Source organism: Bacillus sp. FJAT-50079 (assembly GCF_018343515.1).
Taxonomy (GTDB): domain Bacteria; phylum Bacillota; class Bacilli; order Bacillales; family Bacillaceae_C; genus Lederbergia.
On record NZ_JAGYPD010000005.1, the window covers coordinates 1 to 57,671 of the forward strand.

Below are 57,671 nucleotides of genomic sequence, written 5' to 3' on the forward strand. Positions count from 1 at the left end.
TTTTTGTTGGCCTAGCTGCCAACAATATTCCTTAGAAAGGAGGTGATCCAGCCGCACCTTCCGATACGGCTACCTTGTTACGACTTCACCCCAATCATCTGTCCCACCTTCGGCGGCTGGCTCCCAAAAGGGTTACCCCACCGACTTCGGGTGTTACAAACTCTCGTGGTGTGACGGGCGGTGTGTACAAGACCCGGGAACGTATTCACCGTGGCATGCTGATCCACGATTACTAGCGATTCCGGCTTCATGCAGGCGAGTTGCAGCCTGCAATCCGAACTGAGAATGGTTTTATGGGATTGGCTAAACCTCGCGGTCTTGCAGCCCTTTGTACCATCCATTGTAGCACGTGTGTAGCCCAGGTCATAAGGGGCATGATGATTTGACGTCATCCCCACCTTCCTCCGGTTTGTCACCGGCAGTCACCTTAGAGTGCCCAACTAAATGCTGGCAACTAAGATCAAGGGTTGCGCTCGTTGCGGGACTTAACCCAACATCTCACGACACGAGCTGACGACAACCATGCACCACCTGTCACTCTGTCCCCCGAAGGGGAACGCCTTATCTCTAAGGTTGTCAGAGGATGTCAAGACCTGGTAAGGTTCTTCGCGTTGCTTCGAATTAAACCACATGCTCCACCGCTTGTGCGGGTCCCCGTCAATTCCTTTGAGTTTCAGCCTTGCGGCCGTACTCCCCAGGCGGAGTGCTTAATGCGTTTGCTGCAGCACTAAAGGGCGGAAACCCTCTAACACTTAGCACTCATCGTTTACGGCGTGGACTACCAGGGTATCTAATCCTGTTCGCTCCCCACGCTTTCGCGCCTCAGCGTCAGTTACAGACCAAAGAGCCGCCTTCGCCACTGGTGTTCCTCCACATCTCTACGCATTTCACCGCTACACGTGGAATTCCGCTCTTCTCTTCTGCACTCAAGTCTCCCAGTTTCCAATGACCCTCCACGGTTGAGCCGTGGGCTTTCACATCAGACTTAAGAGACCGCCTGCGCGCGCTTTACGCCCAATAATTCCGGACAACGCTTGCCACCTACGTATTACCGCGGCTGCTGGCACGTAGTTAGCCGTGGCTTTCTGGTCAGGTACCGTCAAGGTACCGGCAGTTACTCCGATACTTGTTCTTCCCTGATAACAGAGTTTTACGATCCGAAGACCTTCATCACTCACGCGGCGTTGCTCCGTCAGACTTTCGTCCATTGCGGAAGATTCCCTACTGCTGCCTCCCGTAGGAGTCTGGGCCGTGTCTCAGTCCCAGTGTGGCCGATCACCCTCTCAGGTCGGCTACGCATCGTTGCCTTGGTGAGCCGTTACCTCACCAACTAGCTAATGCGCCGCGGGCCCATCTGTAAGTGACAGCCGAAGCCGCCTTTCAACCTTTCCCCATGCGAGGAAAGAAATTATCCGGTATTAGCTCCGGTTTCCCGAAGTTATCCCAGTCTTACAGGCAGGTTGCCCACGTGTTACTCACCCGTCCGCCGCTAACTTCAGGGAGCAAGCTCCCATCCATTCGCTCGACTTGCATGTATTAGGCACGCCGCCAGCGTTCGTCCTGAGCCAGGATCAAACTCTCATAAAAGAAGTTTAGGCTCGCACGATGCGAGTCACAACGACGTTGTCACAGGATGTGACGTTCTTAGTCGTTGATCCTTACTCTTGCTGGCAATGGTTAAAACCATTGTTTAAAAATTAATTTAACGTTCGTTTCGTTCAGTTTTCAAAGATCAAACTTGCCTGCTGTTTCTGACAGCGACTTTCATATCTTAACATCTGTCTATTTCACTGTCAACACTTTTTTCAAAAAAACTTTTTCACGCCGCCGCTTTTTAAACTCTGTCAGCAGCGACGTTTACTACTATACCAAGGTTCATTTGTTTCGTCAACACCTAATTTACATTTTATTTTTTTATTGTATAAAAACACTCTTGAAGCCTTGTATTCTCGTCATTCATTTCAATTGTTTTAATGATGCTTTTATCTATTAAATACTCTAATAGAATATTGATATCAACCCCATAATATTGAACCTCGGGATGTGAGATGATTTCTTCAATACTCCATAACGGTCTCCCCTCAATAATTTCTAATAAGTGGGCTACTCCAATAGAAACTCTGGTATTAATTAAAAATTCACTGGCGAGAAACAATAGTTCTAATCTCTTTTCTATTGTTTCTTCACTTTTCACAAGTTCTTCATATAACTTAAATATTTCTGGCTCAATTTTTTTCACTTGATTCCAAACAGTCAGTTCTGGATGAAATCCACGTTCAATAATTGATAATCTCCCTAAATGGTGAAGCGAATGAACGATATGATTATAGGCATCTAAATAATGACCGTTTTCAAAAAAAGTCTTACCATCTAAATATCTTCGAATTAATTTAGCGAATTCGATTCCCATTTTAATTTTCCGTCCATAAAAAGGAAACTCATATAATTCGTTTCTTAGTTTTTCAAAGTATTCATTTCGATCGAATAAAATTTCCCCCTCATAAATCCATTCGACAATTTTACGATTAGAGCCAAGGAGCAACCATTCGTTCAATTGTTCTTCTTCTACTATATGTAACGCGGCTTTTTTCTCATTATATTGATAATGTTTAATAATAACTGGTTTCTCAAGCGTACGAACGACGGAAAGTAGAATGACGTCGAATGTGTCTGTTAATGTATCCGTATTATATTTTTTATCAACTTTTAAAATTCCGAGCGTATTCAGATTACTTGCTTGCTCTTGATAAACTGGTCTTAACATATCCTCCATAATCATTGCCCCCAAAATCGATTTCTTACACCTGTGTCTTTCTTCGACAAATACTCGGACATTTCCTTCTTGTTCATACAACGTTTTATTTTTAATAAATTGTTTAAGCTTATTTATGTTATAGTAAGCTTTTAGGAGGGCTTCATTATGTCAAAAAAATATTCAAATAAAATCAACAAAATACGTTCATTTGCATTAAGCTTGGTCTTTATTGGATTTATAATTATGTATGGAGGAATCTTCTTTAGAAATCATCCAATTGTTGCAACTCTATTCATGGTGTTGGGTCTTTTGTCCATTGTAGCGAGTACTGTCGTATATTTTTGGATTGGCATGCTTTCAACAAAAGCCGTTCAAGTGATTTGCCCCAATTGTAATAAACAAACGAAAGTATTGGGACGGGTTGATATGTGCATGTATTGTTCCGAACCACTAACATTAGATCCGGAACTTGAGGGGAAAGAATTTAACGAGGATTATAATCGAAAAAGACGTACATAAAAAAGAGGATTGCCCCTTTTCTGGGCAATCCTTTTCTAATGTGCACCTCTGTCGCAATCCGAACAAACTCCGTAAATTTCCAAACGATGATGCGAAACCTTAAAGCCTGTGACATGTGAAGCTAGATGCTCTACTTCGTCTAGACCTGGATAATGAAAATCAACCATTTTTCCGCATGTTTCACAAATAATATGATAATGATCAGACGTTACGAAATCAAATCTGCTTGAAGCGTCTCCGTAAGTTAATTCCTTTACGAGTCCAACTTCCCGAAACACCCGCAAATTATTATAAACCGTAGCAACACTCATATTAGGAAATTTATGTTCAAGTGATTTATAAATATCATCGGCGGTCGGATGTGACATCGACTGGATTAAATATTCTAAAATCGCATGACGTTGCGGAGTGATTCGCACACCAGTTTCCTTCAATGTATGAATTGCTTCTTTCAATTGAGTGTCTGACATCGCCATGCACCCCTTTTCTAATAATAAATTCATTCTCTTTTTATAATCCTTATAAATAGTGTACTAGGTTCATTAAGCTTTTGTCAATCATTACCTTCCTTTAACTATCATGAAGTTTGTTTTCTACGGCTCCCAATTGAGCATTTACGTACCTGGCAGCAACAAAGAGAAAATCGGATAATCTGTTTAAATAAGATAAAACGGTCGGGTTTACATTCTCAATTGCAATTGCACATCTTTCCGCTCTTCGAATGACCGTCCGCGCTGCGTGTAAAGCGGCTCCCGCCGGATGCCCCCCAGGAAGGATGAACGTTTTCAACGGTGGTAAGGTAGTGTCCCATTTATCAATCACCGTTTCAAGGTCACTCACATGTTCATGCTCGAGCTTCCATTTTACCTCCTTACCACTCGGAGTTGCTAATTCTGCTCCTACATGAAAAAGGATCGTTTGCACTCGATGAAATACTTCACGTACTTCTTGAAATTTACTGTCTTGCTCTGGTATATGGCTAAGTGCTAAACCGATCATCGAATTCGCTTCATCACATGTTCCGTAAGCTTCAACGCGAATATCGTTTTTGGCGACTCGTTGCCCGTATACTAAAGAGGTCGTCCCTTTATCACCTGTTTTCGTATAAATCTTCAATTCCGAGGCCTCCATTCTAATTTGTTCTATAATAATATATTTTATCATTAATTACTTATTAGTACTTTAAGTTTGGTCTTCCTATACACGAAAAAAAAGGACTGTCATTTAACAGTCCTTTCAATCGTTATTACCTGAGGAGGTATGCCTGATATAATGTATGCTCCGATTCCTTTATCAGCATGGACAACAGCCGTATTTCAGTAAAAAAGGGCGCAATTACATCAAGACTTGAATGTTTCCTTTACAAATTCTAAAGCCTTTTCCACATGCCCCTTCACTCTTACATTTCGCCATTCTTGGATGAGTTTTCCTTCCTTATTAATCAGAAAGGTTGATCTGACAATTCCCATATACTCTTTACCAAAGTTTTTCTTCAATTGCCAAACGCCATATTTTTTGGCGACCTCATGATTTTCATCTACTAAGAGAAGAAATGGTAAACCGTGTTTTTCAATAAACTTTTCATGACGTTCAAGCGGGTCGGGACTGATTCCCAGGATAACAACGTCAAGTTCGGAAAAATCTTCATATCGATCTCTGAAATCACATGCTTGTGTCGTACAGCCTGGAGTCATATCTTTTGGATAAAAATATAAAATGATATGTTTTTCCCCAAGAAAATCAGAAAGTGCTACATTTTCACCATTACTTGCTGGCAATTGAAATGCTGGTGCTTGTTCATATTGTTTTACCGTCATATTACGCCCTCCTGTCATCGTTCACTTCCTTAAGCGTACCGAAAGCACGTGATGAATTCAACGAATGTTACTTCTCTTTCAATTGGTCGGATCATAATCAATAAATGAACGAACGACAAAAGCGGCAGGAATCGTATAGCCAAGCAATGCTTCAACAATGACTAGAAAGCGGCCAATACCAACTGGAACAATATCTCCATAGCCAACCGAAAATAATGTAATCCCACTTAAATAAATAGAGGTTCCGAGTTGTTCGATCCAACTCGTACTTGCTAATTCCTCTGGCTCAATAAAAACGACATACCCTTTTATTTTTAACATAAGAAATATTAAGCCGAAGCCAAGCATAATAATGGCATAGGTGTAGCCAAGAAAAACAAAGTTCTCGAACGAAACCTGCTTGTAACTAAAACGAGCGGGAAAAAATAATGTTCTTAAAGCCATGACGATACAAATCATAATGGCTAACAAAATGACATACCACAATTTGAACCACCCCGATTATCCTTGTCCGTTTATTTTACGCTCGTATTGTTTTAACTAGACCAATGCTTTGATTGCGCTGAGCAAAGGGAATGATTACAATAGGAAGATGGAACAAGTAAGTTTTTAGGAGGCATTTTCATTGAATTTTTCAAAATCAGAAGCACTACATAAGGAAGCATTGGAACATATTGTCGGCGGGGTCAACAGTCCTTCCCGCTCCTATAAAGCAGTTGGCGGCGGTGCCCCGATTGCAATCGACAAAGCAAAAGGGGCTTATTTATATGATGTCGATGGGAATCGTTACATTGATTATTTAGCTGCATACGGCCCAATCATTACGGGGCATGCACATCCACATATTACAGAGGCGATTAAAACAGCGGCGGAAACCGGAGTTTTGTATGGGACACCGACGGTTCATGAAGTAACATTCGCAAAAATGATTAAAGAAGCGATCCCTTCGCTAGATAAAGTTCGTTTTGTTAATTCAGGAACAGAAGCTGTGATGACAACGATTCGTGTGGCTCGCGCATATACAGGACGCAATAAAATCTTAAAATTTGCTGGCTGTTATCATGGACATTCCGATTTGGTTCTTGTCGCTGCCGGTTCTGGTCCTTCTCAATTAGGGATGCCTGATTCTGCTGGTGTTCCGCAAAGCATTGCACAAGAAGTCATTACCGTTCCATTCAATGATATCGAAGCATATAAGGAAGCGATGACTAAATGGGGTAATGAAATTGCGGGCGTACTCGCGGAACCTATCGTTGGGAATTTCGGAATCGTTGAGCCACAACCTGGCTTCTTTGAAGCAGTAAAAGAAATCGCACATGCAAATGGAGCATTGCTCATTTTTGACGAAGTGATCACTGCATTTCGATTTACATATGGCTCTGCTCAAGATATCATCGGGGTCATTCCAGATTTAACAGCACTTGGTAAAATTATCGGTGGTGGTCTACCTATTGGCGCATATGGCGGCAGAAAAGACATTATGGAAAAAGTAGCTCCGCTTGGTCCCGCATATCAAGCGGGAACGATGGCCGGAAACCCAGCTTCGATGCTCGCAGGCATTGCCTGTTTAGAAGTATTAAAAGCAGATGGGATTTATGAAGAACTTGACCGACTTGGTGCTTTATTGGAAAAGGGAATTTTACAAGCAGCTGAAAAATACAACGCACCTATTTCAGTAAACCGATTAAAAGGTGCGCTCACGATCTACTTTACGAAAGAAAAAGTGGTAAACTATGAGCAAGCAGAAGCAACAGACGGAGAAATGTTTGCTGTATTTTTCAAAAAAATGTTAAAGCAAGGGATCAATTTAGCCCCTTCCAAATATGAAGCATGGTTCCTAACGATTGCTCATACGGAAGAAGACATTATGAAAACCATTGCTGCAGTGGAGAATGCCTTTAAAGAAATGTAGGTAATCAATTGTTAATCCCAAATGGTCATTAGAAAGGAAAGTCGGAATATGAAGCTCGGTGCCCGCATGTTAAAAACGGGAATTGCCATTACGCTGGCGCTTTATCTCGCACAGCTTCTCCAAATACCTGCACCTATTTTTGCAGGTATCGCTGCTATATTTGCTATTCAACCAACTATTTATCGATCTTATTTATCGATTCTGGAACAAATTCAAGGAAATGTCATCGGGGCCTTGATTGCAATTGTTTTTGTTTTATTATTTGGCAATCATATTGTTTTTATTGGCTTGGCGGCAGTTATTGTCATTATTATCATGGTAAAGCTTAAACTAGAAAATTCAATCAGACTAGCGCTCGTCACGATTATTGCGATTATGGAAGCCCCAGCAGATGATTTTTTGCATTTCGCTTTATTAAGGTCATCAGCGATTTTATTAGGAATCTTATCGTCGTTTGCAGTCAACTTAGTATTTCTGCCGCCTAAGCATGAAACGAGACTTTTTCAAAGCATCTCTGGTCCGACAGAGGACATTATTAAATGGATGAGGCTTGCAACAAGGTTCGCTTCGGAAGATAAACTTCTTAAACGTGACCTTGGAAATATGAAGAAACAGATTAGTCAAATGAATCAATTGTATACGATGTTTCAAGAAGAACGACGTTTGTTCAAAAAACACGAATTCGCCAAGCTGAGAAAACTTGTTATTTATCGGCAAATGATTCTCGTCACTCAAAAAAGTCTTGATATATTAAAGCTGCAATATCGCTATGAAAACATCCTTCATCAGCTTCCTGAATCATTGCAAATGCATACGCGTGAGCGACTCGATTATTTATTAAGTTATCATGAGCAACTTTTATTAAAGTTTACAGGACATGTACGGCCCGAAATTGAGCTTGATGCATTCAGCGAAGGCATTTTCAACCGCGACCAATTAATGGACGCATTTATTAAAGAAATAAAGAAAAGTAAAGATGAAGATGATTTTCAGCCTTACCATTTAATGCATATTCTTTCTGCGACAATTGAATACGAGGAACAGCTTGAACAATTGGAAAAGCTTATTCGCTCCTTTCAAACGTATCATAAGAAAGAAAGTGAGTTAACGATTGCCGAAATGTAAAAGAGGCTGTCCTAGAAGTCAATAAAAGTTGACTTCTGGGCAGCCCCTTTTTATGCACAGAAAGTTATCCCTTTCCTTCTGATCGCATTTTTTACGTCATTTTGATCAATCGAACTTCATCCGAATGACCCTTTCCGGCAAAAAATCCACAATAAGGTAAATCGAAACATGTTCGATTTACCCTCGCCGATAATAAATCCACGAGATGGGCATTCTAGCGCACGATGTTTACCAACAAACCGATTAGTATTACCTTTTAGACAGCCCCTTTTTTAGCTATCTAATTGTTGCACTTGGAATAATTGATAGTAATTGCCTCTTTTCGCCATTAATTCTTCATGCGTACCAATTTCCGTAATCTGACCGTGTTCAATAAGAACAATCCGATCTGCATGAGTTATTGTTGACAAACGGTGCGCAATAATTAATGTTGTTCGATCTTTTGCTAGCTTTTCTAAAGCCTCTTGAATTAGTGCCTCACTTTCCAAATCTAAGGCAGATGTAGCCTCATCCAATATAAGGATTGGTGGATTTTTTAAAAAGACACGTGCGATCGCGACCCGTTGTTTTTGTCCTCCGGAAAGCTTTACCCCTCGCTCCCCTACCATCGTATCGTAGCCATTGGGAAGATTAGTGATAAATTCATGAGCATTTGCCGCTTCTGCAGCACGATACACTTCTTCTCTTGTACTTTCAGGCTTCCCTAATAATATGTTCGCTTCAACTGATTCACTAAATAAAATATTGTCTTGGAGAACCATTCCGATTTTATCACGTAAACTACGAACTTTGAACTGACGGATATCGATCCCATCCAGTAAAATTCTACCTTTCGTTACATCATAAAAACGAGGAACTAAACTGACAAGTGATGATTTGCCTCCACCACTCATTCCAACAAGTGCAATCGTCTCTCCGGCTTTTACATCTAGATTAATTTGATGCAATACAGGTGCTTCCTTCTCATCATAAGCAAACGTCACATTTTCAAATGTAATATTCCCTTTTACTTCTCTTAACTCGACTGCATCTGAAGCATCATCAATATCATACTTTTCATCGATTAGTTCATACACACGGTCCATTGAAGCAATTGATTGTGTAAGCGTCGTTGAGGAGTTTACGAGTCTTCTCAGCGGATTATACAATCTTTCCACATACCCCATAAATGCTACCATTGTACCAAGCGTTAGATTACCATGTATCACTTGATAGCCAGCATAGGCAATGACGATCAACGGTGCAATATCTGTAATCGTATTAACGACCGAAAATGCTTTAGCCGTCCAGCTCGTATGTGTCAAAGCTTTATCGAGAAAATTAGCATTCGTTTTATTAAAACGTTTCTGCTCATGGTCTTCGATCGCAAAGCTTTTAATTACAGACATCCCCGCCACTCGTTCATGAAGATAGCTTTGAACTTCAGCCAATGCTTGCGAGCGTGCGCGAGTTAGTTTCCGTAAATTCCCGAAAAAATAACGGACAGAAAACATGTAAAGCGGAAACACGATCAATGACACCAGCGTCAAAGGTACATCCAGCGTTATCATAATAATAATAGCAATGATAACGGTCGCTGCATCTAGCCAAAGATTCATCAGTCCGGTAATGACAAATTCCTTCGTTTGTTCGACATCATTAATCACTCGAGAAATGACCTCACCAGCCCGAGTATTCGCATAATATTTAAAACTTAATTTTTGAATATGAGTAAAAAGCCGTTCGCGAATATCGAATAATATTTTGCTGGCGGTCCATTGGGCAAAATATTGACGGTAATATTCAATTGGCGGTCTTATAACGACAAAAATTAATAACATAATCCCCATCATCATCATTAATTTTGTCGTCTTTTCATCGGCGGTCATTGTATGAACTTCCAAAATATCATCAATGACGTACTTCATCAAAAATGGAATCAATAGTGGGATCGCAAATTTCACAATTCCAATTAATAAAGTCGCGAATATTTTCCAACGATATGGTTTAACAAACTGTAAATATCTTTTTATTACTCCCAAATAAGAAGTCCCCCTTTTACAAAAAAGCACAATCAACTCGTATATATTACGACAGACGAATTAATTTTATCATAATAAGCGATTTTATAAATTACTTTGGCTCGCAAAGTAAAAATGGAGGTTTCTTTTAGTTTTTTACGGTATCTTGCAGAAGTCCCTTAACAGCAACTCGTTCAATCCCTGTTGCGGTACATGTAATTAATGTAATTTCATTTTTACCAGGCGTATCATTCAGCACTTCTACATCTGTTGCTTTAATTACGTCAGTTCCAATTACTTCATATATATAGGTTGTATCATCCGCGTGCAAGAAAACCTTTTCTCCAATCGGTACTTCAGCTAAATGACGAAAGTGACGACCATCTCGATACCCTCTATGACCTGCAATCGTAAAATTACCGACACCTGGCGTTTGCTCTCTCTTGATTTGAGTGAGGGCGATTTTCAAATTTTCATCTGTTGTTTCATCTAAAACAAACTGCTTTAAGTTTATAGAGGGTATTTCAAGCTCTAACATATGATCGATTTCCTCTTTTGAAAAAGGTAAATGATCAATTACTGTTAAATCAAGCTCCCCCCCGTCTGATTCCTTAATTAACGCGAATGCTTCCTCTAATGCCTTCACATCTTTCTTTTGAGTCCATTCTTGATAGAGAGGATATGATATAAGAAGAATACCAAGGAGAACAAACGTAAAGCCAATTATTTTTTTCACCGAACTTCCCCCTAAAAAAACTTCATGTTTGTGCTTTATAACAATGATACATTTTCCAAAAAGGATTTCCAATTTAAAGAAGAAACACACTCTGACAAAATAGAGTGTGTTTCTAGCATTTCTATACTGGAGCCATTATACCCGTTTTCTTTGTCGTAATAGGATAATGCCTCCTAAAACGACGAGCATTGCTCCAAGTGCAATCATATAGCTAAATAATTGTTCACCCGTTTGTGGGAGTTTCGTTGCTACATTCGTTTTATTGCCAGATCCAGATCCTTGCTTATCTGGTTTATTTGGTGCAGTTGGCTCCTCAGGTTTTACTGGTTTTTCAACCAACTCACGTGTATTAGCTTTGATGATTTGTATCTTTTCATTCTGCCCCATCACAATTTCAAATGCGAGTGGTGTTTGATCTAAAATATAATTTGTTGGTGCTTTTATTTCAACAAATTGATAGTTGCCTGGCTTTAGATGATTTACAATAATCTTCCCTGCTTCATCTGTCGTTAAGCCTTCCGCAATGATATTGCCAACTTCGTCAAGTAAGTTGAAGACGGCACCTGAAAGTGTAATCGTTGAATCTTCGCTATCGACTTTTATTAATTCGACGGAACCTGTGATCAGATCATTTGTGAAAGTTATTGATCGAGCTTCCGTTTGCCCCTTATCAATTGTGAAAACAATTGGAGTTGGATCAAGCTTATAGCCAAATGGCGCTTTCGTCTCAACGAATTGATAGCTGCCTGGCTTTAACTCCTCGACGATTATTTTACCATCTGCATTCGTCGTTAAGTTTTCTTTGACAACTTGACCATCAGCATCAAGTAATGTAAACACTGCACCTTCTAAGATTCGTTCATGATCCTCACGGTCAACTTTCATAAGTTCAACTGAACCCGTTGTTAAACGATTATTTGTTGAAAGTTGAAGTGGTTCACTTTGTCCTCTATCAATTGTAAATTCAATTGGAGTCGGATCAAGGTCGTAGCCAAATGGTGCTTCCGTTTCAATAAACGTATATTGCCCTGGTTTTAATTGATCGACAATAATTTTACCGTCAGCATCGGTTACTAAGTTTTCCGCTATTACATTTCCTTCCTTATCCTCTAGCTTGAAAACCGCACCTTCTAATGTGATCGTCGGATCGTCGTCATCTACTTTTGTTAATTCTACGGAACCTGTTGTCAATTCGTTTTCCATTTGTAATAAAACGATCTTGACATCAGCGACTGTTGCGCTCTTTTCGATTATAAATGGAATGGCGGTTGTATCTAGCTCATAGCCAAACGGCGCTTTCGTTTCGACAAATTGATATGCGCCTGGCTTTAAGTTTTCAACAACTAGCTTCCCTTCCTCATCTGTTACTAATCCCGATTGAATAATGTCGCCATCGGCATCTTGTAATTCAAATTCTGCATTTGGCACGACAAGGCTATGATCATCTTTATCAACTTTCGTTAACTGGACGGAACCTGTGATCAGCTGATTCGTTGCCTGAACAGAGACAACATTCAAATTTTCTCCCTTTTCAATTGTGAACTCAACTGGAGTCGGATCAAGTTGATAAAATTCTGGTGCTGCTATTTCGATTAATTGATAGTTGCCAGGTTTCAATTGATCGACAATGATTTTACCTTCATCATCTGTCGTTAACTCTTCATGAATGACATTCCCATCTTCATCGAGTAACTTAAAGACCGCTCCTGATAATGTAATGCTTGAATCGGCTTCATCCACTTTTGTTAACTCGACGGAACCTGGAGTTAACTCATTCTCTGCCGTTACTTCTACCGTTTTTACATCGGCTTCTGTTGCACTTTTTACAATTTCAAATGGAATCGGCGTTGGATTTAACTCGTAACCAAATGGTGCTCCCGTTTCAATGAATTGGTATTTTCCTGGTTTTAAGTTTTCTACAATGATTTTTCCATTCTCATCCGTTTTCAACTCTGTTTGAATGACGTTACCTTCCGCATCTTGTAGTTCAAATTTAGCTTCTGGTATGACGATACGATTGTCATCTTTATCAACCTTTGTTAACTGAACAGAACCTGTGATTAACTGATTCGATGCCTGAACAGAGACAGCATTCAAATTTTCTCCCTTTTCAATTGTGAACTCAACTGGAGTCGGATCAAGTTGATAAAATTCTGGTGCTGCTATTTCGATTAATTGATAGTTGCCAGGTTTCAATTGATCGACAATGATTTTACCTTCATCATCTGTCGTTAACTCTTCATGAATGACATTCCCATCTTCATCGAGTAACTTAAAGACCGCTCCTGATAATGTAATGCTTGAATCGGCTTCATCCACTTTTGTTAACTCGACGGAACCTGGAGTTAACTCATTCTCTGCCGTTATTTCTACCGTTTTTACATCGGCTTCTGTTGCACTTTTTACAATTTCAAATGGAATCGGCGTTGGATTTAACTCGTAACCAAATGGTGCTTCCGTTTCAATGAATTGGTATTTTCCTGGTTTTAAGTTTTCTACAATGATTTTTCCATTCTCATCCGTTTTCAACTCTGTTTGAATGACGTTACCTTCAACATCTTGTAGTTCAAATTTAGCTTCTGGTATGACGATACGATTGTCATCTTTATCAACCTTTGTTAATTGAACAGAACCTGTGATTAGCTTATTCAATGCTGTCACAACGACTGCGACTTCGTTTTCTCCTCGCTCAACTTCAAATGTAATTGGGCTTGGGTCTAATTGATAATAGATTGGAGCTTTTGTCTCAACAAATTGGTATTTTCCTGGGGTTAAGTTTTCAACCAGAATTTCTCCATCAGCATTTGTTGAAATTCCCCTTTGAATCACCTTGCCGTTTTCATCTTGTAATTCAAAGACCGCACCTTCTAACTTCACTTCCGACTGATCTTCATCAAACTTCGTCAAGATAACTGAGCCTTTGATCAATTCATTGACCGCTGTTTTTTCTACCACCACATTTTGCGAAGTTACGATCGTAAATGAAATTGGTGTTTGATTGAGCTTATATCCGAGTGGAGCTTTCGTCTCAACAAACTGATATGTTCCTGGATATAAATCATCCACCTTGATTTTCCCATGTTCATCCGTCGTTAAATTCTCTTGGAGAACATTTCCATCTTCATCTAGCAATTTAAAAACAGCATTTTCTAAAACAATCTGATTGTTATCTTTATCAACTTTCGTTAGTTCGACTCCACCCTTAATAATTTCATTAGTAATCGGACCGATTTTTAAAACCTCAAGTTGATTTTCACCGATTGTAAACGGAATTGGCGTTTTATCAATATGATACCCATTTGGCGCAATGAGTTCGATAAATTGATATTCACCTGGCTCAAGCCCTTCTATATAAATGAGCCCATCTTCATTTGTCACTAGAATTTCGTTCGATACATATTGATCTCCCACTTTTTTAAGCAGCTGAAAGTTCGCGCCTTCAAGCTTTTTACTTGAATCATTGCTATCGACTTTTTCGAGCTGTACAGCACGGATAATTTTTTGGTTGTGAATGGTTTTAACATTTCCGAGCTTTTCAGGGTCCCCTTCTACAAATGCTTGATCAATCGTCACTTCTATCGGTTCGCTCTTCGCTAAATAGCCTTCTGGTGCTTCTTCTTCAATGAGTAAATAATCTCCCCAAAGCAAGTTGCTAAACACAAGGACTCCATTTTCATCTGTCGTCCCTCTTTTTACAACAATGCCACTTTCAGGATCTTTCAAAGCGAAAATTGCACCTTCGAGAGCAATCCCACTTGCTTGATCGATTTTTGTAATTTGTAGTCTACCTACTTCTCCTGTACCTACCGCACTTCCTGATGTTACTCTAGATTGAAACTCCGCTTTCGAACCTTCTTTCCCTGGCTCGACCGATTCACCTGCAAGAGCAATTTGATTTGAGACAGTTGAAGGTATTCTTAAAATAAATGATTGATATTCCAATATATACGGTTCATTAATTTCATTTGAGAAGGTTAATTTAAATGAGAATTCCGTTTGTTCCTCATTAAACTCGATCGTATAATCCTTTCCTTCCTTTAACAGCTCGCCTTTTGAAACTTGACCGTTTTGTTGAACCGTTGTTGCAAATAATTGAATGGAGTCTTCAAGCACAACATGATTTTCATTTGGCATATCTGTAATAACCGCTTTTGTGATTTTCGCTTGTGCAAAGTTTATATTGACTGTCCATTCGGCAATTTTCCCGTTTTGTTTTCCATCCTTTTTCGTATACGATCCACCATGTGGAATAGGAACTGACGCATGTAAGTCTGTTTCCTTCGTATTTCCATCAGCAAGTGTCGCTTCATTATCGTATTTGTCAGCAACAAAGCTTAAATCTTTCAAACTAGTTTTATACGTGATGAGATATGGTTCATTGATCTTCCCAAGATTGACTTTAAACCCAGGATTACCATCTTCATCGTCTATAAAATTAATTGTATAATCTTTCCCTGCTACTAGCTCCTCTTGCTTCGTCCCATTCTCTCCACCTGTAAGTGACATTTTATAAACGGTTATGGAGTCTTTCATAAGCTTTTGATTACCTTGAATAAAGTCTGTTACACTCGCATTCTCAAGTGGTTTTAAATTATAATTCACACCGATATTCCATGTGATTTCTTTGTCGACTGCGTTATATGAGCCATTTTTAAAACCATTCGCTTGTGTATACGTATCAGGTGTAAAATTAGCCGTTGCAGATTTCTCTTGCCGGTTATTGTTTTCATCTACCCATTCAAGTTCTGCTTTATTTTGTAAATAATTTTTCGTTTTGTCTGTACGTTGTTCATAATCGAAAGATGTTTTGTACTTAATCGTATGTGCTTCCGTAATTTCTCCATTAAAATGAATTTCAAATTGATCGCCTGCTTGTGGGACAATTGTATAATCTGCCGGACTCGTTAATTCACGCTTACTATTTGAAATAACAATACTACTAGGGTCTAATGTTAACCCTGCATTTGTAAAAATATCTGTGAGAATGACATTTTTCATTTCATAGTTGTCATGGTTAAACGTAATTGTCCATTCGATCGTTTTATCTTTATAATTTGGCTTCCCATGGCTCTTAAATAAGATTTGCTGACCTATCGGCTGTGTCCCTTGTACCGTTTTGCCATCATATGTGACGTCATTGATAATTTCCTCCTCACCATCAAAAACGCGATCGCTTGCTTTAGTTTTATAAACAATTTTATAAGCAGCGCTAATATCTTGCTTAAATTGGAAATCAAAGCCGTTTTTGCCGCCTTCCGATTTTGATGTAACCCCAAAGTTGTTGAATTCTGCTTTTTCAGTTGCGTTCCCGTCTTTATCAATGCTCATTTCGTGTACAACAAACGAATCAGCGATCAACTCTTGGCTTCCATTGAAAAGGTCGCTTAAAATCGCATTCGCTTGGCTAATTGCTTTTTCATTATAGTTATAATAAATTTCCCATGTGATCGTCTGTGTTTTTGCATCATAATGACTTGCCTTTTTCGCTAACGGCAAACCGCGCTTCGTTGTTACTGATGCAGTCCCATCACGATTTGGCCCATTATCAGATGTTAATGTTGCTTTGTTTTCAAAAGTTGTTTTTTCCCCATCTGTAATGTCCGTTTCGAAAACGACTCGATATGCTGACTTAATCTCTTCATTAAATTGAATAGCAAAGTCTTTTCCATTAGCCGTTTCCCCAATCGTATACTTACTAGGATCAACTTGCTCACCCAGTTCAACTGTTCCATTTAGTCTTGTAACGAGATGATAAAGTTTAATTGTGCCTTCTTTTAATGTTTGCCCATCCTGAATTGGGTCATTTAATACAGCATTTTGCAAAGCTTCTAACGTTTTATTAAAATCTACCGTCCATGTAATTTTTTCAGCATTGTAGGCGCGATCGACCTTCCCGCTTTTCTCAACGGATGGTCCGCCCGGTCGATAATTAATTGGTATATTATGAGACGCTTCTCCTTGAATCGGAGTCACTGTCACTTTATCATCATCAATCACTAATTCTTTATGTAATTCAGTGATGATTTGTAAACTTCCGCCAAGATTAGAATGCTCTTCAATATATTTTGTGAACTCAATGGTCGCTTGCCCACTATCATTGACGGAAAAATATCCAATTAAATTTCCAGAGTAATCCTTCATTTCTTCCCGATTTAACGTATTATACACATCTAATTCGGGTGGTACTTGAAAGGTAAAAGTGGATCCTTCTTTATAATTATGACCATTTGGAATCGCCCAATTATAGGATATCGAAACAATTGTTTCTGGTCCGGCACTTTCTACCTCTTGACCATTTTCCGATAAAGTAATTTGATAATCTGTTAAAATATTATTCTCAATCACGGATGCGGCAGCAATGGTAGAGAAGGTTTCTAATTCTGCTCCTCCGTCTACTACTTCCTCATCCAAAACATCCGGTGCTTGCCCTTCGGCTATTTCCTCCTCTTCATTTGAAACCTCTGCTTCTTCTCCTTCAATAGGTTTTTCCTCATTATTTTCCGGAGTAGTGACCGGTTTATCTACTTCCTCAACTGAATCTTCAGCCGCTCCTTCTTCTTCAACCACATTTTCATTACTTTCTGAAGGTTCGGCTCCCCCCTCTAAATCTTCTTGATCAGAGGTAGAGACAATTTGACTCTCCGCATTTACATTGTTGATCACGTCCATTGCATTAACCGTTCCGAGCGGTCCCAAAATAGTTTGACCGATAATCAACAATGCAAGCATAAAAATGTTTACCTTCCTCACACAATCCCTCCGTTTCTTACTAGCTTGCTCAAGAACACATAGATCCTTTTCATTATAAAAATTAAAAGTGTACATAATCTGTACATTTTATTACTAATATTCAATTACTATTGATTTATGTTATTGACTATAATTGGTATTGTTGTAAAACTATATATACATACCTATTGTGAACTTATAGAAAGGATGAGCATCTAAATGAGGGCCATTTTAGTGGATGATGAACAATTAGCCCTTGACTATTTAGAAGGGCTTTTAAATAAGATCGGAAATATCGAAGTTATCGGCACATTTATTGATCCTTTTGAAGCAAAAAAGAACATACTTGAAGAAAAACCAGAGATTGTTTTTCTTGATATTGAATTGCCTGAAATAAATGGCATCGAGCTTGCCGAACAAATTCAACAATCCTTACCCCATATCCATATCGTATTTATCACCGGATTTAATGATTATGCCGTTAAAGCATTCGAATTAAATGCCATCGATTATGTTGTCAAGCCTGTTCAAATGCGGAGACTACATGAGACGATTCGCCGCTTTCAAGTAAGCAGAGCTGCGATCACCCATCAGTCCGATCCAGTTAGCCGTATTTGCGCATTTCAATCTTTATCATTCACTTGTACGGATGAAACAACTGAAATACTGAATGTAAAATGGAGAACGTCAAAAGCACGAGGAATATTTACTTTCTTACTCCAACATCGGAATGAATACATTAGCAAAGACGATCTACTGGAATTATTTTGGCCCGAAGTGGATCGGGAAAAAGGAATGATGCAACTATATAGTACGATTTATCAAATTCGTAAAACATTGTCATCAATCCATTTTGAAATTGAAATTACAAGTCAAGCAAACGGTTATCAACTTAAATTAAACAACGTTAAGTTTGATGTTGAAGAATGGGAGAATGGCTTGAGGGAAAACCCTATCGTCAACGATGAGACACTTCCAGTTCATCAGCGTTTATTGAACGTTTATCAAGGTGACTACTTAAGTCAAGAAGATTATCTTTGGGCGGAGAATGAGCGTGAGCGATTACGAATCCTTTGGTTTCAGCATCTTACAAAGGTGGCAGACTATTTCACAGGCAAAGGTGAATATGCTGAAGCAATTTCACTTTATTTACGAATGCAGATGGAAGCCCCTTACATCGATCATAGTTATTTCAAGTTGATGCAACTTTATAGTGAAGTAAGAAATTTTCATGCTGTCGAACAACAATATGTTCAACTAAAAAAAATGTTATTGGAAGAATACGGGGTAAAGCCAAAAGCCTCCATTCAAACATGGTATACAAATTGGCTTAAAAATGTAGCATTTGAGGATGTGTAACGATCACTTACGCTTTACAGAAGGACTGAACGAATATATGAACAACGATAAGGGCCTCTCCGGAAGAAAGATCTTTCTAATGATTAGCTTATTTTTGCTCGTGCTTTCTAGCTTTCGCATCGGCTGGATTATCTATCACAAACCGCCTCATCAACCTTATGTAACAAAAGGGATTATTGATTTACGTAATTGGGAATTTAGTCATAATGAAACAATCACACTCGATGGAGAGTGGGAATTTTACCCAGAGCAATTATTATTAAATCCCGATAAATCGAGCTACGAGCATGAACTTCAACCTATACCTGGCAATTGGAATCAATCGATTCAATATGGTACGTACCGTGTAAAAGTTTTACTACCTGATCATCAAGATCAGCTATACGGCATACTTATCCGAAATATTTCATCAGCAGCCCGTATATACGCAGATGGGGAGATATTGACTCAGATCGGCCAACCAACAGAATCCATTGATCACTATAAAAGTAAATTAGGTATGTACAAAACTGTATTTCATTCAGATCGTAATGAAATGGAAATCATGATTCAAGTTGCCAACTATGAAAATCCAGCTGGGGGAGGAATTACAAGTTCCATTACCTTCGGAACAGAAGAAGCAATTAATAAAGAAGCTAGTTTTTCAATGAACTCGCAATTATTCGTAGCGCTTATCCTTGTCATCCATAGTTTATATGCATTTGGCTTGTATTTCATCGATAAAAATACACGGCGAAAAGAACTGATTTATTTTGCTTTGTTACTTATTTTTGCAGCTTTTTCTATCGTAGTCGATGATGATAAAATATTATTTACGATACTTCCAGTTAATGCAATTTGGTCACAAAAGCTATTATATATCTCTTTTGCGGGAACTGTTTTTTTCATTCTCAAATTTATTAAAGAGATCTTTCAATTAAAAAGCCCAATGTTTCGGTTGCTTTTTATTATTTATGCAATACTGACTCTTTCCACACTCGTCTTGCCATTCCCATTCGTTAATTTTATTGGCTCCTGCATAATGCTTTTCAATGCCATTTCGTATTCATTTATGTTTGTGCAAATATTAAAAGTAATAAAAAATGGGAATACAGATGCACTTTTTATATTTTTTGCTAATATCGTAAATTTATTGAATGTTTTATGGGGAATTGCGATTAATATGAATATGTTAAAAATCCCATTCTACCCAATTGATTATTTGGTTGCTATTGCTGCCTTTTCCGGTTTTCTATTTAAAAGGCATATTCATACAACACAATTAAACAAAGAATATATGAAAGAACTGCAAAAAGTGGATAAGATGAAGGATGAATTTTTAGCAAATACTTCTCACGAGTTAAGAAACCCGCTTCATGGAATCATTAATATAACAGAAATGTTATTACAGGATCATGAAGAATCGTTAACGATAAAAAACAGAAATAATTTAAAACTACTCGTTCGATTAGGCAAACAGATGGCATTTACCTTAAACGATCTTCTTGATATTACACATTTACACGAACAAAAAATTCGCCTTAATCAAGAGAATGTAGATTTACACGCAGTTACGACTGGTGTTCTTGATATGATTCGTTTTATGACCGAGGGAAAAAATATTGAATTGCATATAACGATCCCTTCTTCTTTTCCGTTCGTACACGCAGATGAAAACCGATTGATTCAAATATTATTCAATTTGATCCACAACGCGGTCAAATATACGAATGAAGGGTCTGTAACAATTGATGCTAAAAGTAAAAACCATATGGCCATCATTACAGTATCAGATACAGGCATTGGGATGAGTGAAAAGTTCCAACAATCGATTTTTCAACGCTATACACAAGAAAATACAGATGGAAACGGCATCGGCTTAGGGCTTAATATTTGTAAACAATTGGTTGAATTGCATGGTGGAACGATATCTGTTCAGTCCGCAATCGGTCAAGGATCGATTTTTACCTTTACGATTCCCTTAGCAAATATGAGTGCTAAAACAGAAGTAGCCGCTGCCAGTACACCTGAAGACGAAAAAAGATTATTCCCGAACACGGAAGTGAGTAAACAAAATCCGGCTTATCATTCAAATGCTAAAATTTTAATTGTTGATGATGATCCTGTTAATTTAAAGATTTTAACTAATGTATTGGAACGCGATTATTTTATCGGTACTGCTAGAAATGGGGATGAAGCTCTAGTACAGCTTGAAACGAATGAATGGGATTTAGTTGTTTCAGATGTCATGATGCCAAATATGTCTGGCTATCAATTAACAGAAATAATCCGTAAACGATTTACGATCTCAGAATTGCCGATTTTATTGCTAACCGCACGCAACCAGCTTACAGATATTTATACTGGATTTTCGGTTGGTGCAAACGATTATGTCGCGAAACCAATGGATATGTTAGAATTACAAGCACGTGTAAAAGCATTAACAACATTAAAGCAGTCAATCCGTGAACAACTGCGAATGGAAGCCGCATGGCTCCAAGCACAAATACAGCCGCATTTCTTATTTAATACACTTAACACGATTGCCGCCCTAGGAGAAAAAGATACCGAACGAATGAATAAATTACTTGCTGCATTCGCTAATTACTTACGAAAAAGCTTCGATATTTATAATACGCAGTCACTCGTTTCTATCGATGATGAGCTCGACTTAGTCCATTCCTATTTGTTCATTGAAAAAGAACGCTTCGGGGATAGGGTGCAAATCAAATGGTTAATAAATGAGGAATTAGATTTTCATCTGCCTCCACTATCGCTGCAAACGATCGCCGAAAACGCCATTAGACACGGCATTTTAAAGCGAAGGAGTGGTGGAACGATTTGCATAGAGATAATGGAACATGAAAATCACTATGAGATTGTGACTAGGGATGACGGCGTAGGTATGGACGAGGAGAAAATCCATAAAATTCTTAACGAATATCAAAGTAAAAATCGAGGAATTGGTATAGCCAACACAAACAGGCGCTTAATACAGCTTTATGGACATGGGTTAATCATTAATAGTAAACCTAATGTTGGTACAACAGTCTCTTTCAAAATTCCCAAATAACGTTAATAAACCTGTTGAAAATCTGATCAACAGGTTTATTTCTAACTCCTATACATTAAAAAGCGCTCGTACCACGTATCGATAAAATCGGGTGAGAAAGGACCTTTTCTTTGTCTAATCCAGCGGATAAGTTTATCGACATTTCTTTTTAAAATATGATCAATCACATCTGGATAGCCCATTTGCTTCCTGTGAAACTCATACTCGTCTTCATCAAGAAGTGTGTGGGTCATGTCAGGATATACCTTTACATCCAAATCGTAATCAATATATTTTAATGCTTCTTGATCATATACATATGGAGAACCAAGATTACAGTAATAATACACCCCGTCTTCTCGAATCATCGCAATAATATTGAACCATAAATCCGTATGGAAATAACAAATTGCTGGTTCGCGCGTAATCCAAGTTCGTCCGTCGGATTCGGTTACAACCGTCCGATCATTTCCTCCAATGACAAGATGCTTCGTAGCTTTCAACACCTTTGTTTCTTCCCAAATTCTATGTATATGCCCATCATGTTTATAACTATGAATTTGTATGTCTTTTCCTTCTACGGGAATCCCCATCTTTCCCCCTACTTTCTAGACTAAAAACAATAGCATGATAATATGAATTCATTGAATTATTCATATTATACCGTTTTACAATTCTTTTTAAAACCATTGCGATTTCATTTGGCTCTGATTAGTAAATTTTTCATTTAATTTTACATTCGAATGAACTGGGTCTGACCAAATGTGCTTCTTACGGACTATTGCTGCTACTTTACGAGCCAGTACCGCTATTTTACGAGCCGCTTTCACTTATTTACGAGCCAGTACCGCTACTTTACGAGCCACTTTCACTTATTTACGAGCCAGTACCGCTATTTTACATGCCAGTATCGCTATTTTACGAGACAGTACCGCTACTTTACAAGCCACTTTCACTTATTTACGAGCCAGTACCGCTATTTTACGAGTCGCTTTCACTTATTTACGAGCCAGTACCGCTATTTTACGAACCACTTTCACTTATTTACGAGCCAGTACCGCTATTTTACAACCACTTTCACTTATTTACGAGCCAGTACCGCTATTTTACGAGTCGCTTTCACTTATTTACGAGCCAGTACCGCTACTTTACAAGCCACGTTCACTTATTTACGAGCCAGTACCGCTACTTTACAAGCCACTTTCACTTATTTACGAGCCAGTACCGCTACTTTACGAGCCACTTTCACTTATTTACGAGCGAGTACCGCTACTTTACGAGCCGCTTTCACTTATTTACGAGCCAGTACCGCTACTTTACAAGCCACTTTCACTTATTTACAAGCCAGTGCCGCTACTTTACGAGCCAGGCATACTACACATGAATAGATTTTGATTCTTTATAAAAATAAAAGACAAGGAGTTCATCCTTTAAAAAGGGTGCACTCCTTGTCTTGTGCATTACTGTTGGCCGAAGTTTCCAGAGTTTTTTGCTTTGTTGGCTTCTGCCTGTTGGTTTTGTTTTCTTACTTGCTGTGCATCTGTTTCGCTTCCGAATTCGGCACCGAAATTACCTTGAGCACCTTGTGCACCGCCAGCTGATTGCGCATTTTGTTGTCTCACTTCATTAATGTTTGTTCCAGCTTGAGTTTTATTCGCTTTTTTCATTTCTCTCACCTCCACGTTTGTTAATGTAACCAAACGTAGAGAATGTTATCCAAACTTTTTTTTACTTTTTAAACGAGAATGGAACGGCCGCCATCAACGATGATCGTTTGTCCTCGTATCATTGAAGAATCGTCAGAAACTAAAAACATAATCGTTTTAACGAGATCATCAATTTCGACCATGCGACCGGCGGGTGTATTTTTACGAGCGTCTTCAAGCAACTCTTCACGGTTTGGAAAATGCTTCAACGCATCTGTATCAATCGCGCCACCAGACACCGCATTCACAACGATATTTTTCGGTGAAAGCTCAACAGCTAAATAACGAGTTAATGCTTCAACAGCTGCTTTCGAAACACCAACTGTCGTATAATTTTCCAAATAGCGGATCGAGCCCAATGAGCTAAGACTAACAATTTTTCCACCGCCATTTTTCTCCATTAATTTCGCAGCCTCTTGTGAACAGAATAACAATCCCTTACTGTTAATGTTCATCGTCCAATCCCAATGAGTTTCCTCCAGCTCCATCGCTGGACGCAACACACCAGAAGCTGCATTATTAATTAACACATCGAGTCTGCCAAATTCTTTGTCAATCTCTTCGAACATCGATTTAATTTTATCAACATCGCCGACATTTGCACGTACGAGAAAGGCTTTTCTTCCTAGTTTTTCGATTTCTTCTACAGTTTCAAGCGCGGCCTTTTTGCTACGCGCATAATTCACAACGATATCATAGCCTTGTTTTGCTAGTGCAAGTGCGCATGCTTTTCCAACTCCCCTGCTGCTCCCTGTCACTAATGCTACTTTATTTCCCATAATAATCCCCTTTCCTTTCCGTTTCTATATTTTATCGTTGAATGAGTGATTGAGCAATTATGAATACTCTCCTACCGAACGTCTATTCCGACAGCAAGGCTTTCGAAATTTAATAAACAACATTCATAATCCTAATGGCGAGCATTTTCTGTCACGTTTAATAAATATTGCTCCTTATATGCCTTCCATATTTTTTGGTGTGAAACAGGAAAAGCGAATTGCTCTAGTTCCTCTTTTGTAACAAGTCGAAATTCTTCAGCTAACTCAAAAGGAGTAAGCAGTTGACCTGCATACGCATGGATCGTCCATGTTAAATGTGAAAAAACGTGGTCAACCCTTACAAAAGAGCCATTCTCTAATTGAACCTCTGCTTCTATATTCTCACGTAAAAAGGAGTGCAAAGCTGATTTTTTCATTTCATATTCGCCTGTTTCTTCATAATGGGGGAACTCCCATAAATTTGCCAACAATCCTTTATCTGGACGTTTTTGGATAAGATATTGTCCCTTGTCATTTTTTAATACGGCCGCTAATCGGTTTTCATGTCGTGTTTTCGTCTTTTTCGTTTTCACAGGTAATTCATTTTGCATCCCTTCAGCAAATGCTGCACAATGTTCTTGAACAGGGCAAAGTAGACATGACGGGGATGTTGGCGTACAAATAAGTGCCCCGAGCTCCATTAACGCTTGATTAAAATACGATGGATTTTCTCGAAAAATGAGGACACGGACTGCATGTTCAAATAATTTTCTCGTCGAAGCTTTGGCTATATCGTCCTTCATTAATAAAATTCGAGAAAGGACACGCATAACGTTGCCATCAACAGCAGGCTCAGGCAATCCATAAGCGATGCTTAAGACGGCTCCAGCTGTATACGGTCCAACACCTTTTAACTTTGAAATTTCTTCTGGTGTATTTGGAACGCGACCGCCATATTCTTCGACTACTTCCTTTACGGCCGAATGAAGATTTCTTACCCGTGAATAATAGCCAAGCCCTTCCCATATTTTTAAGACGGATTCGTCATCTGCAGCAGCGAAATCCGCTAATGTCGGAAACTTTTTTAGAAAACGTTCATAATAGGGTATAACCGTATCAACTCTTGTTTGTTGAAGCATAATTTCTGAAACCCATACTTTATATGGATCTGAATCTTTTCGCCATGGCAAATCACGTTGTTCTCTCGTGAACCAACTGACCAAATCATGTTGAAATTGTTGAATATTTATATTTGCTAAAGTATCTTTCATTTTGATAACTCCTACATGTTACTTATAATTGATTTTAGGGAATAAATAATTATAACTCTTATTTATTTGGAAATGATAATCCCGATATCCCTGCTCAGAGGAGGATTTATTTTGGATACAGCTACACATATTGCAATGGGTGTCGCGATAGGAGGGTTAGCAACGCTAGATCCCGTCGTTGCCGAAACAACGGTCAATACGACTAGTGTTTTTGTAGCAGCTGTTATTGGCTCACAAATACCCGATATTGATACGTTTTTAAAACTTAGAAATAATGCCGTTTATATACGGAATCATCGCGGAATCACCCACTCTATTCCCGCTGTGCTTATTTGGCCGATTGTTGTCACTGCTTTGGTTGGACTTTTTTATCCCGAAGCCAATCGATTACATTTATGGTTATGGTCCTTTTTAGCTGTCTTTTTACACGTTTTTGTCGATATTTTTAATGCTTACGGTACACAAGCATTACGCCCTTTTTCAGCAAGATGGGTAGCTATCGGAACGATCAACACATTTGACCCGATTATTTTTGGTATGCATATTCTCGGCATCGTCATTTGGATGTTTGGTGCACACCCTGGCTATACATTTCTCATTATGTATATCATAATCATCTTTTACTACTTGCTTAGAGCGATCATGCAGCAAACCGTTCGCTCTGCTGTCTTAAAAACAATTGGCGATGCAAAGGAAATTATCATTGCGCCAACGATGAATTTTAATCAATGGCGACTCGCCGTAATTTCAGACGAATATTTCTATGTTGGACGCGCATTTAAACGCTCGATTACGATTTTTGATAAATTTAAACGTATCCCTGTACCAAGTACGCCAATTATTGAAGCTGCGAAAAAAGATCCAAATATTTCCGCCTTCTTATCCTTCTCTCCGATTTATCGTTGGGAAGTTGGCGAGTTCGATCATTATTATGAAGTTCGCTTTATTGATTTACGGTACCGTAGTAATGGCCATTATCCCTTTGTAGCGATCGTTCAATTAAATAACGATTTGGAAATTATCGCTTCATATACGGGTTGGATTTTTAGCGAAGAAAAATTAAGAAAAAAACTTAATATTGTCATTGATCAATAAGGATGCAGCCTAGCTATAACTAGGCTGCATATTTTAATGCATTAAATCATGATCATCATTTAACATATGTGCGTATTTCGGATTAATCGCTGCAAATTCGTGGAGACGACTCCCATAATGATCGATCCATGAACGGACAACTTTATGAGCCATTTCATGCCCGCGATATTTTCTTCCCGCTTTTGCGTACGTTGTTTCAAAATCCTCCCAAAGCAATTCTACCCATGTTCTTGCTCTCGCGGCAGATAAATGGGAGTTTTTAGAAAGTAAATAGTTCGCTAATTGCTCATGATAATCATTCATGCGAATTTCTCCTTTTTCTCATAAAAATACGTTTAAATATCCATAATAAAAGCATGCGGAGTTTTTATTCCGCATGACGTGAAAGGGGGCTAGCATAATGCGCAATAAAGCAAAAGACTTTCCTTATGGCAATGAGAATAAATTCGAGGGTGAGCCTCGTGCAAAAGCAGAATATGCCTCAAAGCGAGCGGATGGTACGATTAATACACATCCACAGGAAAGAATGCGCGCTTCTGGTGCTAGAGAAGATGACGAATACAACGAATAAAGGGGAATCGTTATGACTAAACAAGACAACTCACATGTTAATCGTCAATTAAGCCCTTTTAACCGCGGCTGGTACAATCCTAAAAAAGTTCATACACAAGTAAATGGACATACCGATCTTTCGGTTGATTCGATCATTTTGCAAAACGATGTCGTAAAGCGTCAAAAAAGATAATATTATTGGTAACAGCGGGTGTTGTTTCCCGCTGTACTTTATTTTAATAATGAAATGGGAAGTGCCTCTTGCTTTCCCGATCCGTTTAACCGGTAGCCCCAGGCAAAAACTCCATTCATATAATCAATTTTAAAATACGTGCCAGGCGCACCATCAATCGCGTAAATTTCACCAGGTTTAAAATCAGCGGGATTTAATAAATACGCCTTTGCCATCGTCGCCTTCCGCTCCATTACGGCGAATTCATTTACAATTCCGAGCTGTTCAGCCTTCCGCGCTTTTTCTTTTGCCGTAGCAATGACCTGTTTTAATTCTGCTTCCGTCATCTGACTATATCTTTTTTCATGTTCCATTTCAACAGCCCTCATTTTCCTTTTCTTGTAAAAAACGATCGATTAATTCAATGGAAAAGCCTTTTCTAAATAAACTTTGCTTCATTTTTTGCTCATATTCATAACCTGAAAAATTGTGAAATCTGCGGTGCGCCTTCTCACCCTGAATGAGCATTGCTTTCCACTCTTCATCATCATCTTTTTCATATTCGACTTCTTCCATAGCTATTGAAATAATATGGAAAGGAAACCCTTTTGTAAGTAAAAATTGTTCAATTTTTTGTTTAACGATTCTTTCAGCCAAACTGCTGTTTTTCTTCGCCACCTTATTACCGAGCTGAATGGCATCATCGATTTGCTGTTCTTCATTATAAAAACTTAATGCTTCATCAATAAATTGATCTTCTACACCTTTTTGTTTTAATTCCTTTTTGATGGTCCCTGGCCCTTTTTTACCGCCATTTACTTGCGTGCGCACATATGCAGCAGCAAATTCGAGATCATCGATGTATTTTTGCTCATTCAATTTATGCAATACTGCTTGAATAACTGGCTCTTCCCATTCCTTTTTCTTTAAATATGTACGAATTTCAGCTTCAGAGCGCATCCGAAACGATAAAAAGTAAATGGCCGCATTTAACGCTTTGCGAATTTCATCCTCATATTGCATTTGAGTGATTTCAAGTTCTGTCACTTCCTTGCCTTTACGAAGCCGAAAACGAATCAACACTTCCTCGTCAACGCCAAATGCAAATTTTTCATCAATAAAAACATTATATCGATCCGTACTATTTTTTTGCGTTGATACTTTCGTGATGATTGGCATGTACATCATCCTTTATTAAAAACATATTATATCTATTTTAACATAAAGTGAAACTTCAATCAGTATGGACCGGCTTTTACAAACAATCGAAACTACTGTCCGTTAAGTGTATGTTTACCACGCTGTTCGGCAAAAATGAAGGATGAGTAAAAACGAAGGAGTGAAATAAATGGGCAAGCGGAAAGATTTGAAAGTAAAAACGAATTTAACGAATACCCAAGAAGTGTTGTACTCCAAAGAATTTCGAGAAGCAAACAGAGCCGGTGGCTTTACGGAGCATGGACGTAGGAGATGAGTAGATGAAGTCTGAAAAAGCTGGAAACAGAAAAGCAAATATTAAAAATAGAGCATCCGATGGGATCGATGTGGAATTTTCAGAGCAATCGGCTGATCACGATGATCTCGAGGCAATTGCAAGAATGAAGGCAGCCGACAGACGTGCGAAAAGAAAATAATAAACAACGGGAGCGCTGTCGCCTCCCGTTTTTTTAATCGAATAACAAAAATTGATCACTTTAACATAGCCTATCGACGTGCTTTTCGATATGATATCAATACAAAGAACATATTCACTTATATAGGAGCTGTACATGTATTCTTCATATCGACGATTCAGTAAACACTTTAAAAATACGGAAAGAGCATCATTGTTTTTTACTGCTATTTTGACAGCCATCGCTAGTGAAATTAAAGTCATTCCCTTCAGCGAGGAGGCTTTTCGTTTTGGATTAGGAAGCATTACCTTTTTTCTGCTTATTCTAATTCGAACACCAACTTCTTTCGTTCGAACAGGATTGATTACTGGGATAACAGTTGTTTGCTTTCGCCTATTTGGTGATACCATCATCGATAGTACTCCCTTTTGGATAAGCTTAAAAAGTCATCTGCCAGCATTTCTCTTTTATTTCTTGTTCGCCCTTGGCTTTGGCATGATAAAAATTGAAAAATACAAAACCTCTCCTTTACTGCTTGGAGTTTTAGCTGCCGGACTAGAATTTATCGGAAACAGCGCAGAGCATCTCATGCGCTACTGGTTGTTAATCCATAAAAACGTAGGTTTTCAAGAATGGACATTATTAGCTGGGGTAGCATTATTGCGCAGCTACTTTGTCGTAGGTTTATATAGCTCTATTACAGTTACAGAACAAAAGAAACGCTTGCAAGAAATGCTTGAAGTAGGATCGGAATTGTATGCGGAAACACTTTATTTACAAAAATCAATGGATCATATTGAGCAGATCACAGCTTCTAGCCATGACTTATACCGAAAGTTAAAAAAGAAGGATCTTCAGGATTTAAGCATCCAAGCCTTGCTTATCACGCAAGAAATACATGAAGTGAAAAAAGATTCTCAAAGGATTCTCTCAGGTATTTCGAAAATATCAATACAAAATAATAAAGATGTTTTTTCGCTTTCTGATGTACTTCACTTTGTCGTTACAGCCAATGAAAAATATTGTAAGCTATTAGGAAAAGCAACTACTGTTACCCTTTTGATGCATACTGATTTCGAAACCGATCAACAAGTCCCGCTTCTTGCGCTCCTAAATAATCTTGTAGCCAATGCTGTTGAATCCATTACAAATAACGGGCACGTCGATATACATATTTTCGAGGAATTAACTTATACCCATTTCGTCATTAAGGATTCCGGAAAAGGAATTCCAAGTGAAGATTTTTCAATCATCTTTGAACCAGGTTATACAACAAAATTTAACGATCAAGGAGTAGCGTCAACGGGGATTGGATTGTCTCATGTGAGAGAAATTGTTCAGACATTAGAAGGCTCCATCCAAGTTAATTCTTCAAACGATGGGACTACATTTCACGTCCAAATTCCAACCAAAAACATTCGGAAAGGAGCTGAATGATTCTGCGCTATTTTATTGTAGATGATGATACTGCAAGTCGGAGAATGCTGGAAACGATTATTAGTGAAGGAGAGCTTGGTGTAGTCATAGGTGAAGCAGATAGCGGAGTTAAGTCCCTCCCGCTTATCCTTTCGACTCATCCAGATGTCGTCTTAATTGATTTATTAATGCCTGAATTAGATGGAATCGAAACGATCGAGCAATTACGTTCACAAGGATTTCACGGGCAGTTCATCATGATCTCCCAAATTATTAATAAAGAGATGGTAGGGGAAGCTTATGAAAAAGGGATCGAGTTCTTTATACATAAACCGATCAATCGCATTGAAGTACAAACCATCCTGAAAAAAACGGCGGAACAACATCGGTTAAAACATTCATTATTAACAATCCGAGAGTCATTAGCTCACATCGAATCAGCCCAATCTACACAAAAGCAGAAAAGTGTAAAAGATACGGTTCTTTCAATTTTGAATGACATGGGAATTATTGGAGAAGCAGGAAGCTCCGATATCATATTAATGGTAGAACTTCTAATGGGCCGCAAAGATAAAACCGCCCCATTACCCTCTTTGAAAGAATTATACGAGGCTGTTGCTCGTTCTCATCAAACAGAAGAAGCCGCTATAAAAAAAGAAAGCAAATCAATTGAACAACGCATACGTAGAGCGATTATTATAGCCGTTAATAACTTAGCATCATTAGGTACAATCGATTACACAAATCCTAAATTCGAATATTATGCACCACGTTATTTTGAATTTCAAGAAATCAGAAGAAGAATGAAGGAGTTAGAAAATAATAGCGGGGAATCAACGAAAGTAAAAATTAATATAAAAAAATTCCTCCAAGTTCTTTACATCGAAACAATGGAAACATACCATCAACCACATTAAAATTATTAACCCCCGCTTATCGTTGTGGGGGTTAATAATTTTTATAAATAATTTAGTCGGATTTTGTCGGATTTATTAATCTCCACATATAATGACTTAGATTGATTCTAAGGACCAGCAACCGCTTTCATTATATAAGGAGAGGTGACTTAATGAAAAAGTTTAAATTTAGTCTAGCTTATCAAATTCTAGTTGGGTTGATTTTGGGAATTATTGTCGGAGCCATTTTTTATGGGAACCCAGCAGTATCTACTTATTTACAACCAATTGGCGATATCTTTATTCGATTAATTAAAATGATCGTTGTCCCAATCGTTATTTCTACTTTAATTATCGGTGTTGCCGGAACCGGTGATATGAAAAAACTAGGTAAACTCGGCGGAAAAACACTTTTATATTTCGAGGTTGTGACAACAATTGCGATTATCGTCGGTCTACTTGCTGCGAATATCGTAAAACCTGGTGATGGTCTCGATATGGACAAATTAGCTAAAGGTGATATTCAACAATATGTTGAAACAACAAATGAAGTAACGAGCCATAGTTTCGCCGATACGTTCGTTAATATTGTTCCAAGTAATATTATCCAATCTTTAGCAAATGGAGATATGCTTGCGATTATTTTCTTTGCAGTTTTATTTGGTTTAGGAATTGCTGCGATTGGCGAAAGAGGAAAACCAGTCCTTGCCTTCTTTCAAGGTACAGCCGATGCGATGTTTTGGGTTACAAACCAAATTATGAAATTTGCACCATTTGGCGTTTTCGCTTTAATTGGAGTAACAGTTTCAAAATTTGGGGTAGAATCATTAATTCCACTTGGTAAATTACTTATTTGTGTATATGTCACAATGATCCTCTTTATTGTCGTCGTACTTGGCATGATTGCTAAAATTTGTGGGACAAGCGTTTTTCATCTCATTAAAATTTTAAAGGACGAACTCATCTTAGCCTATTCAACCGCTAGTTCAGAAACTGTATTGCCAAAAGTAATGGAAAAAATGGAGAAATACGGCTGTCCAAAAGATGTCGTTTCTTTCGTTATTCCAACGGGGTATTCATTTAATTTAGATGGATCTACGCTTTATCAAGCACTCGCGGCAATCTTTATTGCCCAAATGTACGGGATTGAACTAAGTATTACTCAACAAATTACATTAATGTTAGTATTAATGGTTACGTCCAAAGGAATTGCTGGTGTCCCTGGAGTATCCTTCGTCGTCCTATTAGCAACATTAGGGTCGGTTGGTATTCCGCTCGAAGGATTGGCTTTCATTGCTGGGATCGACAGAATTTTAGATATGGCACGTACGGTTGTAAACGTAATTGGTAATTCATTAGCCGCAGTTGTCATGTCTAAATGGGAAGGTCGTTTCGATTCAATTAAAGGGGAACGATACCTTAATTCAATTGACAAAGCCGCTTAATGCGAATAAGTAAAGCAGGCCGTTTAATATGTAAACGACCTGCTTTTAATTAAGTTAAAGAAAGAATATTTTTTAAAAATGTCCCCATTTTATTAGTAAGGGTATTTGTTCGCTAAACAGGCGCTTGAGCTTTTCTAATTTATTAATGCGCTGCTGCGTCACGCATTTTTTTGAAAATGCCTTTATTTTTTAAATTATTGATTGTAGCTGGTACTAAGAAACGATCTACTCCGTAATACGCTGTTCCTTTTACGACGAATAGTAGAATTACTGCTAGTGCTAGAAGAACTGGATTTGTGCTAATTGTTCCAGCGAGTAAGAAGTTCAAGTTCATGAACGCACCTGCGATAAGCGCTGGCAATGTTAGTGCGCCGACGATGAGACCAATTCCTACAAGAACTTCTCCCCATGGGATTAAAATGTTAATAAGTTTCACATTTGGTAAAGCGAATGTTTCAACAAATGTTGCATACCAACCTTGCACGATAGGTGCTTCCCCACCCGCTTTAGCAATTGTTCCTGTTAAAAATCCTGTCGCATCAAACGCTCCTATTTTATGCCAGCCTGCTTGCAGCCATTGAACACCAAGCCAAATTCTTGCTACCGCCCAAATCATTGCTACCCAACGATTTTCATACCATTTTCTCATTTTACTCACTCCTAATTTTTGTATTGTGAAATTATTCACATGATATTATAAAAAAATATTAGTTCTTTGATCAGCTGATTTTAAATGTTTATTTGTTGTGAATTATTTCACATTCTCTTTACACTCTTAATATACAATGTTTTCATTATTTTTTCAAGGGGGTATTTTGAATGTCACGAATTTGCCATTATTTTGATTTTCTGTATAGATGAAATATGAGTTGCGCACTCACACCGCCAATGAAACCGATCATCACCCATATGAATAAAGAAAATAAACCGGCAAGATCGCCCCAGCCTGTCTTAGTATTCATGAATGCACGAAACATTTCAATATATCCGATAGCAATACCAATAATAAATAGAATAAACATGGGAAGATAACCACGAATGACAGCACTCGCAGCAATCCCCCCAACGATTAATGAAAATCCGATAAATACTAAAATGTTTATTGCTGTTAATGAAGTGCTAAGTACCGCAACAACTCCGATTAAAAGAAGGAGAAACGAGATAACACTTATGATTAGACCGGTTTTCATTTGGCATCACCTCAAGAAAAGCGTAAGCATATTAGAACAAAGGTACTTTGACACTCGGTAGTAAATATAGCAACGAAAGAGGATGGAACAATATGAATATTGGCCAACATGCACGCTTCTATCTAAAACCCGCCATTTTCTATTACGTGACACATCATTTCCGCATTTGGATATGTGGAGTTTTTATATTGTTTGATTACTTCAGCGATATCATAGTTAACTCTTACAATCGAAGTTTGAAAACTGTGGTTCGCCACCTCGACAATTGCATACGATGATTTTGTCATTCCGTCAAAAGGCAGACCAACACTACCTATATTCATAAGACATTTTCCCTCAATGTAACGAATAAATGGTTTATGAATATGTGCGTATACGAAAAGATCGGCATCATTAGTCATCATTTTTTCAATTAATTGCTCGTCACTCTCACTTGGTAAAACAACATCAAATAAGCTATTCGGTGTAGCATGAAAAGCGCGAATACGGACTCCGTCTTCTTCTATAGAAAGATCTGTAGGTAGATTTTTCAAATAATCGATACTCATATCATCTAATTGAGAACAAATCCAATCACGTTCTTCATTCATCATCGCTAACGCCTGATCTGGGACTTCCCCTTCATTAACACCGCGAACAACCCATTCATCTGCATTTCCTTTAATGACATCACAATTCAACGATCGAACAAGATCCAAAGCTCGCTGAGGTTCTGGACCGCGATAACTAATATCGCCGAGAACAAAAATTTTATCTACATTTCTTTCTTTTATATCTTGTAGGACGGCATCCAAGGCAGTCGCATTGCCATGGATGTCTGAAAGGAAAGCGAGTTTCATACAATCACCCTTTGCGTTTTCCCTATATTTTACCATGATTTTGTCACTGATCCCTAATGACTGAATATCCTTCTTACCTTTGTTAGGACAAGCTTTTTAAAGATTGACATGCGATCCTCATGTTCAGTAAATTGGGCTTTAAACAATCTTCTCACCATTTCCTCATTCTCCATCATCTTTTCTACATCGAAAAGAACTGGAATTAGAGTTGTACTTGGTCCGACAAATTCCGCTCCTTTTTGTTCGATTCCAAGCCGAAATGAAATGCGGAGCATTCGAAAAAATCGCTTTTCCATCAAACCTATATAATATTTTGGTTTATGACTTTGCACATGATCATAAAACACAGGCATAAAATTCTCGAAATATCCCCGACGCTGATAGTCCTGATGCAGACATAACTTATCAATTTCCCAAACTCGCTGTTGATGAAGTTTTACCCCTTCAAATTCAGAAAATCGCATTCTTCCTTCGACTGTACTATGCGGATTATTTGGATCATATGGAATAAACTCAACTGTTCCAATTACTCGCTTTCGATTATTTGACGATAACAAATTATAGCGAACACCATTTTTGGCATATGGATCATTATGCCACCCATACTTTTCACAAAAATATTCCCACGTATGTGCAAATTTCTTTTGTTGTCGTGATGATTTTACGATTTCATACAACTACCTTTCCCCCTATCCCGTATGTTTAACACGGGTTTTAAAAGAGCCCTTATGGATAAAGTTAATAAGGGCTTAGTGCGATACAATATCAAAATATAAGATAAGATTAGCTGTCAAAGGGTGGATCTGTCGGGTCGGTTGGTTCCCCTGGTTCCGGTTCGGGCTTTGGATCCTTTGGTGGCCAAAACTTCATCGTCATACTAATATCTAATGTTTCTAACTCTGGATTCTTCCAGCTCTTTTTCATAAGTATCATCCCTTCACACTTCTATTAATAAGTCCAAATTACTAACCACTATCAACTGGCTGGATAGCTAAACTCTATGAACCTTGTCACCTCCTTAAAAACAAATAGATAATTATTAAACCGCTTCCATTTGTCGGCCTAATAGCCTACTATTTACGATTTAAAAAGCCAAGAAACATCCCAGAAAGCAAAAGAAAAATTGTGATTTTTACCGATATCCATAATGCGAGCCTATTTGCCTAAGCGTAAAAATAAAGGAATCCATAAATATAAAAATGCGTTTGTACCACCACTTGTACGTGTTAATTCTGTTAACAATAAGCTAATAAAATCTGATTTTCTTTTCGAATCATAATTTGATTCTCTATAAGATTATGTAAGATCGCAATCATTAAGAAATTTCCAATATAAGAGGCAAGCCCATAGAACCAATTTTTTTTAAAAAAACCAACATATTCACTATTAAAGAATTTTCAATTCCTAAATTGACCATACCACTCATACTTATCATCGGAATCAACAATAAATCCCATCTGATAATTCGATAACTGTCATCGCTATAAGGTTCTATGCTAAACAAACCAATGATTCATTATAAAGAACATTTTTACAAAAAAATAATTGCCTCCCTATAAATAATTACTCAGATCGTTCTTTATAAAGAATTTTATCATTTGATAATTTTATTGTCAATATATTTCGCCAATTAAATCGTTAAAAAGCATAATGTTCCTTTTATATAATAATCCCTCATTAATTCATTTTTTAATTCTGAACCAATAAGGGATTATCATTTTTATTTGTTTTTAAATGTATTGCCACTTTTAATATCTTTTGATGTCAAATTCAAAACTGCATTATATAGTACATTATCTTCAACCTGATAAGCTGGTGCATCCTTTCCTGCGTTAGTCGTATCCACCCCTGAGATAATACTTTTAGTTCGAATGTCGTTTCCTTTAATTGTTACCCCAAACACTTTCGTCGGTTGTGGATGCCCATAGGGACCAACTTTAATTAAAGGTGTGCTCGTCGTGTTATGTTCCGCTAATACAGTGCTATCAATCAACTCAAAATCTTGAGCACCTTGAATATAAATTGCAGCACCATAACCAATATCTCCCCCTACTTCTAGCAATGAATTTTTAATCGTGACAATAGGCTTTCCGTACAGACTATTGATACCGATCAAACTACCTGAATTTTTTATCGTACATTTATCTAGCACATATTTCCCTTCACGATTTATCTCAAGACCGCCAGCCTCAAAAGCACAGTTTTTATATGTTCCTGCTGGCAACATCGTCCCTTGTCCATTGCTATCTTTCACAACTAAACTATCATAGACACTTTTGCTGTTTCCAGTTCCAAATATAATCCCCTTATTATTCGTTTTTGCATGAATGGTAACATCCTTTAAATCTACTTGTTCATCCCAAATATAGAGCGCTCCAGAACGAACACCGCTCTGTTGGATCGTAACATTTTTTATCTTTTGACCTCTAGCACTGCCTACACTTAGACTTGCATCAGTCAGTGCTGCATTGCTAAAAGAAATATCCTTACCAAGCAGCTTCACTTCACTATTTGTAAACTTATTTTGATCCACCTCTGCATTCTCCGAATATAAAGTTAGCCCGGAATCATTAAAGGAATTATTCTTCACGATTACCTCGCCCCTAAATCCTTTATGGGCATGAACACCAACAGTCCCTTTTTTTGATTGCTCAAATTCGTTATCTTCAATTACTACATTTTCTCCATAGGCAAGTACAATCTGAATTTTATTATCAGTAAAGCGGTTGCCTTTAATTATCGTATTTTTCCCTGGAAAAAATCCAGGTTCAATGTCAATCCCACTTTGAGGTGCCGTACCGTTCGTATGATGGATATAATTATTAAGGATGTGAACATTATCAGAACCAACGAGGCTTATCCCCTGTCTTCTGTTGTAACCGATATCCGAATTTTTAATGGTAATGTTTTTTGAAATATCAACTGTCATCCGATTCACTTTGACTTCTTTAGTTGAAACCGCATCAAAGACTGCCCGGAAATAATCGGCATCTTTTGGGATAATGGACTCACCAGAATAAAACCGAACTTGTTTATCCGCCTTTATAAGGCTGTCATCTTCCCGATAATAGTACACATCTATTTTACTGCCAGAAGCAATGCCTTCAGGAAGCCAGAAATGAATATTCTCGTACGCTCTATATGCAGGATGATCAAAATGAGTTACATCGCGATTATTAGTACGGATTTTTCCTTTCAGTAGAACTAGATTTCCTTTGTCATCTATTCCGCCTTCTTCCAAAGATTCTTCTGTAATTGTAGAACCAGTTACAGTTGTAGCTGTAACAATTATTCCATCTCCAGTGAATTCCTCTAGTTTGACTCCGTCTATTACTATATTCTCTGCTCCAGCAATCTCAATTCCATAGCCCCATTCATGGGTTCCCCCAGTATCGGAACCTTTTTTAGAATAATCATGTGTATCCCTATCTCCACGAAAAGTACCTCCTCTTACCGTTACATTTTCTACATCAGCGCCAATATAAAGTACCGAATAAATTTCAAATTCATTCGCTTCTTTTTGCAAAACTGCATTTTTACTTATATGTAAATCCATATTACTAACCATATTAATTCTTGCTTCGGGGTCTGCTTGTTTTGTACCTTTGGCAATAAGATAAACTCCATCAGGAATGTGGAATGTTTTATAGTTGTTCTCTTTCGCCCATTTAAGCGCAGAGTTAATTCCCTCCGTTGTTTCTAAAGGATGTGTTCCGTCATTGTATACCCCCCATCGATCTAACTCTAGTTCATAAATTGGTGTTTTCGATATACTGTCCAGCTTTACATCGGCTAGTTTAGCAACTGAATGAGGTGAGATAATCCAAGTTGTAACGAAGAAAACAATGATCGTCATGGATATAAAAAGATGTTTTTTCATAAAGTTTCTCCTCCTTATAACCCATGATTTCTAAAATCCTTTCATATTAACCCTTACAAATCCTCTTTATACCTAAAATAGTGTTTAGAATCAGACAATCAGCCCATACTTTAAGTTTTTCTGTGAATAACATTTTAATAAGGAAGATAGTAAGTAATACTCATTTAAAATATTGGGGGCAAAATTTGAAAGGAGTGATCTTTTATGTCTAGTGGTTCTTATTTAGTTGAGTTGGATCGTTGGAATATAAAAAACAACGGATCAGATGCGGTCAACACGTCTAAAGGGATAAACAGCGCTATCGTATGGGCTTCCCAAGAAGGATACTCAGAAGTTGTCTTACCAGACGGAACCTATTTAATTGATGAAAATAACCCGGTCATCCCACAAAGTTTTATGACATTCAATTTAGGCGGGGCTACTTTAAGAATTAGAGACAATAGTCTACCAAAATATGCGATTGTCTTATTTCATCAAAAGCAGCAATATTCGAGGATTACTAATGGTAAAATCGAAGGCGATCGTTATACTCATACTTATACAACTGGTAGTACACATGAATTTGGTATTGGTGTAGAACTTAGAAATGGAGTAGAATACATTACGATTGACAATCTGGAAATCTTCAATACTACTGGCGATGCAATTATCGGTATCACCTCATTTGGTGGCATCGGAGGAGGCTTTCCACAACTTGGCGGAAATTTTGAAGCAGGAGGGATTAATACATCTAATGGAAGTTTAACCTCGGATACAAATCGCATTCGTTCAAAAATAAAGATACCAATGGTCCCCCAAATAACAAATCTTGGCCGTTTTGGACTTTATGGTGATAGCTACGGCGGCATCGGCAAAGAAATAACAACGAACACGTACGATGTAGTATTTTATAAAAGCGATGATACTTTTTTAGCATCAGCAAAAGATCTGCACTTCTTTGATGAGGTCGAAGTTCCAACTGGGGCTAGTTATGCCAAAGTCGTATTGCATCAGGCCACGGTACCTTCAATTTCAGGAAATACAATTGTGATACGAACTCCAGAATTCCCCAAACATGTATATATCGAAAAATGTAATCTGCATCATTGCCGGAGATTAGGGATTGCCATTTGCGGAATGAAACACTGTTATGTAAATGGATGTGAAATTCATCATATTAGTGGGACAGCTCCTCAGGGCGCGATCGATATTGAAGATGGATATGATCTAAATCAATATATTTTCATTGATGGTAATAATATTTACGATAATCAAAGTTATAATATTATCGCGGTAGCTGGAAAACATATTAGCATCACTAACAATAGAATTCGTTCCGGAATATTCACGATTAACTCAGGTGTCGATAAGGCAATCGTTGAAAATAACTACTTTCACGATTGTGGACCACGACTAACCGGGGATACCCTCTTCTCAAATAACCATCTGTATAACTGCCGCCTTCTTCTTCTAGGTAACGGGGAAGCCAAGATAAATAATTCTCACTTTCATAATAGCCCAATTAACTTTGGTAAAGAAAAAGCCTATGTTGCCCAAATAGACAATTGTAAATTTTTATATGACGAAGACTTTTATGGTGCTTCAATAAATCCAGGTGCGCCTTTGATATTTAGTACCGAACCCCAAAGCATTTCCGACTCTATTTTTGAAGGCAGTGGAAAAGAAGCCTTTACCACAGTACCAGTAGGTGCCCATGATTGGATCTTAGATAATGTATCTTTTATAAATATTAAACATAAAGAAAATCGTATTACTCCATTACCACCTGGGGTGTACAATGGATGCAAATTCATTAATAGCGGACGTCTATGTGATCGATCCGGAGAAGCATTTAGCAAATACGAATTTAATAATTGTTATTTTGAATGGGATTCCTACACCTTATTTTACATGGGGCCTAGTCAGAAAGTCGACTTCTTCAAAGTAAGTAACTGTTACTTTTATAATCCAGTAGGTTATGATAGCGCCTTCTTTTTGAATGGTAATTGGGGAAACCTTTATCTTAAAGAAAATACATTCTATTATCCTAATGGTAATAGGTATTTTATGATTGACATTCGTAATACTACTGTTGCTGATTCAGTTCAAATCATTGGTAATACATTTATCGCCAATCATTCCATGATAAGTGTAAACGCCGATAAGTCACCGAATATTCCTTTAATTTTTAAGGATAATCATTTATTAAAGAGCCAAATAAACCTACATGATTTTCACTTATTATTAAATAACTTGATCGATAACGAACTTGATCCTTATTACACTAGAAATACAGAACCTACGTCAGGATTTTACAGATTAGGTCAGCAAATTAAAAATTCAAGTCCTAAGCCTGGGAGTTATATAGGCTGGGTAAATACAAGTGAAGGGATGGTAAATAATATCCCATGGAAACCAAATACTGCATATAAAGTTAATGCATTAGTAAACGCCAATGGTAAGGTTTATAAAGCTATGGAGGCTGGAACTAGTGGTGCAACTGCTCCCTCCCATACAACAGGAAGCGCTTTAGATGGAAGTGTAAGATGGGAGTATGTGAATACATTGGCAGCATTTAAACCATTTGGACAAATCTCAAATTAAATGTTTTGTAGACTATCGATAAAAAGTCGATAGTCTATTTTGAACATAATTAATCTCATTGTATCGAAAATTCCCATAAAAATTATTTACCATTCTTCTTTACAGTTGCCTCATATAATTTAAATCTTTTTACCCACGTATTCACTTCATTAATTTGTTCAATAGTAATATTATTTTCAGGGAATTTAAGGATAATTAATTCCATATAAAATAAGTAACGATAAATATTTGAATTTTTTAAGGAACTTAACAAATCCTGATTAAAGAATCCACTTTTCGTTAAGCTATTATAAAAATTTTCAAAAAGTGAATCCATTACTCGACTTAATTTAATTAACCCTAATTGATTAATTTTATCCATGTGACTATTTTTTGTTGTTAGCATAAAAAGCATAAAATAAAAATCAAAATAGCAACTTCGGTGTTTATGGGTATTCCAATCTATAACCCGTGTGTCTCCATTTTTAGTTAATATGTTCCCCTCCCAAAAATCCCCGTGTGAAAATACCAAAGTTATAGTTGTATCACTTTGATTATTCTCAAGTATTTTTATAACGTTATCACAAAAATCTCTTATCTTAGCTATCTCATCAGCGCAACGACTTTTATGACAATTCATTTTTTGAAATACCTTGGATAAATTTTCAACCCTTTCTTGCATAAATTTTTTGTATTCTAATGTCTGTGTATTTTTTACAGTCATAATTTTTTTAATGATCGGGAATATCTCCATATAAACCTTTTCTATACTGCTAAAATTATAAGATGGCCTGTTAAAATTAATGTATTCCTCTGTAAGGTATCGTTCTTTAACACTCCAATTGATTAGGTCTGGTGCAAACTCATACTGTGAAATTTCTTTTGTACTACTTATTCTATTTTCAGCCTCCAAAAACGAAATGTAATCAGGTAAAATTGTTTTTACTTTTTGTTCTTTTAAATTGAATACTTTGTATTCACCTTGCCGTAATTTTAGTAAGCACTGACCATAGTGATTAGTTGTTATCAATGAAAGAGGCACTTTATTTTTATATTTCCTTTTCTCTACATAAAATGCGTAAGTAAATTGTGAAACGCGTACAAACCTTATCAAAATAGAGGGTAACCTATTAATTAATTGACTTCTTGTTGTTCTTTCAAGAAAAGTAAATGGTTTACCATTATTAAATAGATAAAAGTGCAAACCAATAATACTTTGGGCTACGTTTATATAAATATTATTTTCTATAAGGATATAATTGTACACTCTTGTATTTTGGCAATCCAAATTGTCACCCTTACCTTTTTTCATATTTTATAAGCAGCCAATAGATTATTTATCAATGTAAAAAACATAATATCATCTGATGTTACATGATATATCGTTCTTTTATGGGAGTTGTATTAATATCAAAACTAACCATATATTTCGATATAACTGGATTTACATTGTTTTAATATAGCTTACTAACCCAACATTCTAAACTCCTCTAGCTTAAGTAAAACATTCCTATTATCTTTTTACATGATGGCTCGTACTAATTTATTATTAATAGCGACTAGTCGGCCATCACTAATTTTATATACAATATCGCAATTTTCAATTGTACTTAATCTATGTGCGATAATAATTAAAGTCTTATCTCCTTTTAAACCGTCAATTGCCTTCATTATTTCTTTTTCTGTTTCATTATCTAAGGCAGACGTTGCCTCATCCATAAATAGAATTTCGGGATTATGGTACAATGCGCGAGCTATTCCTATGCGTTGTCTCTGTCCGCCTGAAAGTCTTACTCCTCGCTCTCCAACGGTTGTATCCAATTTGTCAGGGAGCGTTTTTACAAATTCTTTTAATTGTGCTTGTTCTAACGCTCTCCATACTTCATCATCATCAATTATTTCTAAATCAATTCCAAACGCCACATTTCCTCGAATTGTATCGTCAGACAAAAAAATAGATTGTGGAATATAACCTATTTTTTGTTGCCATAATGATTTTTGTTCATACAAATTTTTATCGTCCACCAATATCTGTCCCCGTTCTGGTTGAAACAGTCCGAGAATAATATCGACAATAGTGGTTTTTCCGGCACCTGATTCACCGATAAACGCGACGGATTGTCCAATTGGAATAGTAAGGGATACATCTTTTACTGAATATTCCTTTTGACCTGGATAACGAAAAGATACTTCTTTTAACTTAATTGAATTGGTAAAAATTCGGTTTCCATTATTGATTACTTCTGATTTTTGATTCTCATTTTGATTTAGTGACTTTTCTTTATCTAAATATAAATCTTCATAAATAACTGATAATGCGGGTTGACTATAACGAATCATTGTAATCATTGCAACTACACGATTTATTGAAGGCATTAATCGAAAGGCAGCCATTGCAAATAATGCCATTGTTGACACTAGCTGTGTTGTATTTGTTCCCTGAAAAATAATTAACAGCATTGTTATTAGAACTACCGAAACTAATAACGTCTCAACAAAAAGCCGTGGGACTTGGTCCAACATTTTTATATATCGACTATTATTAGCTTTAATTTGGCTTTGTTTTGTGTATGCATCAACAAAAAAGCGTTCTTTTCCTGACACCTTTACTTCTTTGGCTGCGCCTAATCCCTGATTTACCCATTTAATCATCGTGCCACTTACTTTTTGCTGTTCTTCTCCCAATTTGCTAATCTTCTTCCGAAATAATTTAAAAAATAAAATAACGCTTCCACTTAATAAAAGAGTAGCGGTAAGTGTTGCTTGTGGGGCTGTTACTAGCAACAATAGTAAAATACAAATAATAACAAGTGCTTCAGTTAATAATTGAAAGGTGGAAAGGATAATTCCTTGAAACACCTTAGATACCTCTCCATTTACATTTCGAAGTAAATCAGCTGTATTACGTTGTAAATGGAATGTGTAAGGTTTTGTTAAGTATTCTTTTAAAAGATTTCGTGAAAGCTTAACTTGTTGATTTAAGATTACCCTATATTGTGCATAGTGAAATAGTAATAAATATAGATTCTTTAGGACAAAAATTGAAAGCAACATTAATACTGAAAAGACCATAAACGCCGTGGTTGATTGAAAATTAAATTTTTCATATAAATTCGCTAAAATAGCCTGCTCTTGGATAATTTTCGGATTCGTCACAATTCCAATAAAAGGAACTATTAACCCAATCCCGATTGTTTCTAATAGGGCGGCTACTATCATCATTACAAATAAAATAACTAATTTTTTCTTTTCTCTTTTATTAAAAAGTATTAATAATTTTTTTATTGTATCTTTCACCTTTGTCACACCTTTTAAATATATAATAATTCTTATATTTAAGCTTAAAGAGTACCATTATCTATACTAGACCAAAAATGAATAATCTCGTTTGTCCCCATATATCTCAAAAAAATCTTTGTAATTGTTCAGACTGAATAAACGATTCTTTTATAAGATTAATCCTTAGCCGTTGTCTCATATTCTTATTTTCGATTAGATATTGTATCTTCTTATATATTTCTTCCTCAGAACAATGTGCAATAAATCCATTATATCCATCTTGAATTTGTTCAAAGGCTCCAATGAAATTAGTTGTTACGATTGGCTTAAGTAAACACTTCGCTTCAGCTAGTGTAAGACAATATCCTTCGTGCCTAGATGTTTGAACATAAATATCGGACTGTTGGATATATGGGTAGGGATTTGGACTTGCCCCTATAAGTAAGAAGTCTTCTTTTAAACCGTATATTTGTATTAACCGTTCATATTCCCCCCTATCATTACCTTCTCCGATACAGTACCATCTAACCTCGTATCCTTCACTACGTAATCGTGATAATACTTTAATTGCCAAGTCTTGACCTTTTTCCTTTGAAAGTCTCCCGACAGTCACAATCCTTAACCCTTTATAATTATTGTCAAACTCAATCGGCATCTTTGACATTTCTATTATTACGTCTTTAGGGATTATATTCATAAAGACTTCAGTCTTATTAGTTATAGTCGGAACTTTTTCTATAAGTTTGTCCTTGCCCTGATTTGAAACTACAAATATCTTTTCGTAATTCTGATATAACTTTTTATATAACTTTTCATTGATTCTATGTTTCGATACATCAAAGTGAACCCAAGATATTTTTCTCTTTGCATTCACTTTCTTTGCAATATAGTAATCAATAATATCAGTAGGTCCTTGATATGATATTGCTATATCATATTCAACTGGATTATTAGGTACATCCTTTAACACATTTTTATAATACAAATATCTATTATTAAAAAACTTTGATATAAAATATACATTAATAAAATTAACTATTTTTAAAATTTTTTTATTATACATTAGGTTTCGTACTGTTTGTTGGGGGGGTTGCATGATTATTTGTTTCACTCTAGAAAACCATGTTGTCTCTTCGACTTTGATCCCTGGTGGAATGTATTCTAGAAAGCCACCTTTTCTTTCTAATAGTAAAAGTGTAATATCATATTTCTCTTTCGGAATCGTAGATAATAGAGATAGAAATGATTTTTCAACTCCACCAATATTCATACTCGTAAGCATAAAAAGAATTTTCTTTTTCATCCGTGTTCCACCTCAATCCTCGATCAAAAACCTCCGAATTTTATATGCCCAAAAGATGAAGTAGTATACATGAGTGACTTAAGTTTTTAAAATATATTTGCTATTTCATTGAACTTTTCTGTTTCTAATACGTTATTCACATTTTCTTTTTGTAGATTTTTTTTAATTCTTTTTCTTAAGTTATCATCGGTCAGTAATCGAATAATTGCGTCGTACATCTGATCACTATCTAAACTAACTAATAGACCCGTTTCTTCATTGATTATTTGCTCAGCAGCACCGGTGAAATTAGTACTAATAATTGGATTATCAAAACATCTGGCTTCAGCTAATGTGATACAATACCCTTCATGACGGGACGGCTGTACATATATATCACATTGCTTCATATATGGATATGGGTTCGCACGCGCGCCTAAAAGAAAATAATCTTTCTGAAGCTTATACGAGACTATAAGTTGTTCATATTCATTTCGTGCACTTCCGTCGCCAACGCAATACCATCTAACATTGAGTCCATCTTTTTTAAGTTTTGCTAATACCGGAATTGTCATATCCTGTCCTTTTTCCTTACTTAAACGCCCGACAGTTAAGATACGAACGCCTTTAAATTCATCTTCAAAACCCACGCCCTCTACTGCCCTTTTCTTTACTAACTCTTTAGATACGAAATTAGGAAATTCCTCCGTCCTGTAACCGAGTTTAGGCAACATATTCACCAACTTAGTTTTCCCTTCCTTTGATACTACAAAAATCTGATCAAATTTCTTGTAAATCTTCATTGCAAAGTACCTATTAAAGCCTATTTTTGTAATATCAAAATGAATCCACTGTATTTTTTTTTCAGACTGTATCTTATTCATAATAAAATAGCTTATGAAGTCCATTGGACCAGCATAAGCCACTGCGATATCATATTGATTTTTCTCTACTGGATAATTCCATAAAATATATTTATAAAAAAGACTTCTTTCCTTTTTAATCTTAGAAATAAAATATAAAATTACGATTATTAGAGCTTTAATGATGTTTCCTTTTTTCAGAAAGTCTAGCGCGGTTACCTGTAAAGGCCTATTGAGCATTTTCTTTATATTGTTATAACCCTTAAAATACTCAACCCTGACACCGCTAGGAATGGAATTCAGAAACCCACCGTATTCTTCTAGCATAAAAATTGTTATATCAAACTTATCTTTTGGCATTTCTTCTAACATATTCAGCAATGCTTTTTCAGTTCCACCCACATTCATATTAATAAGCATAAAGAGAATACTTTTCTTCATAAGCTTCTCACTTTCTTTCTTATCCTATCAACTGATAGAACTTTTCAATTTCCTCAACATTTCCTTTTTTCTCAGATTGCAAGTATTCGATTATGTTCTTTCTTAAGTTACTATCATTAATTAATTTTAGAATCCCTTCACAAACTGCTTCTGCGTCCATATCTACAACAATCCCGTTCTTTCCTTCAAGCATCTGATTATATACCGCATCAAATCTTGTCGTTACTACCGGAATATTAAGCATCCGTGCTTCTGCAATCGCAAGGCCGAACCCCTCAAATCTCGAAGTTTGAACATAAATATTAGCATCCCGTATATATGGATATGGGTTCGCCTTCACACCTAATAATATAAAATCATCGATTAGGTTATTTTCTTTAATCTTAGCCTTAATATCGTCCTCTAATGGTCCTTTCCCTAACGCATACCATTTGAATTTAATACCTTTACTTTTTAATTTTTTACAAGCATCTACAGCAATATCGTATCCTTTTTGATGGGCTAATCTTCCAATCGTAAGGATTCTGATTCCCTCAAAATTGTCTTCGTAGCTTCTTCCTATGTTAGCCATGTCTGAAATAAACTCAGAATTGTTAATATCATAAATAACTTTAATTTTCCCCAAATACTCTGGAAAAGTTTCTACGAGAATTTCCTTTGTTGAATCGGACACAGCAACAATCTTGTCATATTGATCATAATATTTTTTTTGAAATCTTTTATCCTTTTCATTTAAACGATAACTAACATTTACCCAAGCATATTTTTTCTTTGCCTTTACTTTTTCTGCTACGTAAAATGTAGGAACACCTTGTGCGTAACTTATAGCAATATCATAAGTTTTTGGATTATTTTCGAGCACATCTGAAGCACTCTGCCAAAAAATTCTAGCCTTTTGGGGATTACCATACTTTTTCTTTCGAATCCCGATTGAATATTTCATTCTTGCAGCGAGTAGCCTAAAGTCCATTTCCCTGATGGAATTCCCTAGAGCATCTTTTAAATTAAGACTGGAAAATTTGGTGTATTTCAAGGGCTTTAATAAATTAACTTCCTCTGGAACCAATTCTTCTAATGCACCGCCATGTCCAAACAACATAAGGTCTACCGAGTAATTGGAATAATCTAATAGCGATAATAATGTTACTAAACTCTTTTCTGCGCCAGCACATTCTAAAGAATCAATTACAAATAAAAGGTTTTTCTTCACTTTGTAATGTTCACTTCCTTTACACTATGGAACATGTTTTAAATATGTTTAAATGCCCACTATAAACTATCGTTTTAAATCGAGATTGTGTTATTTACAATTTGTTTAATCTCCTTTGCTAGTACACCAGCATATAAAGTTTTCGGTTTGCAGTCCTTGCTAACATTGAGCTCGCTGCAATAACACATCCATCACCTATTACCACACCTGGTAAAATAGTAGATCGAGCACCTATCCAACAACCCTTCCCTATAATGACTGGTAGTTTGTTGGATATTCCCAATTATTAGGTACACTGATCCTTATTTTTGGCTTCATTGTTCAGATAGCCGTTTCTTTATATTTAAGTTTTTGTTTCAATTCAGTCGAAGAAACCCCTTCTGTATATGGAAAATATATAATATCTACCCCTACATGATTAAATTTTTTTTCCATTTCATTAAATAGTGGATTACCTTTCCAGTCATCTCCAACGAACATTACATTAAATTTTAAAGTTTCCCATGCTAAAAACTTATCTCTATTTATCTGTGGAACTACTACATCTACATACTTGATACCTCCAACAATTTCGATTCTTTCTTGATGTGGAATAACGGGTAATTTATTTTTATATTCCTTCACTAACTCATCCGTACTGACTCCAACGATGAGGATTTCACATTGTTCCTTTGCTCTTTTTAAAATATTTAGATGTCCCACATGGAATAAATCGAAAACTCCCGTTGTATAACCAATTTTATAAGGCTTCATTTATATTCCTCCTACTCGGGTTAAAGCAAACTTCATTTATACGCTCAACCAACATCTCGCTTGCTGTTCCGTCTTCGAAAGATCCTACTTTTTTAAAGAAGTGAACTATGTCTTCAGCATATTTTCCAGGATCGAAAAATCTTATTTCATTAATTAGTTCATCGTTATTCATTGCTGTTTTAAATGGTAATTCTAATAAGTTAAAATATAAATTTCTATCTTGACTTGTATAATCTTTAAAATCAGGTGCGTATAAAAAGCATGGTTTTTTTGTAATTGAATAATCAAACATTAAAGATGAATAATCTGTTATCAATGCATCCGAAATATTTAGTAATTCTTGAATGTCATTATATGAAGTTACATTAATAACATCATTCCCATAAACTAACTCTTCTGATCTTGATATGAGATGTGGGTGTAATTTAATTAAAAAAACCCACTTACCGCCATATTTCTTTTCCAATGTCGTTACTACTTTTGAATAATCCAGATTATATACAGTTAAATCATTATTTTTTCTAAATGTTGGGGCATATAAAATTACCTTATAATCGCTAGAAATATTTAACTTTTTTATTATTTTCCCTTTAATTTTCGGATTACTTCTCAAAAGAAAATCATTTCTTGGTGTCCCATGTTCAAAAATTTCCCCATCATACCAAAAAGACCTTCTAAAAATATCTGAACTGTATTTGCAGCCAGATAGTAGAAGGTCACATTTTTTCGAATCCCTTTTAGCCATTTCAACATATGTCGGTGGAAGTGCAGCTTCTGCGTCTTTTTCGATTTGCTTTAATCTTAGTGAACTATGCCATGTTTGAATGTAATACTGACTTTTCCTTTTTACAAACAGGTCAGTTGTTCTGAAATTCGTAATAATAACCTTAGAAGTGCATAATTCATAAAAATATTGTAAAGTCATGATCTTAACTTTCCTAAACCCCGATAGATTTTTACGTGGATTTACATTATCAAATGCCCACACTATATCGAATTTTCCTTTAGGGTAATTTTCTAATATATATTCTGTAATATATTTGGGATTACAGCCATATTGACTGCCATAATAACTAAACAAAAATATTTTATTCTTCTTAATAGGAAAACAGTTAAAAATATAAATGATGAATAAGGATATATATTTTTTTAGTTTCTCAACGAACTGATTCATTTTTATCCCTTTCCTAATTAAAGGTTAATTCGCTCTAATCCAAGCGGCTGAGGTAAAATTCTTAACTTCCTTAAAGTTTTTCTTGTAAACAGGAAGATAATATTAAAATACGGATGAAGTTTAAATAATGTTAACTGCCTTTTTAATTGATTATCTTCTTGGACAGCATAATAAAATTGCTTGTAGTTACGTTTGATATACCCTTGTATTTCTTTTTTATGTAATCCTCCTTTATCCTTTTTTTTATTCAAGAATAAGAGATTATAATGGATCAAACATGTCTGCAATATCACCCTATAAGATTCTGCCGTTAAATCTTGGTAATGGTGTTCTAGAAAATGGTGTCTTTCTTTGAGGCCTTCTATAATGTCTAAATTTCTTATTGAATAATTATAGACAATGCTATCGCTTCTTTGCAGATAGTAGCACAGCGGTTCATGTAGAATTACATATGTTTTAACTCGTTGCATTACTTTATGAGCCCAATATACATCCTCAAACAATACACCTTTTTTAAATGGAAGGTCTTTGATAATTTTTGTTTTATAAAGCTTTCCCCAGGCGAAGTTTTTCACCTTTTCGTTTTTAACTAACTCCGCCATAAGAACTTTATTATTTAAAATAGAAGGAGGATCATTTTTGGAATTAAAGCGATTATCATAAAGTAGATGATCCTCATAGGCATAATAAAAAGCCGATTGTGTAACATCAGCTTTATAAGTAAGACTTGAATGTACCAATTTCTGAATCATATTCTTTTCTAGCCAATCATCACTATCTACAAAAAGTGTATATTCTCCAGTTACATATTGCATACCTGCATTTCTCGCGTCTGATAACCCGCCATTTTCTTTGTCCACAACTACAATTCGACTATCCTGACTTGCATAGTCATCTATAATGGCACCGCAGTTATCAGGAGACCCATCATTCACTAGAATGATTTCTAAGTTCGTATATGTTTGTTCTAAAATGCTATCGACGCATTTATGAATATATTTTTCAACCTTGTATATAGGCACAACCACACTTACTTTAGATACCATTTTAAATCGCCTACTTTATTTATTTTAAACGATTATATCTTTCAATTATTTATCCCCACCCTGCTCATTCTGCCATTTAATAAATTCCAACAATGTTTTAAATTCTTGGATCCGTTCCTTTCCGTTCCCGGATTCTTTTAGTTCATGGATTAATTTCATCCATTCTGCATCTAGCTTTGATGATGCAAAATCATGATTTGTTTCCGAAGCTACTAATGTTTTAAGGTCTACGTTTAATACTAATGCAATTCTTTCTACCACTTGGATGGATGGATTTTGATTCACATTTCTTTCAATATTACTTAAATAAGATTTTGCAACACCCGCGCGATTGGCAACCTCCGTCAATGTTAAACCCCTTCGTTTTCGTATTTCCAATATATTTTTTCCTATCATCTATATACCTCTTTTATCCATATTGGATCAGTTCTGTCGTGTTTAACGTCTCTTTAATACAGGTAATCACTCTTATCATATTTTCTTCAGTCATACTCGTACCAGAAGGTAAACATATTCCTGTCATAAATAATTGCTCGGATACACTTTGATTCTCTTTATGGGAATAATATTTCATCCCTTTAAATAGCGGTTGCAAATGCAAGGGCTTCCAGACAGGACGAGCTTCAATATTTTCTTTAGCTAGTGCCAATAACAAGTCGGCAGCGGAAACACCAGCAATCTTGTTGGCAATTGTTAATGTTGTAAGCCAACGATTAGATATTGTGTTTTTCACTTCAGGCATAAACTTAATGCCCGGTAAAACCGATAGTTCTTCGTAATACTGTGAAAATATTTTCCTTTTTGCCTTGATTCTTTCATCTATTACCTCGAGCTGTGCTCTCCCAATTCCAGCTAAAATATTACTCATTCGATAATTGAATCCCATTTCACTATGCTGATAATGAGGGGCTGGATCTCTCGCTTGAGTAGCTAAAAAACGAGCTTTTTTTAATGCAACTTCATCATCAGATACGAGCATTCCTCCACCAGAAGTAGTAATAATCTTATTGCCATTAAATGAATAAACTCCAAATTTCCCAAAGGTTCCACTTGGCTTACCATCATAGCTTGAGCCGAGTGACTCGGCCGCATCCTCAATTACCGGCACAGCATATTGATTACATATTGAAAGAATTTCGGTCATCTTCGCACTTTGCCCATATAAATTAACTACTATTACCGCTTTGGGCATTTTGCCAGTAGAAGAGGCCTCCACAAATGCTTTTTCTAGGGCGTCTGGTGACATATTCCAAGTGTCAGGCTCCGAATCAATAAAAACGGGTTCAGCCCCTTGGTATAAAATAGGATTGGCACTTGCTACAAATGTAAGGCTGGAACAAAATACTGTATCTCCCCTTTGTATATCTAATAAAGAAAGAGCCAGATGAATCGCTGCAGTTCCCGAACTTACTGCAACAGCGTCATTGGCTCCTACATAATTTGCGATTTCTTTTTCAAAAGCATCAACATTTGGTCCAAGCGGTGCAATCCAATTCGTATCTATTGCTTCCTGTATATATTTCATTTCATTACCAGACAGATGTGGTGGGGATAAATAAATTTTTTCTTTATTAGATATATAGATCGTAAACACCCTCTATCAATTGTTTATTTTTCACCACGGCTGGAATACCAACAGCAGTGCAATGAAAAGGTATCGAATGAATGACGGTTGCACCTGCTCCAATTACCGACCATTCCCCAATCGTTTTATTGGGAATAATTGTTGCTCCAGCACCAACATGTACTCCTTCTTCAATTCCTACTCCACCTGTTATTGTCGCATGAGGAGATATATGAACAAAATCACCTATTTGGTTGTCATGTTCAACGATTGCACCTGTATTTATAATTGAATGATCTCCGATTCGAGAATCCGAGTTGACAACGGAATAAGCCATAATTACCGACCCATTTCCGATCACCGCACTTGGACTAACATATGCAGTCGGATGTATTAGTGTTTCATAATATACATTTGGAAGCCCTAACTTATTGGCGATCCGCTTTCGAATCTTATTATTGCCAATCGCAATGATGAATTTAATATCGTTAAACATACTTCCGATTGTTTTAGCTGAGCCGATAGGACCTCTGAAAGTATTATCACTCTTCGACAATTTTTCGTATTTATCATCTAAATAAGCGACGATTTCAATATTACTTTTTAATGAGATAAGATCACGAATAACTTTGCTATGACCACCTACTCCGATTATCGCTATTTTCATCCACATCCCACTTTCAAAGAGATTTTGTCCCCTTAAAGCCTTCCACTGTCGCGCTCCCTGGTTGATTAATTCCTTCAGATATCAGCACCTTTTTTATCGTTAATAATAAGATTTTCAGATCTAGTAATAAGGATTGGTGATTCACATACCATATATCTAATTCAAACTTTTCTTCCCAGCTTATCGCATTACGTCCGTTCACCTGTGCCCATCCAGTTATACCCGGCTTTACAAGATGGCGCTTCGCTTGTTCGCCGGTATATAGTGGCAAATATTCCATTAATAATGGACGAGGTCCAACTAGACTTATATCCCCTTTTAAGACGTTCACCAATTGCGGAAGTTCATCTAAACTATATTTCCGCAAAAACTTTCCAATGGCAGATATTCGTGCATAGTCTGGAAGCAACTCCCCGTTCTCATCCGTTTCCTCTGTCATTGTCCGAAATTTATACAATGTAAAAGGGATTCCATGCAATCCCGGACGCTCTTGCTTGAACAGGACGCTTCCTCCTAATTTCCATTTGATTAAAAAAGCGGTTAACGTAATGATTGGAAATAGAATCAAAAGTAAAATGATCGCGCTAATTAAATCAAAGCATCTTTTCACACGCTCCAACTCCAAGATTAATCATTCAATTGATTTGGTAATTTAAAGATGATAATTAATTGATTTTGTATGTCTTTCATAATCTCATCTGTATGAATCCGTTCAGATTCGTGTATTTTCATATAAATGTCTTCCAACAATCGTTTGAATTGTTGTTGTGTCGTCGTGGTTGTCGACATTTCCATTTTTGCATTGCCTCACTTTATAGACATGATTTTATCAATTTAATACCCAAATTTATAAGCTGGCATCGGGGCTTCGTATCCATTCGGATTATTCACCTGCCAACGCCATGCATCGATGCACATTTGTTCAAGGTTTTTTTCTGCTACCCAACCAAGCTCTTTTTGCGCTTTTTTGGATTCTGCATAACAAATACCAATATCACCTGCCCTCGGAGCAACAATTTTATATGGAATGGTTATTTGGGTAGCCTTTTCAAATGCTTGAATCACCTCAATGACGCTGTAACCTATTCCGGTACCAAGATTATAAGCGCTTACTCCTTTTGTTTTCTGAATATGCTTAAGCGCTCTCAAATGGCCTTTTGCAAGATCAACTACATGAATATAATCTCTTACCCCAGTCCCATCTTTCGTTGGATAATTATTCCCATAGACGCTAAGCTCCTTCAGCTTTCCAACTGCCACTTGAGTAATATATGGCATTAAATTATTTGGAATTCCATTTGGTGCTTCACCAATACGACCACTTTTATGAGCTCCGATTGGATTAAAATATCTTAATAATGCAATACTCCAGCTAGAATCCGATGCATAAAGATCCTGTAAAATCTCCTCTATCATTAATTTCGTTCGTCCATATGGATTCATCGCTCTTAATACGGATTCTTCGCAAATTGGAATACGTTCAGGTATTCCATAAACAGTAGCTGATGAACTAAATACTAGATTTTTAACATCATATTTTTTCATGATATTACACAATTTGACGGTACTAATAATATTATATTCATAATATAAGAGAGGGGTTTTTACTGATTCTCCGACTGCTTTTAAACCGGCAAAATGGATAACTGCCTCAATATTATTTTCGGCAAACACTTTATCCAATTCCTTGTCATTTAACAAATTTGCTTCATATATTTTAAAGTCTTTTCCTGTGATTTCACTTATACGATTTAATGACTCAGGACTGCTATTAGAATAATTATCAACGACTACAATTTCATATCCTTCTTGTAACAATTCCACGCACGTATGACTTCCGATATAGCCAGCTCCCCCTGTAATAAGAACAGCCATATTTATCAACCTCTCTTTACATTAAGCTTCGATTAGTTGGTAGAGTTTTTCTACTTCCTCCTCGTTTCCGTAATCCCTTTTCTTTATGTTTGAGATCAAATTTTTCCTTAAATCCTCATTATTTATCAATCTTATAATTCCATTAACAAGTCCTTCGATACTAAGTGGTGTAATTAGCGCATCAAATTCGTCCTGAGCTTGGCTTTTCGCCGTAGGGAAATTAGTAATCACGACTGGCTTTTCTAAAATTTGCGCTTCCCGAATCGTAACAGCCTTTCCTTCATATCTAGAAGGCTGCACATAAATATCACATGCTTTAATATATGGATATGGATTGACCTTCTTTCCTAATAAGAAAAAGCGATCTTGAAGATTTAATTGATTAATTAATTTCTTAAGCTCATCTTCAAGCGGTCCATATCCTACCACATACCACTTTATGTCATACCCTTGCCGAATTAACTCCTTACAAGCCTTAACAGCATAATCCAACCCTTTCGCATGTGAAAGGCGGCCTATTGTTAACAGTGTCGTTTTTCCAGGTAAGCTTCTTATTTCTTCCGGCACCTCAAGATTTGCCTGTTCTCTGATTATTTGGGCTGAAAGTATATTTTCAATTACCATTGTTTTCCCCTTATAATCCGGGAAAGTTTCCAGGAACGTTTTGGAACAATCTTCTGAAACCGCCACGACATGATCTAATTTATCCCACATACGACTTTCCATTTTTTTATGCAAATATATATTTGAGTAATCCGTATGAATCCAACCAATTCTTTTCTTTGCCTTTACTTTTTCTCCAACAAAATGATGTGGCCATAGGAAACCTATGGCCACATCGTATTCTTTATTTAGTTTTGGAAGAAAGCGGTTTGTTATTTCCCAGCTATATTGAATAGTTAAATAGCCTGGTTCATCAATATTATTTAACTTCCCGTGAAGAGAACTTAACGATTTAGCTATTATTCTAGAAGCGCCAATGTGATAATGTCCTTCTTTCAGTATTTGGCTAATCGATTTTCTAAAAGTACTATATTGGGGGACTTCAGCTAAAAGATGTGGACCTGGTGGCAATTTGGAAAAAAAATCCCCTTCGTGCTTAAAAAGCATAAGATCTACATCGTATTTATTGTAATCTAGGTGATTTAATAGACCGATTAAACTACGCTCTACACCCCCAATCGCTAAATCAAAAGAAGTGATTATTATTTTTTTCTTCATTTATATTACCCCGCTATTCATTTTTTGAGGAGCTTCATTACTAGAAACTCCATATAAGCGCAACCATTCATTCAAATTATTTTGAATATTAAAGCCGAGATTTGATATATTTTTTATGATTGAATTGGTATTTGGTTTATCCTTGGAGAGGGCAACTTTAATACTGGCACACCATTGATCTATGTGATCCCCAAGATTAATGTACGTGACCAAACCTAAATCCATGTCGGTACTTTTTGGGACTGATGTTGCAGCAATACATGGAACCCCAGAGCACTGAGCCTCTATCATAACGATACCGAATCCTTCAAATAAAGATGGGAATAGAAAAACATCGAAAGTATTCATAAGTCTAGGTATATCGGTTCTTACTCCTAAAAATCTTACGTGATCAAGCAATTCAAGTTTCTCAGCTTCCTTTTCAATTTTCTCCCTTAAAGGACCCTCCCCGACTAAAAGGGCTACAAAACTCGAATCTTCTTCTACCAGCCTTTTTAAAATCTTTAAAATGAATAAGTGATTCTTCGATTCCGAAAAGCGCCCTACATGACCGATGATTTTTGCATCCTCAAGTAAATTAAGCTCTTTCAAGACACTTTTTCTACTGTTCAAGTCTGCATCGATATAATTACTTATATCAATTCCATTATTCAGAATATGGACCTTATTTTTATTTCTTGGTCCAAATAAAAATCTTGCAGCCTCATCACTGCAGCTGCAAAGCCTTGTTGCTGAAAATTTAATCATTATTTGCAGTGTTTTAAATTGAATTAATTGTTTCATTCCTTTATTTTTCAACCAATTATTACTATGAGAGTGGCATATTCTATTCTTTATCCCACAAATTTTAGCAGCCAATGCTGGGAAACCGCTTTGGAAATCCGTATGGGCATGAATCGCCGTATAGTCATTTGCAGA

General features: G+C 36.6%; 52 protein-coding genes and 1 rRNA gene (1 of these 53 running past the window's edge). 14 read left to right on the top strand and 39 right to left on the bottom strand.

Features of this window, described 5'->3' with window-relative positions:
• Window positions 1-35: 35 nt before the first annotated feature.
• A 16S ribosomal RNA gene (locus KHA95_RS13700) occupies window positions 36-1,587 on the bottom strand.
• Window positions 1,588-1,906: 319 nt separating this feature from the next.
• A complete protein-coding gene (locus KHA95_RS13705) occupies window positions 1,907-2,773 on the bottom strand; it encodes a nucleotidyltransferase-like protein (RefSeq protein ID WP_213138096.1) in 867 nt (288 codons plus the stop codon).
• A gap of 147 nt (window positions 2,774-2,920) precedes the next feature.
• On the opposite strand from KHA95_RS13705, the gene KHA95_RS13710 reads away from it, so the two are divergent.
• Window positions 2,921-3,274: a YgzB family protein gene (locus KHA95_RS13710; protein ID WP_213138097.1), complete on the top strand. Its 354-nt coding sequence runs from the start codon at window positions 2,921-2,923 to the stop codon at window positions 3,272-3,274.
• 35 nt (window positions 3,275-3,309) lie between these two features.
• Here KHA95_RS13710 and perR read toward each other — a convergent pair whose 3' ends face one another.
• The 4 genes from perR to KHA95_RS13730 form a co-directional block, all read right to left on the bottom strand.
• Window positions 3,310-3,744 (bottom strand): peroxide-responsive transcriptional repressor PerR, encoded by a 435-nt coding sequence (perR, locus tag KHA95_RS13715; RefSeq protein ID WP_213138098.1) that lies wholly within the window; start codon window positions 3,742-3,744, stop codon window positions 3,310-3,312.
• Window positions 3,745-3,844: 100 nt separating this feature from the next.
• Window positions 3,845-4,390: a cob(I)yrinic acid a,c-diamide adenosyltransferase gene (locus tag KHA95_RS13720; RefSeq protein ID WP_213138099.1), complete on the bottom strand. Its 546-nt coding sequence runs from the start codon at window positions 4,388-4,390 to the stop codon at window positions 3,845-3,847.
• Between the two features lie 224 nt (window positions 4,391-4,614).
• Window positions 4,615-5,091 (bottom strand): thioredoxin-dependent thiol peroxidase, encoded by a 477-nt coding sequence (bcp, locus tag KHA95_RS13725; RefSeq protein WP_213138100.1) that lies wholly within the window; start codon window positions 5,089-5,091, stop codon window positions 4,615-4,617.
• Window positions 5,092-5,169: 78 nt separating this feature from the next.
• Window positions 5,170-5,550: an ion channel gene (locus KHA95_RS13730; RefSeq protein ID WP_481748451.1), complete on the bottom strand. Its 381-nt coding sequence runs from the start codon at window positions 5,548-5,550 to the stop codon at window positions 5,170-5,172.
• Between the two features lie 166 nt (window positions 5,551-5,716).
• On the opposite strand from KHA95_RS13730, the gene KHA95_RS13735 reads away from it, so the two are divergent.
• Together KHA95_RS13735 and KHA95_RS13740 are read left to right on the top strand one after the other, a co-directional pair.
• The gene (locus KHA95_RS13735; protein WP_213138102.1) at window positions 5,717-7,003 is read left to right on the top strand and encodes a glutamate-1-semialdehyde 2,1-aminomutase; all 1,287 of its coding nucleotides are present in this window, start codon (window positions 5,717-5,719) and stop codon (window positions 7,001-7,003) included.
• 48 nt (window positions 7,004-7,051) lie between these two features.
• Window positions 7,052-8,128, top strand: coding sequence for an FUSC family protein (locus tag KHA95_RS13740; protein WP_213138103.1), 1,077 nt, complete (start codon window positions 7,052-7,054; stop codon window positions 8,126-8,128).
• Window positions 8,129-8,400: 272 nt separating this feature from the next.
• On the opposite strand, the gene KHA95_RS13745 is transcribed toward KHA95_RS13740, so the two are convergent.
• The 3 genes from KHA95_RS13745 to KHA95_RS13755 all read right to left on the bottom strand — a co-directional run bounded on the left by KHA95_RS13745 (window position 8,401) and on the right by KHA95_RS13755 (window position 17,614).
• On the bottom strand, window positions 8,401-10,149 hold the full coding sequence (locus KHA95_RS13745; protein ID WP_213138104.1) for an ABC transporter ATP-binding protein: 1,749 nt from the start codon (window positions 10,147-10,149) through the stop codon (window positions 8,401-8,403).
• Between the two features lie 127 nt (window positions 10,150-10,276).
• Window positions 10,277-10,864, bottom strand: a complete 588-nt coding sequence (locus KHA95_RS13750; protein ID WP_213138105.1) for a class D sortase — start codon at window positions 10,862-10,864, stop codon at window positions 10,277-10,279.
• Between the two features lie 135 nt (window positions 10,865-10,999).
• Window positions 11,000-17,614 (bottom strand): SpaA isopeptide-forming pilin-related protein, encoded by a 6,615-nt coding sequence (locus KHA95_RS13755; RefSeq protein ID WP_213138106.1) that lies wholly within the window; start codon window positions 17,612-17,614, stop codon window positions 11,000-11,002.
• A 198-nt stretch (window positions 17,615-17,812) separates the two neighbouring features.
• On the opposite strand from KHA95_RS13755, the gene KHA95_RS13760 reads away from it, so the two are divergent.
• Both KHA95_RS13760 and KHA95_RS13765 read left to right on the top strand, forming a co-directional pair.
• Window positions 17,813-18,952, top strand: coding sequence for a response regulator (locus KHA95_RS13760; RefSeq protein ID WP_213138107.1), 1,140 nt, complete (start codon window positions 17,813-17,815; stop codon window positions 18,950-18,952).
• Between the two features lie 37 nt (window positions 18,953-18,989).
• Entirely contained in the window at window positions 18,990-22,004 is a 3,015-nt protein-coding gene (locus tag KHA95_RS13765; RefSeq protein WP_213138108.1) for an ATP-binding protein, read from the top strand.
• A gap of 41 nt (window positions 22,005-22,045) precedes the next feature.
• On the opposite strand, the gene ntdP is transcribed toward KHA95_RS13765, so the two are convergent.
• The 4 genes from ntdP to mutY form a co-directional block, all read right to left on the bottom strand.
• Window positions 22,046-22,576, bottom strand: a complete 531-nt coding sequence (ntdP, locus tag KHA95_RS13770; protein WP_213138109.1) for a nucleoside tri-diphosphate phosphatase — start codon at window positions 22,574-22,576, stop codon at window positions 22,046-22,048.
• An 867-nt stretch (window positions 22,577-23,443) separates the two neighbouring features.
• Window positions 23,444-23,650: a gamma-type small acid-soluble spore protein gene (locus tag KHA95_RS13775; RefSeq protein ID WP_213138110.1), complete on the bottom strand. Its 207-nt coding sequence runs from the start codon at window positions 23,648-23,650 to the stop codon at window positions 23,444-23,446.
• Between the two features lie 68 nt (window positions 23,651-23,718).
• The gene (gene fabL, locus KHA95_RS13780; RefSeq protein WP_213138547.1) at window positions 23,719-24,471 is read right to left on the bottom strand and encodes an enoyl-[acyl-carrier-protein] reductase FabL; all 753 of its coding nucleotides are present in this window, start codon (window positions 24,469-24,471) and stop codon (window positions 23,719-23,721) included.
• 128 nt (window positions 24,472-24,599) lie between these two features.
• A complete protein-coding gene (gene mutY / locus KHA95_RS13785; RefSeq protein ID WP_213138111.1) occupies window positions 24,600-25,718 on the bottom strand; it encodes an A/G-specific adenine glycosylase in 1,119 nt (372 codons plus the stop codon).
• A gap of 111 nt (window positions 25,719-25,829) precedes the next feature.
• Between mutY and KHA95_RS13790 the strand changes: the two genes are divergently transcribed.
• Entirely contained in the window at window positions 25,830-26,813 is a 984-nt protein-coding gene (locus tag KHA95_RS13790; protein ID WP_213138112.1) for a metal-dependent hydrolase, read from the top strand.
• A gap of 33 nt (window positions 26,814-26,846) precedes the next feature.
• Here the strand turns inward: KHA95_RS13790 and KHA95_RS13795 are convergent, their stop codons facing one another.
• Window positions 26,847-27,116 carry a YfhJ family protein gene (locus KHA95_RS13795; RefSeq protein ID WP_213138113.1) on the bottom strand — a complete coding sequence of 90 codons (270 nt, stop codon included), beginning with the start codon at window positions 27,114-27,116 and terminating at the stop codon, window positions 26,847-26,849.
• Between the two features lie 94 nt (window positions 27,117-27,210).
• Between KHA95_RS13795 and KHA95_RS13800 the strand changes: the two genes are divergently transcribed.
• Together KHA95_RS13800 and KHA95_RS13805 are read left to right on the top strand one after the other, a co-directional pair.
• Entirely contained in the window at window positions 27,211-27,384 is a 174-nt protein-coding gene (locus KHA95_RS13800; protein WP_213138548.1) for a small, acid-soluble spore protein K, read from the top strand.
• 12 nt (window positions 27,385-27,396) lie between these two features.
• Window positions 27,397-27,558 carry a YpzG family protein gene (locus KHA95_RS13805; RefSeq protein WP_213138114.1) on the top strand — a complete coding sequence of 54 codons (162 nt, stop codon included), beginning with the start codon at window positions 27,397-27,399 and terminating at the stop codon, window positions 27,556-27,558.
• A gap of 38 nt (window positions 27,559-27,596) precedes the next feature.
• Here KHA95_RS13805 and KHA95_RS13810 read toward each other — a convergent pair whose 3' ends face one another.
• Window positions 27,597-27,911 carry a YfhH family protein gene (locus tag KHA95_RS13810; RefSeq protein WP_213138115.1) on the bottom strand — a complete coding sequence of 105 codons (315 nt, stop codon included), beginning with the start codon at window positions 27,909-27,911 and terminating at the stop codon, window positions 27,597-27,599.
• A gap of 1 nt (window position 27,912) precedes the next feature.
• Window positions 27,913-28,716, bottom strand: coding sequence for a recombination regulator RecX (gene recX / locus KHA95_RS13815; protein WP_213138116.1), 804 nt, complete (start codon window positions 28,714-28,716; stop codon window positions 27,913-27,915).
• A gap of 169 nt (window positions 28,717-28,885) precedes the next feature.
• Here recX and KHA95_RS13820 point away from each other — a divergent pair, with 169 nt between their 5' ends.
• From KHA95_RS13820 to KHA95_RS13840, 5 genes are all read left to right on the top strand, one after another.
• Window positions 28,886-29,011: a YfhE family protein gene (locus KHA95_RS13820; protein ID WP_213138117.1), complete on the top strand. Its 126-nt coding sequence runs from the start codon at window positions 28,886-28,888 to the stop codon at window positions 29,009-29,011.
• Between the two features lie 4 nt (window positions 29,012-29,015).
• Complete coding sequence (locus KHA95_RS13825; RefSeq protein ID WP_213138118.1) at window positions 29,016-29,171, top strand: YfhD family protein; 156 nt, start codon at window positions 29,016-29,018, stop codon at window positions 29,169-29,171.
• Window positions 29,172-29,306: 135 nt separating this feature from the next.
• Window positions 29,307-30,587: an ATP-binding protein gene (locus tag KHA95_RS13830; RefSeq protein ID WP_213138119.1), complete on the top strand. Its 1,281-nt coding sequence runs from the start codon at window positions 29,307-29,309 to the stop codon at window positions 30,585-30,587.
• A gap of 2 nt (window positions 30,588-30,589) precedes the next feature.
• Complete coding sequence (locus KHA95_RS13835) at window positions 30,590-31,483, top strand: response regulator (RefSeq protein WP_213138549.1); 894 nt, start codon at window positions 30,590-30,592, stop codon at window positions 31,481-31,483.
• A 152-nt stretch (window positions 31,484-31,635) separates the two neighbouring features.
• The gene (locus KHA95_RS13840) at window positions 31,636-32,907 is read left to right on the top strand and encodes a cation:dicarboxylate symporter family transporter (protein ID WP_213138120.1); all 1,272 of its coding nucleotides are present in this window, start codon (window positions 31,636-31,638) and stop codon (window positions 32,905-32,907) included.
• A gap of 142 nt (window positions 32,908-33,049) precedes the next feature.
• Here KHA95_RS13840 and KHA95_RS13845 read toward each other — a convergent pair whose 3' ends face one another.
• The 6 genes from KHA95_RS13845 to KHA95_RS13870 all read right to left on the bottom strand — a co-directional run bounded on the left by KHA95_RS13845 (window position 33,050) and on the right by KHA95_RS13870 (window position 38,816).
• On the bottom strand, window positions 33,050-33,556 hold the full coding sequence (locus KHA95_RS13845) for a DoxX family protein (RefSeq protein WP_213138121.1): 507 nt from the start codon (window positions 33,554-33,556) through the stop codon (window positions 33,050-33,052).
• A gap of 187 nt (window positions 33,557-33,743) precedes the next feature.
• Window positions 33,744-34,097: a hypothetical protein gene (locus KHA95_RS13850; RefSeq protein WP_213138122.1), complete on the bottom strand. Its 354-nt coding sequence runs from the start codon at window positions 34,095-34,097 to the stop codon at window positions 33,744-33,746.
• A 122-nt stretch (window positions 34,098-34,219) separates the two neighbouring features.
• Window positions 34,220-34,936 carry a metallophosphoesterase family protein gene (locus KHA95_RS13855; RefSeq protein ID WP_213138123.1) on the bottom strand — a complete coding sequence of 239 codons (717 nt, stop codon included), beginning with the start codon at window positions 34,934-34,936 and terminating at the stop codon, window positions 34,220-34,222.
• A gap of 53 nt (window positions 34,937-34,989) precedes the next feature.
• Window positions 34,990-35,613 carry a hypothetical protein gene (locus KHA95_RS13860; RefSeq protein ID WP_213138124.1) on the bottom strand — a complete coding sequence of 208 codons (624 nt, stop codon included), beginning with the start codon at window positions 35,611-35,613 and terminating at the stop codon, window positions 34,990-34,992.
• Between the two features lie 106 nt (window positions 35,614-35,719).
• The gene (locus KHA95_RS13865) at window positions 35,720-35,860 is read right to left on the bottom strand and encodes a paeninodin family lasso peptide (protein WP_213138125.1); all 141 of its coding nucleotides are present in this window, start codon (window positions 35,858-35,860) and stop codon (window positions 35,720-35,722) included.
• 796 nt (window positions 35,861-36,656) lie between these two features.
• A complete protein-coding gene (locus tag KHA95_RS13870) occupies window positions 36,657-38,816 on the bottom strand; it encodes a right-handed parallel beta-helix repeat-containing protein (RefSeq protein WP_213138126.1) in 2,160 nt (719 codons plus the stop codon).
• 204 nt (window positions 38,817-39,020) lie between these two features.
• Here KHA95_RS13870 and KHA95_RS13875 point away from each other — a divergent pair, with 204 nt between their 5' ends.
• Window positions 39,021-41,399 carry a right-handed parallel beta-helix repeat-containing protein gene (locus tag KHA95_RS13875; protein ID WP_213138127.1) on the top strand — a complete coding sequence of 793 codons (2,379 nt, stop codon included), beginning with the start codon at window positions 39,021-39,023 and terminating at the stop codon, window positions 41,397-41,399.
• Between the two features lie 82 nt (window positions 41,400-41,481).
• On the opposite strand, the gene KHA95_RS13880 is transcribed toward KHA95_RS13875, so the two are convergent.
• From KHA95_RS13880 to KHA95_RS13960, 17 genes are all read right to left on the bottom strand, one after another.
• Complete coding sequence (locus KHA95_RS13880) at window positions 41,482-42,690, bottom strand: phosphotransferase (protein ID WP_213138128.1); 1,209 nt, start codon at window positions 42,688-42,690, stop codon at window positions 41,482-41,484.
• A gap of 209 nt (window positions 42,691-42,899) precedes the next feature.
• Window positions 42,900-44,675, bottom strand: a complete 1,776-nt coding sequence (locus KHA95_RS13885; protein WP_213138129.1) for an ABC transporter ATP-binding protein — start codon at window positions 44,673-44,675, stop codon at window positions 42,900-42,902.
• Window positions 44,676-44,781: 106 nt separating this feature from the next.
• Complete coding sequence (locus KHA95_RS13890) at window positions 44,782-45,960, bottom strand: glycosyltransferase (RefSeq protein WP_249316922.1); 1,179 nt, start codon at window positions 45,958-45,960, stop codon at window positions 44,782-44,784.
• Window positions 45,961-46,046: 86 nt separating this feature from the next.
• Window positions 46,047-47,243, bottom strand: coding sequence for a glycosyltransferase (locus KHA95_RS13895; protein WP_213138130.1), 1,197 nt, complete (start codon window positions 47,241-47,243; stop codon window positions 46,047-46,049).
• A gap of 19 nt (window positions 47,244-47,262) precedes the next feature.
• Complete coding sequence (locus KHA95_RS23280; protein WP_213138131.1) at window positions 47,263-48,453, bottom strand: glycosyltransferase; 1,191 nt, start codon at window positions 48,451-48,453, stop codon at window positions 47,263-47,265.
• A gap of 118 nt (window positions 48,454-48,571) precedes the next feature.
• The gene (locus tag KHA95_RS23390) at window positions 48,572-48,736 is read right to left on the bottom strand and encodes a DapH/DapD/GlmU-related protein (protein WP_213138132.1); all 165 of its coding nucleotides are present in this window, start codon (window positions 48,734-48,736) and stop codon (window positions 48,572-48,574) included.
• A 38-nt stretch (window positions 48,737-48,774) separates the two neighbouring features.
• The gene (locus KHA95_RS13910) at window positions 48,775-49,206 is read right to left on the bottom strand and encodes an FAD synthase family protein (protein ID WP_213138133.1); all 432 of its coding nucleotides are present in this window, start codon (window positions 49,204-49,206) and stop codon (window positions 48,775-48,777) included.
• A complete protein-coding gene (locus tag KHA95_RS13915) occupies window positions 49,193-50,380 on the bottom strand; it encodes a CDP-glycerol glycerophosphotransferase family protein (protein WP_213138134.1) in 1,188 nt (395 codons plus the stop codon). The genes KHA95_RS13910 and KHA95_RS13915 overlap by 14 nt, the downstream gene beginning before the upstream one ends.
• Before the next feature lie 17 nt (window positions 50,381-50,397).
• On the bottom strand, window positions 50,398-51,426 hold the full coding sequence (locus tag KHA95_RS13920) for a glycosyltransferase family 2 protein (protein WP_213138135.1): 1,029 nt from the start codon (window positions 51,424-51,426) through the stop codon (window positions 50,398-50,400).
• A 45-nt stretch (window positions 51,427-51,471) separates the two neighbouring features.
• The gene (locus tag KHA95_RS13925) at window positions 51,472-51,822 is read right to left on the bottom strand and encodes a helix-turn-helix domain-containing protein (protein ID WP_213138136.1); all 351 of its coding nucleotides are present in this window, start codon (window positions 51,820-51,822) and stop codon (window positions 51,472-51,474) included.
• A gap of 13 nt (window positions 51,823-51,835) precedes the next feature.
• The gene (locus KHA95_RS13930) at window positions 51,836-52,951 is read right to left on the bottom strand and encodes an aminotransferase class I/II-fold pyridoxal phosphate-dependent enzyme (protein ID WP_213138137.1); all 1,116 of its coding nucleotides are present in this window, start codon (window positions 52,949-52,951) and stop codon (window positions 51,836-51,838) included.
• Between the two features lie 46 nt (window positions 52,952-52,997).
• Window positions 52,998-53,657 carry an acetyltransferase gene (locus KHA95_RS13935; RefSeq protein ID WP_213138138.1) on the bottom strand — a complete coding sequence of 220 codons (660 nt, stop codon included), beginning with the start codon at window positions 53,655-53,657 and terminating at the stop codon, window positions 52,998-53,000.
• A 13-nt stretch (window positions 53,658-53,670) separates the two neighbouring features.
• Window positions 53,671-54,267, bottom strand: coding sequence for a sugar transferase (locus KHA95_RS13940; RefSeq protein WP_213138139.1), 597 nt, complete (start codon window positions 54,265-54,267; stop codon window positions 53,671-53,673).
• A gap of 17 nt (window positions 54,268-54,284) precedes the next feature.
• Window positions 54,285-54,452, bottom strand: a complete 168-nt coding sequence (locus tag KHA95_RS13945) for a YwzD family small protein (protein WP_213138140.1) — start codon at window positions 54,450-54,452, stop codon at window positions 54,285-54,287.
• Between the two features lie 39 nt (window positions 54,453-54,491).
• Window positions 54,492-55,532: a UDP-glucose 4-epimerase GalE gene (galE, locus tag KHA95_RS13950; RefSeq protein ID WP_213138141.1), complete on the bottom strand. Its 1,041-nt coding sequence runs from the start codon at window positions 55,530-55,532 to the stop codon at window positions 54,492-54,494.
• A gap of 21 nt (window positions 55,533-55,553) precedes the next feature.
• Window positions 55,554-56,753 (bottom strand): glycosyltransferase, encoded by a 1,200-nt coding sequence (locus KHA95_RS13955; RefSeq protein WP_213138142.1) that lies wholly within the window; start codon window positions 56,751-56,753, stop codon window positions 55,554-55,556.
• Window positions 56,754-57,671 carry the 3' portion of a glycosyltransferase family 1 protein gene (locus tag KHA95_RS13960; protein WP_213138551.1) on the bottom strand. It continues 207 nt past the right edge of the window, so the window shows 918 of its 1,125 coding nt (coding positions 208-1,125); its start codon lies beyond the right edge, outside the window — the gene reads right to left on this strand; the stop codon is at window positions 56,754-56,756.

Excerpts from the sequence above, each read along its gene's own strand:
- KHA95_RS13880 (WP_213138128.1), bottom strand. The coding sequence starts at position 42,690 with ATGAAAAAAGGTAAGGGTGACAATTTGGATTGCCAAAATACAAGAGTG.
- KHA95_RS13710 (WP_213138097.1), top strand. The coding sequence starts at position 2,921 with ATGTCAAAAAAATATTCAAATAAAATCAACAAAATACGTTCATTTGCA.
- galE (WP_213138141.1), bottom strand. The coding sequence starts at position 55,532 with ATGGCTGTTCTTATTACAGGGGGAGCTGGCTATATCGGAAGTCATACG.
- KHA95_RS13915 (WP_213138134.1), bottom strand. The coding sequence starts at position 50,380 with ATGAATCAGTTCGTTGAGAAACTAAAAAAATATATATCCTTATTCATC.
- mutY (WP_213138111.1), bottom strand. The coding sequence starts at position 25,718 with ATGAAAGATACTTTAGCAAATATAAATATTCAACAATTTCAACATGAT.
- KHA95_RS13820 (WP_213138117.1), top strand. The coding sequence starts at position 28,886 with ATGGGCAAGCGGAAAGATTTGAAAGTAAAAACGAATTTAACGAATACC.
- KHA95_RS13920 (WP_213138135.1), bottom strand. The coding sequence starts at position 51,426 with ATGGTATCTAAAGTAAGTGTGGTTGTGCCTATATACAAGGTTGAAAAA.
- KHA95_RS13740 (WP_213138103.1), top strand. The coding sequence starts at position 7,052 with ATGAAGCTCGGTGCCCGCATGTTAAAAACGGGAATTGCCATTACGCTG.
- KHA95_RS13795 (WP_213138113.1), bottom strand. The coding sequence starts at position 27,116 with ATGAATGATTATCATGAGCAATTAGCGAACTATTTACTTTCTAAAAAC.
- KHA95_RS13765 (WP_213138108.1), top strand. The coding sequence starts at position 18,990 with ATGAACAACGATAAGGGCCTCTCCGGAAGAAAGATCTTTCTAATGATT.
- KHA95_RS13805 (WP_213138114.1), top strand. The coding sequence starts at position 27,397 with ATGACTAAACAAGACAACTCACATGTTAATCGTCAATTAAGCCCTTTT.
- recX (WP_213138116.1), bottom strand. The coding sequence starts at position 28,716 with ATGCCAATCATCACGAAAGTATCAACGCAAAAAAATAGTACGGATCGA.
- KHA95_RS13955 (WP_213138142.1), bottom strand. The coding sequence starts at position 56,753 with ATGAAGAAAAAAATAATAATCACTTCTTTTGATTTAGCGATTGGGGGT.
- KHA95_RS13845 (WP_213138121.1), bottom strand. The coding sequence starts at position 33,556 with ATGAGAAAATGGTATGAAAATCGTTGGGTAGCAATGATTTGGGCGGTA.
- KHA95_RS13810 (WP_213138115.1), bottom strand. The coding sequence starts at position 27,911 with ATGGAACATGAAAAAAGATATAGTCAGATGACGGAAGCAGAATTAAAA.
- KHA95_RS13925 (WP_213138136.1), bottom strand. The coding sequence starts at position 51,822 with ATGATAGGAAAAAATATATTGGAAATACGAAAACGAAGGGGTTTAACA.
- KHA95_RS13830 (WP_213138119.1), top strand. The coding sequence starts at position 29,307 with ATGTATTCTTCATATCGACGATTCAGTAAACACTTTAAAAATACGGAA.
- ntdP (WP_213138109.1), bottom strand. The coding sequence starts at position 22,576 with ATGGGGATTCCCGTAGAAGGAAAAGACATACAAATTCATAGTTATAAA.
- KHA95_RS13890 (WP_249316922.1), bottom strand. The coding sequence starts at position 45,960 with ATGAAAAAGAAAATTCTTTTTATGCTTACGAGTATGAATATTGGTGGA.
- KHA95_RS13945 (WP_213138140.1), bottom strand. The coding sequence starts at position 54,452 with ATGGAAATGTCGACAACCACGACGACACAACAACAATTCAAACGATTG.
- KHA95_RS13850 (WP_213138122.1), bottom strand. The coding sequence starts at position 34,097 with ATGAAAACCGGTCTAATCATAAGTGTTATCTCGTTTCTCCTTCTTTTA.
- KHA95_RS13930 (WP_213138137.1), bottom strand. The coding sequence starts at position 52,951 with ATGAAATATATACAGGAAGCAATAGATACGAATTGGATTGCACCGCTT.
- KHA95_RS13840 (WP_213138120.1), top strand. The coding sequence starts at position 31,636 with ATGAAAAAGTTTAAATTTAGTCTAGCTTATCAAATTCTAGTTGGGTTG.
- KHA95_RS13910 (WP_213138133.1), bottom strand. The coding sequence starts at position 49,206 with ATGAAGCCTTATAAAATTGGTTATACAACGGGAGTTTTCGATTTATTC.
- KHA95_RS13705 (WP_213138096.1), bottom strand. The coding sequence starts at position 2,773 with ATGGAGGATATGTTAAGACCAGTTTATCAAGAGCAAGCAAGTAATCTG.
- KHA95_RS13760 (WP_213138107.1), top strand. The coding sequence starts at position 17,813 with ATGAGGGCCATTTTAGTGGATGATGAACAATTAGCCCTTGACTATTTA.
- KHA95_RS13870 (WP_213138126.1), bottom strand. The coding sequence starts at position 38,816 with ATGAAAAAACATCTTTTTATATCCATGACGATCATTGTTTTCTTCGTT.
- perR (WP_213138098.1), bottom strand. The coding sequence starts at position 3,744 with ATGTCAGACACTCAATTGAAAGAAGCAATTCATACATTGAAGGAAACT.
- KHA95_RS13855 (WP_213138123.1), bottom strand. The coding sequence starts at position 34,936 with ATGAAACTCGCTTTCCTTTCAGACATCCATGGCAATGCGACTGCCTTG.
- KHA95_RS13730 (WP_481748451.1), bottom strand. The coding sequence starts at position 5,550 with ATGATTTGTATCGTCATGGCTTTAAGAACATTATTTTTTCCCGCTCGT.
- KHA95_RS13895 (WP_213138130.1), bottom strand. The coding sequence starts at position 47,243 with ATGAAGAAAAGTATTCTCTTTATGCTTATTAATATGAATGTGGGTGGA.
- KHA95_RS13825 (WP_213138118.1), top strand. The coding sequence starts at position 29,016 with ATGAAGTCTGAAAAAGCTGGAAACAGAAAAGCAAATATTAAAAATAGA.
- KHA95_RS13875 (WP_213138127.1), top strand. The coding sequence starts at position 39,021 with ATGTCTAGTGGTTCTTATTTAGTTGAGTTGGATCGTTGGAATATAAAA.
- KHA95_RS13775 (WP_213138110.1), bottom strand. The coding sequence starts at position 23,650 with ATGAAAAAAGCGAATAAAACTCAAGCTGGAACAAACATTAATGAAGTG.
- bcp (WP_213138100.1), bottom strand. The coding sequence starts at position 5,091 with ATGACGGTAAAACAATATGAACAAGCACCAGCATTTCAATTGCCAGCA.
- KHA95_RS13935 (WP_213138138.1), bottom strand. The coding sequence starts at position 53,657 with ATGAAAATAGCGATAATCGGAGTAGGTGGTCATAGCAAAGTTATTCGT.
- KHA95_RS13865 (WP_213138125.1), bottom strand. The coding sequence starts at position 35,860 with ATGAAAAAGAGCTGGAAGAATCCAGAGTTAGAAACATTAGATATTAGT.